Origin of the sequence: Thiomicrospira pelophila DSM 1534 (assembly GCF_000711195.1) — a bacterium.
GTDB classification, from domain to species: Bacteria; Pseudomonadota; Gammaproteobacteria; order Thiomicrospirales; family Thiomicrospiraceae; genus Thiomicrospira; species Thiomicrospira pelophila.
In genome coordinates this window covers 1,843,204-1,900,874 of sequence record NZ_JOMR01000001.1, presented here as the reverse complement: position 1 = coordinate 1,900,874, position 57,671 = coordinate 1,843,204, and the positions used below count along the sequence as shown (strand labels likewise).

Below are 57,671 nucleotides of genomic sequence, written 5' to 3'. Positions count from 1 at the left end.
ATCCTTTAATTGCGCATTTAGAACAGGGTGAAGAAGACCCAGTGGAAAAAACCACTACCGGCGACTATACGATTGATGAAAAAGCACGTCAGGTATTTTTGACCGAAGAAGGTCATGAAAAAATTGAAGATATGTTGATGGAAACTGGTCTGCTACAGGAGGACGATAGCCTATACGATTCCACCAATATTGGCTTGATGATCCATGTTAATGCGGCCTTAAGGGCGAATGTGTTATTTGAACGCAACCGCGACTATATTGTAGAAAATGGTGAAGTGGTCATCATTGATGAGCACACGGGCCGTAAAATGATTGGTCGACGTTGGGGTGAGGGTTTGCATCAGGCCGTAGAAGCCAAAGAAAAGGTAGACATTCAGCATGAAAGTCAGACATTTGCTTCTATTACCTTCCAAAATTATTTCCGTCAATATACCAAGTTATCCGGTATGACTGGGACAGCTGATACTGAAGCTGGTGAGTTTTTATCAACTTATAAGTTGGAAGTGGTGGTTATTCCCCCAAATAAGGTACCCGCGCGTCAAGATTTGACGGACTTAGTGTTTCTCGACATGCAAAGCAAATTTAACGCATTAGTTGAAGATGTCAAACAAACTCATACAACGGGTCAGCCAATTTTAGTAGGGACAGCTTCGATTGAATCGTCTGAAATGTTATCGTCTTTATTCACGCGTGCTGGAATTAAGCATGAAGTTTTGAATGCGAAACAACATGAGCGAGAAGCACATATTATTGCTAATGCCGGGATGCCAAACGCCGTAACAATCGCCACCAATATGGCTGGTCGTGGTACCGATATTGTGTTGGGTGGTAATCTTGATGCACAGATTGAAGAGCTAGGTGAGCAAGCGACAGCCGATCAGATAACCAAGGTTAAAGCGGATTGGCAAGCACGCCATCAGCAGGTGCTAGACTTAGGTGGCTTAAAGGTTATCGGTTCTGAGCGTCATGAATCGCGTCGAATAGATAATCAGTTGCGTGGTCGTTCAGGTCGTCAGGGTGACCCAGGCGCGACACGTTTTTATTTATCATTAGATGATGATTTGATGCGTCGTTTTGCATCGGAGCGTGTTAAAAACATGATGCGCCGTTTAGGCATGCAGGAAGGCGAAGCGATTGAGCATCCAATGGTGAGTAAGTCGATTGAACGCGCTCAGAAGCAGGTCGAACGTTTGCATCAGGATGAACGAGCGAACTTATTGAAATTTGACGATATTGCCAATGAACAACGTAAGGTAGTTTATCAGCAACGTAATGAACTGATGGAAAGCGAAGAAGTTCGTGAAACGATTGAGTTAATGCGAAATGATGTAGTAAATGATGTGATTGACCAATATATCATGCCGGGCAGTTTAGATGAGCAATGGCGGGTTCCAGAGTTAGAAACGGCATTGCACGAAGAGTTTGGTGTAACGGTGCCAGTCCAGGCTTGGCTCGATGAAGATAAGTCTTTGTATGAAGAGCCGTTACGCGACAAAATTGTCGCGGCAGTTGTAGACGCTTATAATCAAAAAATGGCAGTAGTGGATGAAAAAACACTAGGGCATTTCGAAAAAGAAGTATTACTACGCAACATTGATAAGCTCTGGCGTGAGCATTTAGCCGAGATGGACTATTTGCGTCGAGGTATACATTTACGTGGCTTCGCCCAAAAGGACCCGTTTCAAGAATATCGCCGCGAATCGGCCTTATTGTTCCAGATTTTCTTAAGTGAAGTTAAGCGTGAAACGGTTAAGATGTTGTCTTGGGTTCAGTTACAAAGTCAGGAAGATGTGGCGAAGTTTGAATCTCAGCAAAAAGAAGAAGCACAACAAAAGCTACAAGCCACCCATCCAGATGCGGACCGTAAATCTTCGAACACATCCGCAGAAGGGGAAGTGAAAGATCCGAACACCTTCCGCAGAGATGTACCAAAAGTGGGACGTAATGATCCATGTCCTTGTGGTTCGGGCAAGAAATATAAACAGTGTTGCGGCAAGTTGGATTAACGTCGGTCAGACGCGCAATGCTTAGACTTTAAATTCTGGCCAGCTTATTTTGCTGGCTTTTTTGGTTTTATAATTACGTTTATTTAAGCTCGAGGTGTTTATGCCAGTTGGTTTATCAAATGAGTTACCCCCAATTCATCCGGTTGCCGGAGTTTATTTAGGCGCAACGGCGGCTAAAATCAAAAAAAATGGCAAAACTGATTTAGTCATCATAGAGTTGGTGGGGGGCACCAAAACCGCCGCGACTTTTACTACTAATGCCGCCTGCGCGGCCCCCGTTACCTTGGCGAAAGCACATTTAAATTCGAAACAACCACACGCATTTTTAATTAATAGTGGTAATGCTAATGCGGCAACAGGCGAGCCAGGCCTGGTGAATGCACGCCAAACATGCCAATGGTTGGCAGATGAACTTGGTTGTTCAGTTGAAGAAGTATTGCCTTTCTCGACTGGTGTGATTGGTGAGCCACTGCCGATTCAAAAAATTCAACAAGGTTTACCAGATGCTTTAGCTAATCGCAGTATTAATGCGTGGCCGCAAGCTATGGCAGGCATTATGACTACGGATATTGTGCCGAAAATGGTGAGTCGTGTGGTGAAGATTGACGGTCATGATATTACAATTACCGGCATGGCAAAAGGCTCAGGCATGATTCATCCTAACATGGCGACTATGCTTGGTTTTGTCGTGACGGATGCCAAAGTCAGTCAAAACTTGTTAGAGCAGTGTTTGCAGCAAGCGGTTAAAAAATCATTTAATCGCATTACGGTGGATGGCGATACCTCGACCAATGATGCTTGCACCTTGAGTGCAACCCAACAAGTCGATATGCCGACGATTACCGATGTGAATTCTACTGCTTATCAACAGTTTGCTGAAGCTATTAATCATGTTATGACCGAATTAGCTCATATGATTGTGAGAGATGGTGAAGGTGCTACTAAGTTTATTGCAGTGGAAGTGAACGGCGGTCAATCTGAAGAAGAGTGCCTAAAAGTCGCGCATGCCGTAGCTTTATCGCCATTGGTCAAAACAGCGATGTTTGCATCTGACCCGAACTGGGGACGTATACTCGCTGCAGTTGGCCGAGCAGGCCTGGTGGATTTAGATATCAATCAACTACAAATCTATTTAGGGGATGTGTGCATTGTGAATAACGGTGGCAGGGCATCTGAATATACCGAAGAACAAGGCCAGACTGTGATGAAGCAAGAAGATATTTTGGTACGTATTGAGCTGAATCGTGGCGTTGCGTCAGAAACAGTTTGGACCTGTGACTTTTCGTACGACTATGTGAAAATTAATGCCGAGTATCGTTCTTAATGAAAGCTAAGATTATACAGGTATCGGTTGGCTGTTTAATTAAAGACCATCAGGTTTTGATTGGGCAGCGTTTAGCTCGTCAATCTCATGCGGGTGAGTGGGAGTTTCCAGGTGGTAAAATTGAAGCTGGAGAAACGTCGATTGAAGCCTTAAAACGTGAGTTTGTTGAAGAAACTGGCTTAACGACCCAGGGCTGGAAGCCATTGATTTCGTACCCTTGGGATCATGGCAATCTACAGGTGCAATTGCATGTATTTATCACGCAGGACTTTGCAGGTGAGCTACATGCACATGAAGGTCATCAATTTGAATGGTGTCCTATTAATGAACTTCAAACCCGTGCGATGTTGGTTGCGAATAAAGGCATTGTAAACGCACTTCAATTGCCCGATCGTTATATGATATCTGGCAATTTTCATGATATGGATGATGCTTTAAACCGTTTAAAATCAGCTTTGGCTGATGGGATTAAACTGGTGCAACTGCGAGCTAAAACACTCGAAAAAGATGAGTTTATTAAGTTGGCAAAATTAGCCTTGCCTTTGTGTCATGGTCACGGTGCTAAGTTAATATTGAATGCAAAGCCGGATTGGTTGGATGCTTTGCCTGAAGCGGATGGATTGCAGTTAGCTTCAACAGCGATTATGTCGTTAACTGAACGCCCGGTTCCCGCACATAAGTGGCTCGGCGTTTCAACCCACAATCCTGCTGAAATCGCCAAAGCGTTAGAGCTCGATGCAGATTTTATTTTGATATCGCCTGTTAAGGAAACTACATCCCACCCAGGAGAACCTGGATTAGGTTGGGAAAAATTTTCATTGTTGGCCGAGTCGATTCCGGTACCGGTGTTTGCATTGGGTGGTTTGAATGATCGTGACCGTGTAATATCTAAAAACCATGGTGCTCAAGGTATTGCTGCTATTTCAGGTTATTGGCCTCAGCCTATTTAAGGTTGGCTTTGAGCCAAGCGTCTGCCTGTTTATGTAAATCCACTAGGTCTGCATTATTTTCTATCACATCATCTGCCAGAGCTCGCCGTTCTTGTGGCGAGGCTTGCTGTTGCATAATGGCTTTAATTTGTTGTGGACTGCGTTGATCTCGATGCTGGACACGTTCTAATTGCTGATCTTCTTCTGCCTCTACTAATAACACGCGGTCCAATTGATATTCAGGTTGATTGAGTTGATGAATGACCGGAATCGCTACAAAAATAAAGGTATGCTGGCCACGTAGCTGATTAATTTGATCTCGTACAGTTTTGCGAACTAACGGGTGCAGAATGGCCTCTACTTGATGCTTTACCTCTGGATCACGAAAAAAAGTGTCTCGCAATTTAGTACGATTAAGTTCGCCATTGGTTTGCAAATAATCTGAGCCCAGTTGCTTGATTAAAGCCACCAGGCCTGGTTGTTTAGGTTGTACGAGAACTTTAGCGACATGATCGGTATCAATCACTGGATAACCAAGCTGCGCAAAATAATCACATAGCACGCTTTTGCCCGAACCAATTCCGCCTGTCACACCAATCACTTGTGTCTTCATGCCACCTGACCTGGTGCAATTGGTTTATAGTGGGGGCGTCCGATAAAGTAACCTTGAATATTAGTCGCCCCTGCTAGCGTCGCTTGTTCTAGTTGTTGCTGTGTTTCGACCCCTTCCATGACCAGTTCGTAACCGGCTTCTCGTATCATGTGAGCAGTAGCTTGAATCAGTCGTTGAGTTTTCAAATCAGCACTTAAAGCGTGTGTGAGTGTCATGTCAAACTTAACGATATCAACCGGCATATTCGCAAGATAACGAATGGACGAGTAGCCGCTGCCAAAGTCGTCTAACGCGATTAAAAAGCCTTGGCGGCGAAGTTTGTTTAATACAAAACTGACATCTTGTATATGTTCAATCAAAACACTCTCGGTGACTTCAATCACAATTTTATGCAGTTTTAAATAAGGTAAAAAGGGTTCAAATAGGTCGATAACAAAAGGTTGTAGCAAAGTTTTTGCAGAGATATTTACAGATAAACCAATATTAGCCGGCAGACTTTTGTTTTGGAGTTGGGATAATAGGTGATTCAATATTTTTTGATCAAGTTCTACTTCTAAGCGATGGTGAGCAATGATGGTAAAAATATCGGAAGGAAAAACCGTTTCGTCATCAAATTCGAGACGAACCAAGGCTTCATAGTATATGGCATGAGTTTCAATGTTTAATATAGGCTGATAGTGTAGACAGATATTTTGTCCAGAATAGGCGGCATTAAGGACTTGGTTGAGTCGCTTGTTCGACACTAGAGACTGGTTGATTGTGTCATGCTCATGTTGGTAAAAGTGAACTTTATTATGCGGTGAGTGTTTCGCTTTATACATGGCTATGTCGGCCTGTCTAGGCAAAACTTCTATATTTTCAATGGCTTGTTTAGCATTTGCATAACCCACTCCAACACTAAAACTAACTTTCTCTTTAATGTCGAGCTGTATAAATGGATACGAGATCAAGTCTGACAAGGCCTTTTGCGCAATTTGCTCGACTTCTTCGATGTTTTTATCAACTACAATCGAAGCAAATTCATCGCCACCAATGCGATAAATGTGTTGACCGGCTGGAAAGCTGCGTTGCAAAGTTTGGGCTGAAATTTTAATAAGTTCATCGCCCACTTGATGGCCATAGGTGTCATTAAGCGCTTTAAAATGATCGCAATCAAATAATAAATAGGCAATAGGGATAGGCTGTGAAGTGTATTGTTTTAATAAAGCTTGCCAGGCATCATCAAATGCACGTCGATTGAATACTTCAGTTAATGGATCCGTGCGTGAAATTTGCCATAGTTGTTGATTCTGGTGGCTAAGTTGAGCTTGAGCTTTCAAGAGTGCATGGTGATAATCACTTAATTGGTTTTGTAGGTTTTGATATTCTGCTAACACAAACTCTGGCTTTTCTTGTGACGAGTTGGTTTGTGTATAGTGGCGCAGATTTTGTACAAACCGACTGAGCTTTTGTAATGGGCCTAAAAATATCAGTTTGATAAAGCCGAATACTAAGAGTGTAGTTAGAAAGATGATTAAAGCAAATTTAATAACAAATTCTTCAATTAAGCCCCAAAGATTATCACTGACCGGGTTTGAGATGGCTCGATATTCAAGTGCATCTTTAAGTTGGTGCATGCCAATAAAACCGCTGCGATTAAAGTGCAGATAGGGAAAGTCGAGATAATAAAACTGATTATCTTGTTGAAGTAGCTTAAAAAAATCGATGGCGATAGCGACGTAACCAATCACTTGACTTGGATCTTGCCTTGAGTGTACTGCGCGCGAGACAATTAAATAATCTTGATTAGGCGGCTGGATCAGAAAATAGCGTGCTTGACTGTTTAGTTGTTTGGGAAGCACTTCGGTCGATTGCGCATGATCTTTGACTAGGTGAGATAGTTTGACCTTATCTGCTTGATAAAGATCGAGCTCAATATAATAGGGTTGGAAATACTCACTTTCTTTAAGGCGTTGATCGCGCCAATAATAATAGTAACTAGGTTGATTGAGTTGTTGATGTATCTCATCCCATTCGGCTAGTTTTTTTAGTTGCTGATCAATTGATTGAAAATTATGATCAATCGCTGAAAAAAGCTCTTTTTGGGCTTCAACTTGTGCCGATTCATGCACGCTGTTTTGGATGTTTTTTCCCTGAAAATACAGCCCAAAGTTGGCGGTAAGTAGCAAGCTTAAGGCGATAGTCATAAAGCCGATTAAGACATGTTTAGCAGAAAGCGTTTGTTTCATTTGTTAATTAACTTATTAATGATCGATTCAACTTGATCATGAAGCAGGCCTTCATGTTCGCCAGTAAAAAAGTGATTGGCTCCTTCTATGATGCTCAATTCGGTCTGACTAGCATCAAGTTCGCTTAACCACTTCTCGCCAACTTGACTATAACGAGAGTCAGCGGATCCCATTAAGCTGTAACTTGGAACGCTTAACAGATTGATGGTTTCGAGCACGCGGGCTCGGGTAATGGTTAAGTAGGATAAGTAGCTTTCTGGTGTAGCAAAATAGTCATTTTGACAGAATAAAAAATTGAATTTACGGGGTGCATTGTTGCCTTGAGCTAATAAGTTCTGAGCGATTTGGATTTCAGATTCGAGATTGCCAAGCTCTTCACCATTTAAATAAAACAAGCTGGTTAATATCAACGCTTTGATTGATTCAGGTGTTTGCGGAATCATCGCTTCCAATAAAGTTTGGCTACCGCTGGAGTGACCGATTAAGATAATTTGATTGTGGCCTTGCTGCTCTAGCCAATTAATCCAAGCTTTCACTTCAATGATGTCCTGCTGCAGAGTATGTGTATGCAAACTGTTGCATTGAACTGGCTGGCTTCGAAGTGGAATCTGCAGAGATAAGGTTGGTGCAAGTGTGGTGAAACCACTGAGAGTAAAATAGTCTTGTAATGCTTGCACCGTTGGGTAGTTATGGGTGGCAGAGAAACCATGCAGGATTAAAATAGCGGGTTGCTCTCGACCGTTATCCAGATAGCGAGCTTGTCCTTGTACATGAGATTCAGATGCTTGCAACGTAACCTGTTCGGCTTTTAGCGGGAGAGCGAAAAGTAACAGGATACTTAACGTGAACACGAGATATTTATGCATAGTCATTAACTTTTTAATAGGTTAAGTGATGTTAGCATAAATACGAAATGACGGGTTAAACTCAGGGTTGGTTTTTTTCATGAACCCAAAACAAGTGCCAGCCGAATTCGGTTTCGCAGGGGTGGCTTAACTTTTGTATGGGGGCTTTCCATACGGCTTGCTCAAACTTTACAGGCAAGGTCCCAGAGGCAAACCAACCAAGATCTCCCATGTGAGATTTGGATGGACAGTCTGAATAGCGCTCAACTGCTTGTTCAAAACTTAAGTCCTGCTCATCAAGTCGAGCTTTTAAACGTTTGGCTTTTTTTAAGCTTGAAACCAGAATGTGCGAAGCATGGATTAATGGCATTATTTTCACGAATCGGTACAATTAAAACCCTATTTTAAATCTTTAAGAGAAGTTCATGTGCGGAATATGTGGAGAGTTTTTATGGCAGGGTGGGCCAGCTAAAGAGCAAACCCTGAAGACAATGATGTCTAAACTGGAAAAACGCGGCCCTGATAGTGGTGGGCTTTGGACTCAAAACCAAGTGGGTTTTGGTCATAGGCGCTTATCCATTATTGATTTGAGCTCAGGTGGGCATCAACCGATGCGTGACCATGAGTTGAGTTTGGTTTTTAATGGTTGTATTTATAACTATAAAGCGCTGAGGGACGAATTGATCTCGCTGGGTCAGGAGTTTCAAACCCATTCGGATACCGAAGTTATTTTAAAAGCCTACCGTCAATGGGGTATGGAATGCACAAGCCGGTTTGAGGGAATGTTTGCATTTGCGATTTGGGATGAACATCATGAACAGTTGTTGATCGCTCGTGATCGATTTGGAATTAAACCCTTGTACTACTCAGTCATGGATGGCGGTGTGCGTTTTGCCTCCAACACACAGGCTTTATTAGCGGCAGGTGGCGTCGATACTGATATAGATCCTATTGGGTTGCATTTTCAGCTCACCTTGCATGCAGTTATTCCTGCGCCTCACACCATTCTCAAAGGCATTAAAAAACTCGAACCGGGTTATTGGTTGGTGGTGAACCCAGACGGCCAAATGTTTAAAAAACGTTATTGGTCATTAAACGCTCAGCGCCCTGTAGATGCAGCCCAGCAGAAAGACCACCAGGCCTGGTTATCGCAAACGCATGATTTATTACAGCAAGCGGTAATGAAACGTTTGGATGCGGCGGATGTGCCGGTCGGCGTGTTATTGTCGGGCGGTTTGGATTCAAGCTTAATTGTTGCTTTACTGGCCGAAGCGGGCACACAAGATTTGCATACCTTTTCGATTGGGTTTGAAGATGCGCCAGAAGAGAAAGGTTCAGAATTTGAATATTCAGACCTGGTGGTTAAGCGCTATCAAACCAAACATCATAAATATGTGGTGCCGAATGCGGAGGTCTTACCGCGCTTGCCGGAAGCGATTGATGCCATGTCAGAGCCGATGGTAGGGCAAGATGCAGTGGCATTTTATTTGTTATCCGAGCAGGTTTCAAAAGACGTTAAAGTCGTTATGTCAGGCCAGGGAGCGGATGAAGTGTTTGGTGGTTATTTTTGGTATCCACAAATGGTTCAAGCTGAAGGAAGTGAATTAGAACGTTTCGCCCCGCTTTATTTTGACCGTTCACATGCGGAATGGCTTGAAGCGGTGGACGCGCGTTTTCATATACAGGATGTCACATCGCACTATATTGAAGATCGTTTAACTGAACCGGGTGCCGATACGTTTTTAGATCAGGTATTACGCCTAGATTCGACCACCTTAATTGTTGATGATCCTGTAAAACGCGTCGATAATATGACGATGGCTTGGGGGTTAGAAGCGCGCGTACCGTTTTTAGATCATCAACTGGTTGAAGCCGTGATGAGTGCCCCACCGGAATTAAAGTTAGAGGATGGTGGCAAAACCTTACTGAAACGTATTTCAAGAGGACTGGTTCCCGATGAAGTCATTGATCGACCAAAAGGTTACTTTCCTATGCCCGCTCTTAAATATGTACGAGGCGAATTTTATGAGTTTATGAAGGGCATTTTAACCAGCCCACGCGCTCAAGAACGTCGACTATTTAATCCTGAATATGTACAAAACCTACTGGATAACCCAGAGGCGCCAGAGAGCTTTACGGCGATTAAAGGGAGCAAGTTATGGCACTGTGCATTGCTGGAACTTTGGTTACAACGTAATGTTGATCCTTATAACTAGCCCCAAAACAGTTTAAAACAGGTTATAATAACCAACCAATTTACTAGGAATTAGGAGTTTTTAATGGATACACAAGCAATCGAACAAGAAGTTTTAGCCAAAATTGATGAGCAAGTTAAAAATAATCCAGTTGTTTTGTATATGAAAGGCACACCACAAATGCCTTCATGTGGTTTTTCTAGCCGCACCGCTGCGGCTTTAGTCGAAACGGGTGAGAAATTTGCATTTGTAAACGTATTAGCCGATCAAGCTATTTATGAATTTTTACCAAAATATCAAGACTGGCCAACTTTCCCACAATTGTATATTGATGGTGAATTGCAGGGGGGGTGTGATATTACACTTGAGTTGGCCGGGTCAGGTGAGCTTAAAAAGATGATGGCTGAGGCGAACGCTAAAGTTCAAGCTTAAATGGTGTTTTTACCAAGCATTGTAGTTAATGCTCGGTAAAAAATTATCGCCCTTCAGTCTCATTGATTTGGGGTTTAATAAGAGGCCATTGATTCACTATTTTGCAAAATAGTTGAGCTGTTTTTTCAGTGTCGTACGCGGCGCTATGAGCAAGCTTATTATCCCAGTCAAAACCGGCCGCTTGCACGGCCTTGCTTAGTACAGTTTCGCCATAGACTAGACCTGATAAAGAGACGGTATCGAAGGTGCTAAATTGGTGAAAAGGGGATTTAACTTTTGCCCGATCAGACGCATGTTTAATGAAATTTAAATCGAACATCGCATTATGGCCAACTAAAATGGCTCGAGTGCATCCAGTCTGTTTGATTTTGGTACGAATTGGCGCGAACAACTGCTCCAATGCCACGCGCTCAGATTTGGCTTGTCTAAAGGGGTGATAAGGGTCATCAATGCCAATAAACTTTAGTGCGCTTTGATCCAGTTTTGAGCCTTCAAAAGGTAGGATGTTTTGTTGATGCAACTCATCTGGAACAAGTTGACCTTCTTCATCCATTTTGAGGGTCATAATGGCGACTTCTAATAGGGCATGTTGATCGGCTTCAAAGCCGGCTGTTTCAACATCTACTACGATGGGTAAAAAACCACGAAAACGATCTTTTATGTGTGTAACGGGTTGTTCGGATTGATTTTCAAGCATGTTTGAGTTCTTTAATCAGCACTTTTGACTGCCTTTGATAGTTATAAAGCGATTGACGACTTTGAGGAAGGTTTTCGAGTGAACCGGGTTTAAAACCGTGTTCAATAAACCAATGTTGTGTGTGAGTAGTTAATAAAAAAAGTTGGGTGATATCAGCTTTTTGTGCACTTTTTTCTAGATATTTAAGCAACTCCTCACCAAGCTCTTGTCCTTGATAGCTAGGATCAATTGCTAAACAAGCTAGCTCAGCAGATTGGTCTTCGAACGGATAAAGTGCACCACAGCCAATAACTAAACCGTCGCGCTCAATGACGCTAAAGTTTTGAATTTCGAGTTCAAGTAACTCTCGTGATCGTTTAACTAGTTTACCTTGAGATTCTAAAGGGCTAATTAGGTCAATAATGCCACTTACATCTTCGATGCTGGCGGGTCTTATTTGGTGATAGCGATCGGTAAAAACTAGGGTACCAATGCCATCCCGGCTAAATAGTTCGATCAATAAGCTGCCAGGGTCGGACTCGTTCATTAGGTGAATACGTTTCACTTTGGTAGCGTGGTTAATGAGCTGGTCAATTAATTGGTATTGTTCATCATTGTTAGTCGACCAGTTTTTGAGTTCCGTTAAGCTAAGCTGGCGAGGTAGTGATTCCATTTGTTGAGGGTTGGTATAGATGAGTAGCTTATCGGCTTCTAACTTATTGGCAACACTGCAGGCTTGTTCTAGGGTATTTAAGTTAAATACCTCGCCGGTAAGTGAATAAGCCAATGGCGTTAGCAGTGCAATTTGTTCTGAATCTAAGATGGCACGAATTGCTTGCTTATTGATTTTGCGAGTTTGGCCAGTGTGTTGAAAATCTACGCCGTTGATTACGCCTTTGGGCTGGGCAATAACCCAGTTGCCAGAGCATAAGCTCAAAGGCTGATTAGCGACGGTTTGTTGACGACTAAAAGCCGCCTCGAGTTGGCTTCGCACTTGACCGATCGTTTGTTGTAATGTGAGCAACATGTCAACGGATGTAATGCGGAATTGTTGATGATTTTGCCAGTTGATTTTTGCCAAACCCAAGGCCTGGTTAATTTGTGGGGAGGCTCCCATTACTAGCACAATCTTTAAACCAAGCGCATGCAGGTGGCCAATATCTTCCGCAAATTGCTGTAGGTTAGTGGATTGGACAATTAACTCACCTGGCAGATAAATAACGCAAGTCTTACCGCGATGCAGTTGTATATAGCCCGAAGATTGGCGCAGACAGTTTAAAAAATCGGATTCAGATTGTTTCATCGTGGTTTGGCAGTTATGAGAAAATATTATTAATTAATTGAAAGAAGTATAGCAAACAGGCTAAAGCTGGTGGGAAAACTTATGTTTCACACTACTTTGCATTCTAAAACGAGTTTTAAAGGAGTTACTATGCCCGCTTATCGTTCAAAAACCAGTACTCATGGCCGGAATATGGCCGGTGCACGAGCTTTGTGGCGTGCAACCGGTATGAAAACGGAGGATTTTGGCAAGCCCATTATCGCGATCGCTAATTCGTTTACTCAATTTGTCCCAGGTCATGTGCATTTAAAAGATATGGGTCAATTAGTTGCTGGCGTGATTGAGAAATCAGGTGGTGTGGCGAAAGAGTTCAACACTATAGCGGTTGATGATGGCATCGCAATGGGACATGATGGCATGCTTTATTCTTTGCCTTCGCGTGATTTGATTGCGGACTCTGTTGAGTATATGGTGAATGCACATTGTGCTGACGCATTAGTATGCATTTCTAACTGTGACAAAATTACTCCTGGAATGTTAATGGCGGCCATGCGGTTAAATATTCCTACCATTTTTGTTTCTGGCGGCCCAATGGAATCTGGTAAAACCGTATTGGGTGGTCAAGAAATCAAATTAGATTTGGTCGATGCAATGGTAATGGCCGCTGATGACTCTTGTTCAGATCAAGATATTCATGATGTAGAAATTTCAGCTTGTCCTACTTGTGGTTCTTGCTCTGGTATGTTTACAGCAAATTCGATGAATTGTTTAGCCGAAGCTTTAGGGGTGGCTTTACCAGGTAATGGTTCAATGCTCGCGACACATGCGGATCGTAAACACCTGTTTGAAGAAGCGGGGCGTCGTATCGTTGAAATCGCCAAGGAATATTATGAACAGGATAATGATCGTGTCTTGCCTAGATCTATTGCGACTTTCTCAGCATTCCAGAATGTTATGGCGTTAGATGTCGCTATGGGTGGCTCAACCAATACCGTATTGCATCTTTTAGCTATAGCGCACGAGGCTGATGTAAAGTTTACTATGTCAGACATGGATGAAGTATCACGAAAAGTACCTTGTTTAGCGAAAGTAGCGCCAAACTCTAAAAACTACCATATGGAGGATGTACATCGAGCCGGTGGCATTATGCGATTATTAGGTGAATTAGATCGTGGCGGCTTGATTGATACTTCAACTTATACTGTACATGCTTCTACCTTGGGTGCCGCCATTGAGTTATGGGATATTAGTCGTAATCCTTCAGAATCGGTTCAAACTTTCTATAAGGCGGCACCCGGGAATGTTCGTACTACTCAAGCATTCAGTCAATCTAAGCGTTGGAAAACACTTGATACAGATGATGAAAATGGTTGCATTCGTTCGGTTGAGCATGCCTATACAAAGGATGGTGGCCTAGCAGTGTTATTCGGCAATATTGCACAGCATGGCTGTGTTGTGAAAACCGCTGGTGTTGACGAAGAAATCTTTAAATTTAGTGGTCCAGCTCGTATTTTTGAAAGCCAAGATACCGCCGTCGCTGGTATTTTGGGTAACGAAGTTCAGGCTGGCGAAGTAGTTATTATTCGTTATGAAGGCCCTAAAGGCGGACCTGGCATGCAAGAGATGCTTTATCCAACTAGTTATTTGAAATCAAAAGGTTTGGGTAAGCAGTGTGCCTTATTAACTGACGGTCGATTCTCAGGTGGAACATCTGGCCTATCAATTGGTCACGCATCACCAGAGGCTGCAGAGGGTGGAAATATTGGTCTAGTAGAATCAGGTGATATTATTGAAATTGATATTCCAAATCGTTCAATCAATGTCAAGTTAAGCGACTATGAGTTATCCCAAAGGCGTCAAGCAATGGAGTCTAAGGGTGACCAGGCCTGGAAACCGCAAGAAACTCGTCCTCGCCATGTGAGTCCCGCACTTAGAGCTTATGCGGCTATGACAACCAGCGCCGCATTTGGTGCTGTGCGCGATGTTGAACAGATAGAAAAGCGTAATAATTAAGTGAGGTTTTAAATGTTTGTTGATCGATTGACTCATGAACAGCGTCAAGCATTGTTCGATTTAGCTGTCATGACGGCGGCGATAGATAATGATATTTCAGAAGAAGAACTGCAATATCTTAAAGATTATAGCGAGGCATATTCCATCCCATTTGAACTGGATAAGTCAGGCTTAGCTGTGGTTGACTTGTTAAGTACAATGGATTCTAAGCTTGCCAAAGTGGTCACTTTGCAAGAGCTAATCAAGATTTCGTACAAAGATGGACATTTTGGCCCTGAAGAGCAAGATAAGGTATTCTCGATTGCTCAGAAAATGGGTTTAAATGATCCCGAATTGATTCTAAGTATTGAGCGTTGGGTAAGACAGGGCTTTGACTGGATGCATGAGGGTGAGCAACTGTTACATTAGTGAGTAAGCAATTTAGCTTTAATTAGACATAAAAAAACCCGGAAAACCGGGTTTTTTTATGTCACTAGCTTAGATGTTACTGACGAACGCTTGGCCCGTTAATTTCTAAACCATTGCTCATGTAAGCTGAGAAAAACTCTAGGTTACGATATTCTTCACCTTGCACTTTTCTAGGAGCGCTACGCATGTTTTTATGACAACCTTCATAGCGACGGTGCAATGTACCTGCACCAGCCCACTTCAAACGCCATACAGGGAAGTGAGTAGTATGACCTAAAAGAGGTGAAAGGATGTCAGAACGCGCTTTACGCGATGCGTTGTATACATGGCAGCTTGCACAAGCTAATCCTAGTTGACCAGAAGGTTCGACAAATAAACGTTCGCCATCCGCAAACGCTTTTTTAGCCCCTTCAGATTCGATAACAACATTAATCTTTTGACCACGTGCTTCATTAGCTAAATAACTACTTACTGCAGCAATATCGCCTTTTTTCCAACCGAATGCTTTTAAGCCCGCTTCTGTACGGCAACGATTTATGTCACCTTCTAAAGTAACGACTTGTTGAAGCTTTTCATTGAAATAAGGATAGCTGCTACGAATTTTGTCGACGCCATCTTTTGAGTTAACCAAACAACCAATATAGGCTGATTTGTCTTTTTCAAAAAGGGCCGCGCCTTTATCTAAAAAGTCTGAATAGGGAGGGAATTCTTCTTGCATTTCCCATTGTGATCTACGGTCTTCATCATAACCGTAAATGCCATTCTTATAGTCTTCAAATGGGCGATCAGGTGTTTTCGCTTTGAAGTACTCGATTAAATCCAAACGGCTTTGTTCTGGGTCGACAGCCACAACTTGGCTGCTGAAACCTACCGCGATCCCTAATGCTAGGGCTGATAACAATGTCTTCTTCATTTCCAATCCTCCGTAGGAGAGCTTTTTTGTGTAAATCTTATGATTTTTTTATTATAGGTCGAGTGTGTCCGAAGACACACTCTTTCTAAGACTTATCTTAGGTTGAAAGTATCTGAACCTTTCTCACCAGTATTGTCTACAACACTGATTGTTACTTCGTCGCCAGAGTTTGCAGCAACGTTAACGTGCATGTAAGGGTTGGCTGAAACGTTTGCAGACCACTGAGCATCTACAACTTTTTTACCAGCAACAACTACTTCAACGTTAGTGATTAGCTTCATTGGGAAAGGCTTACCAGTAGACTGGTCCATGCGCGCACCAGACTCCATTGGGTGTCTGATTAGAGATTTAATTTCAGCGACGCCGCCTTTAACTGATCCACGTGTTCTTAAATTGATAGCCATTTGTGATTTCCTTCTCAAATTTTATCTAGTTAATAGGTTTTTTTAGTTGAAAGGGGGTTAATTAACCGCCACAACCACCGATGGTTACACGAACTTCTTGTTGTGCTTTGTATAGTTTGCCACCAGCTTTAACGATACCAACAACTTGCTGCGTGCTACCTAGACGGATACGTGTTGAAACGAAACCTTGAGCGGCACCAGAGAACTTGTACTCACAAACCAATGGAGTTGGGTTGTCAGAAGCTACGATTACGATTGATTCAACACCTTTCATGCCAGATGCGTCAACAGTAACAGGCGTTACCGCACCATTTTCAGCGATAGCTGGAGCAGTTAATTTAACATCAGCAGAATCAGCTGCATCCGCTGAACCCAACAAAGCTTTTAAACCAGCGTCCACTTTTTTAGCTTCAAAAGCTTCTTTGTTCCAGCTAGCTAGAACAGTTGAAGGTGTTAATAAGCCAGCGCTTACTGCAACAGACGCTGCACCAGTTGCTAATGTAGCTTTTAGGAATGATCTACGTTTCATAAGATTTAAAACTCCCAGTTAAGTTTTGGAATAAAATTTACAGAGTGTACATGAAATCAACGATTTTGTTGATTTCATCATCTGAAAGAATAGCATTACGTCCGAATAATGGCATCATGCTGTAAGGTACTTGCGTTTCTTTTACGCCCCAGATTTTGTTAAACAACTTCTGTCTGTCAGGGTAACGTAATTTCATCGCAACTAAAGCTGGCCCGATGTTCCCAGGAGAGGTTCCGCCTTGGATCATATGACAAGCTAAACAATTACCTTCACTGCGTGAAAATGCAAGTTTTTTGCCTTCTTCAATGTTTTTTGCAAGGGCCGCAGCCTTTGCTGCATCGTCAGAAGCGTGAACAGGTGCCGCAAATAATGCAGCAGTAACAGTTAACGCAGCTAAAGCTTGCTTTACTTTAAAATTTACCATTATCTCCTCCTAAAGAGTCTCTTGTCGTTCCCATTTTTTTACGTTTGGGATTCTAATACTGAGCTTTTATCGAATTTGGCTCTTGAGGTGTAAGCTTACGGAGTTCGCTTTTAAAAGCAAGTTTTTTTAGGGTGAATCGCTATAGTTTTATTTAATCACCCGATAAAGTATTTTCTATGACTCAGTGTTAATCGAGCTCTTTTTCATCCATTCCCAGGGCTTTTATTAGCAGGCTTGACGCTTTTTTTAAGCGGTTTGCTATGGGTGGGTTTTGCTCAGTGCTGAGTCGCGCTAGGTATCGAGCTCGTTCTATATCACCAATCGTCAAAAATGCGCTGGCTTCATAAAAGTAGGCTTCAGCAAGCCTGTTTGCTTGAGCGTAAAGTTGGCTCAACTCTTGGTTTATTTCAAATTGATAAAGCAGGTTTTCGCTATTTTTTTCTAAAAGTTTAATTGCTTGATCAGGTTGTTCGGCATTTTGATAGGCGCGAGATAGGATAAGAAGTAAGGCTGCATCCTGAGGGTAGATAGCATAGAGGGCTTCAAGTTGTTGAAACCGTTTTTTGGTACTTTGCTCGGTATAGAGGATCTGAGCTGTTTTTAATAATCGATTATTGGGGTGATTGCTAAGAGCATCGGTTATGCAGTTGGTTGAAGCTGATTTTTTTTGGATGACTTGCCTATAGCAAGCCGTTTCTTTTTGATAGGGGGTGTCGGGGGTTAAATAATTTGTTGAAGATTGTGCGAGTATTTTTAGACGTTGCTGAATGAGGAATAGGTTAATTCTGTCATGCTGATCCTTAGGTGCGCCGAGTTGGTGAGCGCGATTGTTCGCTTGGGCTAAGCGGGTTTCGGTTACCGGGTGTGTCATCAGAATCTCAGGAGGTCGAAATTCACTGAGTTGATATTGTTTGGCGAGCTTGCCAAAAAAATCGCCCATAGCATTTGGATTGTAGCCACTTCGGTGCAATAGACTAATGCCCTGATGGTCGGCTTCATGTTCGTGTATACGAGAATGTCTAAGTTGCTCTTGTAAGCTTAAACCAGTGCTGCCCATGATGGTGGCAATACCGGCGGATGGGTTTTGACTGCCGATAAGAATGGCCGCCAACAAGGAGGCAAAACTGGTGATGTTGAGGCTGTTTTGTTGTTCAAAACGACGAGAAAGGTGTTCTTGGGTAACGTGAGCAATTTCATGTGCGATTACCGAAGCCAGTTCATCTTCTGATTCTGCGGCTAAAATTAGGCCACTGTGGATGCCGATAATGCCATCCGGTCCGGCAAAAGCGTTAATGGCCGGGTCATTAATGACATAAAAACGATAGTTTCTGCCATCGTGTGTATGACTCGCGATGCGGTGACCGATACGCCTTACATAGCTTAGTGTTTCAGGGTCGCTGACTAGGTTGAATTGGGTATGCAGCGCTTTGGTAAAGGCACGACCTAGCGATACCTCAGTCTGACGGTCGTAGATCACCAGGCCTGGTGATCCCAAATCAGGTAAGTTTTGTGCTTGAATTGAAATGGGCGTAAGCACGAAACCAATCAAGCTGATAACGCTGTATAAATAAAGCTTTGACATCCTCAAGCCGATCCTGTCTTTTGCATTTTGAGTTATTATAAGAACATAAAAATGAAGGGGGTAAAAATGTTTGAGGTGGATTTACGTGGATTGGCTTGCCCAATGCCGCTGATTCGGTTTAAAAAAGTGTTGGCCGAACGCGCTGATGTTTCTCTGTTTAAGCTGCTGTTGACTGATCGAGGCTCTATAAAAGATGTCCCCGCCTTTTGCAAGCAAGCGGGCCTAGATGCGGAGGTCGGCAAGGATGAAGAAACTTTGGTAATATGGGTCAAAAGACATCAAAAATAGTATTGAATAGGATAAAAATTAAGTGATGTATAGAAAATTAACAAAGGCTATTATTCCTGTGGCCGGATTGGGTACGCGTTTTTTACCGGCCACCAAGGCGATTCCAAAGGAAATGTTAACGGTCGTGGATAAGCCTTTGATTCAGTATATTGTGCATGAAGCTGCGCAAGCCGGAATAACCGACATTATTTTGATTACTCATTCAAGTAAAAATGCGATTGAGAACCACTTTGATACTCACTATGAGCTCGAAAGTAAGCTTTTGGAGTCGGCTAAGCATGATCGGTTGGATGCGATCGCTGACATTACGCCTCCTGGAGTTAATTTAATTAGTATTCGCCAGCCAGAAGCTTTGGGGTTAGGGCACGCTATTCTGTGCGCATCGCATGTTGTGGCACCAGATGAGCCCTTTGCGGTTTTACTGCCGGACGTACTGATGTATCACCCGCAGCAAGGTTGCTTGGCGCAAATGGCTGAATATTATAAGCAGGTCCACACCAGTGTAGTGGCATTGGAGCAAGTGCCCAGTGATCAGGTGGATAAATATGGTATCGCGGCTGTAAAAGATGCCGATTTGCGTATTGTTGATTTAGTGGAAAAGCCTACACCGGAAGAAGCACCATCGAACTTGTCGGTAGTTGGGCGCTATATTTTCACACCTCGCTTGATGCAGTTACTTAAAAGCACTAAACCTGGTAAGGGTGGTGAAATTCAGTTGACTGATGCAATGGCTGATTTGTTGAATGAACAGGTGATGTTCGGCTTCGAGTTTAAAGGTGGCAAAAGTTACGATTGTGGTGATAAGCAAGGCTTTCTAGAGGCTAATGTTGAATATGCGTTGCGTGATCCGCAGTTAGGATCATCGTTTCATACTTACTTGTCGTCATTAGATTTAACTGAGTTAAAGCCGAAAAAATCGAAATAGAGTGCTAACTAAAGGAATCGAATTATGGCGGTGGATCAGTCTAAGGCATGGCAAAAGCTAGATAAATTAGCAAAAAACGGTGCGGCTGATAAGCACTTGAAAACCTGGTTTGAACAAGACCCGAACCGAGCGCAGCGTTATGCTATTGAGCTGGATGAATTGTTTTTAGACTATTCAAAAAATCGTGTCGATGATGAAATTCTTAGCGCCTTATTCGAGTTAGCTACAGAGCAAGCGCTGCCGGATTGGATTGATCGGTTGTTAAGTGGCGAGAAGGTAAATGATACTGAAGATCGACCAGCCCTTCACAGCGCGCTTAGGGCTGGTTCTGATTCGCCGATAAAAGGGTTTGCGGCTAGTGTACAGTCGGATGTGAAAAGCCAGTTTTCGAAGATGGCGGCAATCGTCAACAAGGTTCGCTCAGGTCATTGGCGCGGTTACAGCGGTAAACCTATTACGGATGTGGTTAATATTGGTGTCGGCGGTTCAGATCTAGGGCCATTAATGGTCACGCAGGCTTTACAAACCCAGACCTCGCCGATTAACTTGCACTTTATCTCATCCATTGATGGTACCCAAACTTCAAACCTGCTGAAGAGCTTGAATCAGGAAACAACTCTGTTTGTTTTGGCTTCAAAATCTTTTACTACAATCGATACTCTATCAAATGCTGAAACCGCGAAAGACTGGCTTGAAGAGCGTGTCCCAAGTATTAAGACCATTATGGCTCAGCACTTTATTGGCGTGTCAACCAAGCCATATATGATGACGACGTGGGGCATACCGCCGGAAAACCAATTGTTGTTTTGGGATTGGGTGGGAGGGCGTTATTCGCTTTGGTCAAGCATTGGGTTTCCTATCGCGTTAAAAGTCGGCATGGAAGGCTTTTATGAGATGTTGGAAGGCGCGAGCTTGATGGATCAGCATTTTGCTCAAGCACCGATGGAGCAGAATATTCCAGTGGTGATGGGATTGATTGATGTCTGGCATATCAATTTTTTAGGGATTCAAGCCAAGGCGGTTTTGCCCTATGATGCTCGGCTTAGATATCTGCCATCGTATTTAGAACAGTTGGTAATGGAAAGTAATGGTAAGTCGGTAAATCGACAAGGCGAACCAGTGAGTTATAAAACTTGTCCGATATTATGGGGGGAGGTTGGCCCTAACGCGCAGCATGCATTTTATCAGTTATTACATCAGGGAACGCAAGCGGTTATGTCGGATTTTATTGCCCCTGTTGAACGCGATGACTTTGATCGTTACTCAGATACGCATAGAAGTGAATCATTACGATATCAACATCGCTTGGCTTTGGCGAATTGCTTTGCGCAATCACGTGTATTAATGTTGGGTGATGCCGCGATACCAGAAAATTTAAAATCCAGTTTTGATTCTCCATTTAAGCACTATGCTGGCAATCAACCATCCAATACTTTATTACTGAAATCTATTTCAGCCAAAACCTTGGGAATGTTGGTGGCACTTTATGAGCATAAAACCTTTGTCGAGTCGGTCATCTGGGAGATTAATCCTTTTGACCAGTGGGGCGTTGAGTTAGGCAAGTTAATTGCCAAGGATACCTACCAAGCCATGCTTGATTCGGGGCAAGCCGGACGATTTGATGGGTCAACCGTGCAGCTATTAAACAGAGTGAAGTTATCATGAAAATTTCAGTATTCGGATGTGAACTTACCGGTTTAGTAACAGCAGGCGCATTGGCCCATGCAGGAAATGACGTGATGGCGTTACCGGTTGGGCAGGTTAAAGTTGAGGATTTGGTGGCCGGGCGGTTGCCTCGCGAAGAACCTGGCCTGGATGCATTGCTGGCTCAGCAGTATAAAGAAGGCCGTTTGCAGTTTGAAGCTGACTGGCAGGTTGGGCTCGCGCACGCCGATGTTCTTATTTTATCAACGCCTTCGTGGCGTTTGGATCGAGCCGAAGCTTTAATTGAATTAATGGGCGAAACCATTAAGCGAGATTTACTGGTGGTTAACCAAAGTACCTTTCCAGTGGGTACGGCGGACAGGTTTGAGCAATCGTTACTAGGCGCTTTTGCTAGGCGTAACTTAGATATAAACGTAGCCGTGGTGGCGATGCCTGACTTTATTAGTGAAGGTTCCGCATTGGATAACTTTATGCGACCAGATCGAATTGTATTAGGTTGTCGGCAAGCAGATAGTATTAAAGTAATGCGGGATTTATTGCGCCCGTTTAATCGTATGACCGACCAGATAAAAGTGATGTCGACTCGTGCGGCCGAATATACGAAATATGCGGTGAATGCCTTGCTAGCCACTCGCATTAGTTTAGTCAATGAATTAGCGAACAATGCCGAACATTTTGATATCGATTTTGAAGAAGTGCGCCAAGGCTTGGGCTCAGATAGCCGAATTGGCTTCAGTTATTTATATCCGGGCTGTGGTTTTGGCGGGCCGAGCTTTGCGGCGGATGTGCGCGCCTTGGTTGGGGACTTGCAAGCTAAAGGCTATGATGCCGATTTGCTTCGTACCGTTTTATCCAACAACGAAATTCAAAAAGAAGTGTTATTTCGCAAGGCGTGGCGTTTTTTTGATACGGATTTACGTGGTCTTAAAATTGGCGTTTGGGGCTTGTCATTTAAACCCAACACCTCCACGGTTGAAAATGCCCCTAGCCTTAAGGCGTTAGAGGCGTTTGCGGCCCAGGGTGCGCAGATTAAAGCCTATGATCCAAAGGCGATGCAGGACTTTTCTAACAGTTGGCAGGGCGTTCAGACGATTGAAATGGTCGATAGCATGTACCAAGCGATTGAAGGCGTGGATGCTTTGATTATCTTGACGGAATGGAAGCTTTTCTGGAACCCAGATTATGTCGTGATGAAACAAAAAATGCGTCAGCCTATTATTTTTGATGGTCGTAACATTTTTGATCCAGATATTATGAAGCAACAAGGTTTTCGTTATTTCGGTGTAGGTCGAGGTGAAGAGATTTAACCCAAAGTCATTTTCAGTTGCTTTAAACCCATGTAGAATTAAATAAATTAATTGAGTTATAAGGATATAAATGAAACCCCCATTTGAACGCGGCATCTATTTGCTACCAAATTTAATGACCACCCTGGCCTTGTTTGCGGGATTTTATGCCGTCATTGCAGGCATGAATGGCGATTTTATGGCCGGCGCGATTGCGGTATTTATTGCGATGGTGTTTGACGGGTTGGATGGACGTATTGCCCGCATGACAAACTCAAGCAGTGCATTTGGTGCGGAGTACGATAGTTTAGCGGATATGGTGTCATTTGGTTTAGCGCCGGCTTTGTTAATGTATGTGTGGGGGTTGAGTGAATTTGGTAAGCTCGGCTGGTTGGTTGCGTTTATTTTTACAGCCGGAGCCGCGTTAAGATTAGCGCGATTTAACACTCAAGTAGGCGTGGCCGATCGCCGTTACTTTCAAGGCTTGCCCAGCCCAGCGGCGGCGGCCTTATTGGCCGGGTTTGTTTGGATGGTTGAAAGTAACCAGATTGATACGGGTTTAGAGTCTTGGGTTGCGCTTGGCCTGACCTTGGTGGGTGGATTACTCATGGTAAGCAATGTCCGTTTTAGTAGTTTTAAAGAATTTAATTTAAAAGATAAAGTACCGTTTGTCACCTTACTGTTGATTGTTTTGGTGTTTGTTGTCATTACCTTAAAACCCTCGGTTATCTTATTTGGCCTTGCTTTTCTCTATGCCTTGTCAGGCCTGGTGATGACCTTGGTTCGACTGAAAAAAACACGTGCTCAGCGCCATCGCGCTAAAAGTGAATAATCCGTTTTATTAATGAATTTAGATTGAGACTTAATTGTAATGAAAGATCATTTGATAATTTTTGATACTACCTTGCGCGACGGTGAGCAAAGCCCGGGCGCTTCGATGACCAAAGAAGAAAAGGTCCGCATCGCAAAGCAACTTGAAAAGTTGCGTGTGGATGTGATTGAGGCCGGTTTCCCAGCCGCCAGTCAAGGTGATTTTGACTCGGTTAAAGCGGTCGCCAGTGCGATTAAAGACAGCACTATCTGTGGTTTAGCACGTGCCGTGGAAAATGATATTGCGCGTGCAGGTGAAGCGATTAAACCCGCCAATTCAGGTCGAATCCATACATTTATTGCAACCTCTCCTATTCATATGCAAATGAAACTCCGCATGAGTCCTGATGAAGTAGTGGAACGTGCGGTTTGGGCGGTTAAACAAGCACGCCGCTATACTGACGATGTTGAATTTTCCCCGGAGGATGCTGGGCGTTCTGATTTAGACTTTTTGTGCCGGGTGGTTGAAGCGGTTATTAAAGCCGGCGCGACGACGATTAACATGCCAGATACCGTCGGTTATAACGTGCCGGAACAATTTGGTGCCTTGTTTAAAAATGTAATGGAACGTGTGCCTAACTCGGATAAAGCGGTTTTCTCGGCGCATTGTCATAACGACTTAGGCTTGGCAGTTGCCAACTCCTTGGCGGCGGTATCAAACGGCGCGCGCCAAGTCGAATGTACAATTAATGGTTTGGGTGAGCGTGCTGGTAATACTGCTCTTGAAGAAGTGGTCATGGCGGTACGAACTCGCCAAGATCATTTTTCGGTGGATACTCGTATTCATACACCTGAAATTTTGAATGCCTCTCGTTTGGTGTCCAATATCACCGGGTTTAATGTGCAGCCTAATAAAGCGATTGTGGGGGCGAATGCCTTTGCTCACGAATCGGGTATTCACCAAGATGGCGTATTAAAGCATCGTGAAACTTATGAAATCATGCGCGCCGAAGACGTGGGCTGGGTAACCAATAAAATGGTATTGGGTAAACATTCGGGCCGTAATGCTTTCCGTACACGCTTATTAGAGTTAGGGATTGAGTTTGAAACGGAAGAACAATTAAATGATGCGTTTTTACGTTTTAAAGAACTAGCAGATCGTAAGCATGAAATTTACGATGAAGATTTACAAGCCTTAGTCACCGATGCCAACAATGAACGCTTAGAAAACGAATCCATTCGGTTGATGGCTCTAAGAGTATCAACTGAAATGGGGGAAGCGCCTCATGCGACTTTGACTTTGTGGGTAAATGGTGTTGAGCATACTGCAAATGCTAAAGGTGGCGGGGTAGTCGACGCGACTTTTAAAGCGATTGAGCAAATTATTCACTCTGGCACCACTCTGGAGCTTTACTCGGTGAGTAACGTGACCAATGGTACCGACTCTTTAGGCGAAACCACCGTGCGTTTGGAGAAAGGTGGGCGGATTCTAAATGGTCAAGGTTCGGATACGGATATTGTGACTGCGTCAGCAAAAGCTTACATTAACGCATTGAACAAGTTTTCGATGGATGACAACAAAGCGCATCCACAGCGTGAAGAAACGATTTAAGTTGTGTCTGAAAGCAAAATACATGCAGATGTTTGGACGGGGTTGGGCGTGACCGATTGGCAAGCTCGTCCAAACCTTAAGGCTTCACAATCTAACCTGGTAGCTTCTACAATTGAGCAGGGTGAAGTGGAACAGCAAGCTCAAACGACTCAATATTCTAGTCCGTTAGTTCAACCTAAGTGGGTATTGATTGGTTCAGGCGTGTCGAGTATTTGGCAGCAACCCGACCACCAGGCCTGGTGGTTGTGGCAATCTATACTGAAGTTTCATTTTGGCTCGGAAGACGCTGTATTGTTTTACGACACAGATAGCTTACAGACTGAACAAGCGATGTTTGATGTAGTTGAGCATTTGATTGAACTTGGATGTGAGCAAGTGTTTAGTATGAACCCGGATCATGAGTTGAATGAAATGTTAGCTGAAGGCCTGCAGGTTACACCATTGCCGAGTTTTGAAGCTATGCTTGAACAGCCCAATTTAAAGCGCGTGTTTTATGAGCGCTTAATTCAGTTTTCTGCGCCATAACCCCTGTTTGACCTGTCTATGTTTAGCCACTTAAAACCTTTGGATGAATCTGACTTAGATTGGGTGATGCAAATTGAGCGTCAAAACTACACTCATCCTTGGACAAGGAACGGGTTTGAGCGTGCTTTGCATGAGGGATTAAATTATTTGTTGATGGATGTAGCAGATTCGGCGTTGGGTTATTGTTGCATGCTGCCAGTGTTGGATGAGCTGCATTTATTAAATTTAAGTGTCGCCCCCGATAGTCAAAATAAAGGGGTGGCTAAGCACGCACTGCAAGCAATTTTTAATCGGTTTGAGAACACCGAATATTCGGTTATTTTACTTGAGGTGCGACGTTCAAATAAGTTGGCGCGTAATTTGTACAGGGCAATGGGTTTTGCCCAAGATGGTGTGCGAAAAAATTATTATCAGTGTAGTCCGGATGGACGGGAGGACGCGATTCTAATGTCAAAGCGTTTGGATGGCTAGAAGGTAAAGCGCCAGGCCTGGCCGGTATGGTAAAGCACCAGGCCTGGTATTGTGTTATTTACGAAGTTCAGCTGGAATGGTTTCGGTTAAGGTTTTTGCCATGTCCTTCATTAGTTTTGGCGTACAAGCCAAAATATTCCCAGATTCCAACATGTTATCGTTGCCTGCAAAATCGGTACACATGCCACCGGCTTCTTTAACAAGCAAAACCCCAGCGGCAATATCCCACGGTTTGAGGTTAAATTCCCAGTACCCATCTACGCGGCCCGCGGCTACATAAGCTAAATCTAACGCGGCTGAGCCTGCGCGACGAATGCCAGCCGTATTAAGCATGAAAGATTTAAAGCTGGCTAAATAGCTGTCTACATAATCAAATTCATAATAGGGGAAACCGGTTGCCAATAAAGCGTGTTTCAAGTTTTTTTGCTCGGTAACTCGAAGGCGACGGTTGTTTAAACGTGCACCACTACCACGGGTGGCATGAAACATTTCATCTCTCACAGGGTCAAACACCACACCGTGAGTAAGTTTGCCTTTTTCCATTACAGCGATCGACACGGAAAACTGTGGAAATTGGTGTAAAAAGTTGGTGGTGCCATCAAGTGGATCAATAATCCACTGCATTTCAGCCTTCGGGTTTTGGCGCCCACTTTCTTCAGCTAAGATGCCGTGGTCAGGGTAATATTTATGTATGGTTTTGATAATAGCTTGTTCGGCTAGTTTATCCACTTCGCTGACGAAGTTATTTTTGGTTTTTTCTTCGATATTCAGACGGTCAATATTGTCGAGATTGCGAAGAATGATTTCGCCAGCTTCGCGTGCCGCGATCATGGCCACGTTCAAAATTGGGTGCATGTTGAGTTCCAGATTGTAAAAGAGTGAGCAAACAGGTCGTTTACAAGACCCGGATATGAAAATGCAACAGGCCTAGTGTAAACTAGCTCGCTATTATAAACTAAAACGATGGAATCGACATGCCTGATCAATATGCGCCATTAGCTAGTGTTAAGATAGTTCTGGTTGAAACCTCTCACCCTGGCAATATTGGCGGAGTGGCGCGTGCGATGAAAAATATGGGGTTATCACAGCTAGCTTTGGTAAACCCAAACGATTTTCCGAGTCATACAGCATCGTCAAGGGCATCGGGCGCGGGTGATATCTTGGCGAAGGCTCAAGTGTTTGATAGTTTGGAAGCGGCCGTTGCGGACTGTGCTTTAGTCATTGGTGCCAGCGCACGGTTGCGAAAAGTCGCATGGCCTCAGTTGGATGTCCGTGAAACGGCTGCACTAGCTTTGGAAAAAGCGGCAAACCAGGTAGCTTTAGTGTTTGGGCGTGAAGACTCGGGTTTGTCGAATGCGGAAATGGATCGGTGTCATTATTTGGCTCATATCCCATCAAATCCAGATTACACATCGTTAAATTTGGCCGCCGCTGTTCAGGTGTTTGCTTATGAATGCCGCATGGCGTGCCAGCCAATTGTGGAACAATCGCAAGGCTATCGCCACGACGTCGCCTCAAGCGAACAAATGGAAGGGTTTTACGGACACTTGTACCAAGCGTTGCAAGATATTGAGTTTTTAGATCCGAATAAAAACGCACGTTTTATGCGCCGCATGCGACGGTTATTTAATCGTTCACATTTGGATGTAAAAGAAGTCGATATTTTGCGTGGGATCTTAACCGCCGCGCAGCGTCAAGCGCAGTTACGTGAGGAGGCAAAAAAACATGTTTGATCGTGTGAAGCAAGATATTAAGTGTGTATTTGAACGCGATCCAGCGGCGCGAAATCTATGGGATGTACTGACAACTTACCCTGGTGTGCATGCGATTATTTGGTATCGCTTGGCGCATTTTTTATGGGGAAAAGGTTTAAAGTGGTTGGCACGTTTTATCGCGACCGTGGCACGCTGGTTTACTGGCATCGAAATTCACCCCGCGGCCAAAATTGGTGAGCGTGTATTTATTGACCATGGTATGGGGGTTGTTATTGGTGAAACGGCTGAAATTGGCAATGATTGTACGCTGTATCATGGCGTGACATTGGGTGGAACCAGCTGGAAAGAGGGTAAACGCCATCCAACTCTGGGTGAACGTGTCGTCGTCGGGGCGGGCGCGAAAATATTAGGGCCCATCTATGTTGGCGATGATGCTCGTATAGGCTCGAATGCTGTGGTGATTAAAGATGTGCCAGAAGATAAGACCGTAGTTGGGATTCCTGGCCGTATTGTGCATAAGACCGATGATCAGCAGCGCAAGAAACGTGAAAAAATGGCTCAGAAAATTGGTTTTGATGCCTATGGCATTACGCAGGATGCAGATGATCCCGTCGAAAAGGCGATCTATAGTTTACTTGATCATGTGCAAGCACAGGATGAGCGGTTGTCTCAGCTGAGTTGTGAAATAGAACGCCTAGGTGGTGCGCGCGTTGATATGGAGTTACCCAACTTGGATGATGCGGTGCTGGATCCAGATGATCCAGAGCAAGCGGCACATTTACATCGGGGAGTTAAAAGCGATGCGGAGGGCTAAATAGTTGAGTGTTCCGGTCGGTTATTATACAATTGTGTTTACATTTATTTTAAAACTCGGATTTGTATAGATGAAACTTACTTCAAAAGGTCGCTATGCGGTAACGGCCATGATTGATATTGCCCTGAATCAAGATTCTGGACCAATTACACTGGCCTTAATTTCACAGCGTCAGGAGATTTCGCTTTCTTACCTTGAGCAGTTGTTTGCAAAGTTAAAAAAATCCGGATTGGTTAAGAGTGCACGTGGACCGGGAGGCGGTTACCGATTAAGCCGCGAGGCGCGCGCGATTAGTATTAGTGATATTATTCATGCGGTTGATGAAAAGTTGGATGCACGTAAGTGTGAAGGGCGCGCTAATTGTCAAAATGGTAGTAAGTGTTTGTCTCATGAGTTATGGGATGACTTGAGTTCTATGATTGACGACTTTCTAAGTAATGTTACGTTGCAAACTTTGTTAAATAAAACATCGTCAACTCATAAAATTGAATTGTCTTTGTAGTTAGAGAATCAGATGATCGTTAGGAGAAAATATGGGCGTTAGTCTTACACAAGCCGCAGCTCAACGAGTCAAAACTATGATTGAAAAGCGTGGCGAAGGGATTGGTCTGCGTGTGGGAACGAAAGTAAGTGGATGTGCAGGCTTTGCTTATGTCGTGGACTATGTCGATGAAGCGGCTGAAAGTGATCTGGTTTTTGAAAGTTTCGGTGTCAATGTCTATGTTGATCCAAAAAGTTTACAGAATATTGACGGCCTTGAAATTGATTATGTAAAAGAGAGTTTATTAAACGAAGGCTTTGAGTTTAGAAACCCGAATATAAAAGATGAATGCGGTTGTGGGGAATCCTTTACTGTTTAAAAGAGCTAATTTGGGTTGATAAGCTTGTTTAAGAAACCCCTTTGATGGGGTTTCTTGCTATTGGTCACACAATAGGCGATCAATTGTGCAAACCTTAGGTAGACTTGATAAAATAACCTCCCTTTATGAAAGCCTAAGGAATACAAATGCTTGAACAAACCCTGTCGATTATTAAGCCGGATGCGGTTCAAAAGAATGTGATTGGTGACATTATTCACCGATTTGAATCTCAAGGCTTGCGTGTGGTGGCGGCCAAAATGATCCAAATGACGCAGGAGCAGGCGGCGGGCTTTTATATTGAGCATAAAGGCCGCGAATTTTATGAGCCACTGGTCGATTTTATGACATCGGGGCCTTGTGTTGTTCAAGTGCTGGAAGGTGAAAATGCGATTACTTTAAATCGAAAGATTATGGGGGCGACCGACCCAGCTAAAGCTGAGGCCGGCACTATTCGTGCCGACCATGCCGAGTCTACCCGTGTAAACTGTGCTCATGGTTCAGACTCGTTAGAAAGTGCAGAACGTGAGATCGCGTATTTTTTTAGTGCAGACGAAGTGTTTTCTCGTCAGTAATATTTGCACTCATTTGAGTTAAGTTTAGGAAACATGAGCATGACACAGGCGACAGAAAAAACCGATTTGCTGGGCATGGATAGAGCGGCACTAGAAGCCTTTTTTGCTCAGATGGGTGAAAAACCTTTTCGCGCCGTTCAGGTCATGAAATGGATTCATCAAATGGGAGTGAGTGACTTTGATGACATGACCAATGTCAGCAAGGCCTTACGTGAAAAATTAAAGCAAGTCGCACAGATCCGCACCCCAAAAATTGTGGCTGAGCAGCGCTCAAGTGATGGCACGATTAAATGGGTGCTAGAAATGGATAACCATAACTGCATCGAAACCGTATTTATACCAGAAGCCGACCGAGGCACACTCTGTATTTCTTCGCAAGTCGGTTGTGCATTGGAGTGTTCTTTCTGCTCTACCGCTCAACAGGGTTTTAATCGTAATTTAGAGAATTGGGAAATTGTTGCTCAAATGTGGGTGGCGAATAAAGCGTTGGGCACTACACCGCGCGAGGAAAGAGTGGTGAGCAATGTTGTCTTTATGGGAATGGGTGAGCCGCTATTAAACGTCACACATGTTTTCCCGGTGGCGCGTATTTTAATGGATGATAATGCTTATGGCTTATCAAAGCGTCGTGTCACGATAAGTACAGCCGGGGTTGTACCCGCTATAGACAAATTGCGAGAAGAAGTCGATGCTAGCTTGGCGATTTCATTGCATGCGCCTAATAATGCTTTGCGTGATGAGTTGGTGCCGGTTAATAAAAAATATCCGCTTGAAGTTTTGATGCCCGCCTTGTTTCGTTATGTGGAAGGTGGCAACTCTAAAAAACACATTACGATTGAATATGTGATGTTGGATGGCGTGAACGATCGAGTTGAGCACGCAGACGAGTTGATTGATCTACTGGGGAATTTGCCTTCTAAGATTAATCTGATTCCATTTAATCCGTTTCCAAATACGGACTATAAGCGCTCTTCCAATAATGCGGTTCACCGTTTTCAGGATCGATTAAAGCAAGCTGGGTTAAACTGTACGGTTAGAAAGACACGTGGCGATGATATTGATGCCGCTTGTGGCCAGTTGGCTGGTAAGGTTAAGGATCGCACTAAACGCACGCTTCATCGTGTAGAGTTAACGGATTTGACGATGAGTCCTCAGTTAAATCAAGTGTGAGGATAGTTTGTTTTAAAGAGGGTAAGTCCATGCAGAATCAAGAAATATCAGCGGGATCATCTTTTGCGCAACTGTTGCGTAATACGCGTTTGGAAAAAAAACTCAGCCTCAAACAAGTCTCCGAGAGTTTAAAGTTGCCGGTCGACCGGTTAGAAGAACTCGAAAAAAAGACCTCGATAGAAGATTTAGACTCTTTTGAACGAGGCCACCTAAGAAATTATGCAGCCTTATTGGATGTGGATTTGTCGCCATTTATGCTGAGTCAGGATGATGCACAAAACCTCAGCTCGAAGCTTAAGCCTGTTGAACAAAAAGGCTTAAATGTTCAAGCCCCAGAAAATAGCCGTCGAGTTTATTGGACCGTGGTTTGGGTAATTGTGTTGGTAGTAAGTTATTTTGCCGTGACCAATCTGTTGGAATCGGATATGGCGGAAACCGTTGGTATTCCAAGTGTGAGTACGGAACCCTTAATGCTTGAATCGACTCAAATAGAAAAACAGAATATTGAAACAGATCGGTTTGTGCCTTCGGAGTAAGAGTTCAAACCAAGCCTTAGGAATAAAAACTTTATGACAAAACAAATTGCGGCCATTCGCGGCATGAATGATATTTATGGCCAGCAAGCGATGGCATTTCAAAAAGTTTTGCAGGCCGCAGAGCAGACATTACATCAATATGGTTATCAACCTATTCGTTTGCCTTTGGTTGAAAAAACCGAATTGTTTGCGCGTTCAATTGGTGAAGTAACCGACATTGTCGAAAAAGAAATGTATACCTTTGCGGACCGTAATGGCGATAGTTTGTCATTACGTCCAGAGGGCACGGCGGGATGCGTGCGCGCCATGATTGAAAATGGGTTAACCCACAATCAAATACAAAAACTGTATTATTCTGGCCCGATGTTTCGTCACGAGCGTCCGCAAAAAGGTCGATATCGTCAGTTTCATCAGCTTGGCGTGGAAGTGTTTGGTTTAAACGGACCAGATATTGATGTTGAGCTAATCGCACTCAGCGCTCGTCTGTGGGAGCAGCTTGGTTTGAACGGTTTAGAGTTACAAATTAATTCGCTCGGAAGCCAGCAAGCTCGCACCGCTTACCGAGAAGATTTAGTCGCATATTTACAAAGTCGTATTGACGAATTAGATGAAGATAGTTTGCGTCGTTTAAATACCAATCCTTTACGTGTGTTAGACACTAAGAATCCTGCCATGCAGGACGTTGTTGCCAACGCCCCTAAGCTTATGGATGCTTTGGATGTTGAGTCAAAGCAGCACTTTGAACAACTCTGCGCCCAACTTGATGATTTGGGATTGGATTATGTGATTAACCCAAACCTGGTTCGAGGGCTAGACTATTATAACCGCAGCGTATTTGAGTGGGTGACAAAGGATTTAGGTGCGCAGGGTACAGTTTGCGCCGGTGGGCGTTATGATGGTTTGGTTGAACAAATTGGTGGTAAGCCAACCCCGGCAGTCGGCTTTGCTTTAGGGATTGAGCGTTTGATGGCATTGATTATTGATCAACAAAGCCCAGAAGACAGTATTCCAGCTGATATTTATGTCGTACTGGCGGGGGATCAGGCCGCAAGACCAGGCCTGGTACTAGCTGAAATGTTACGCGATGCCTTGCCAAGCTTAAGTGTTCAAATGAATTGTGGCGGAGGGAGCTTCAAAAGCCAACTTAAGAAGGCAGATAAATCGGGTGCAACCTACGCCGTTATTTTGGGTGACAATGAAGTCAGCCAGCAAGTGGCTATGATCAAACCATTAAGAGAACAATCCGAACAACAGTCACTAGCTTGGGATGAGCTGGTGGCCTTTTTTTCACAACGTATGTAAAAGGTAAGTTATGAGTCGTTATGATACCGAGCAGGAACAAATCGAAGCTATTAAAGCTTGGTGGGCTAAATATGGGACTTTGATTTTAAGTGGTGTGCTAGTGGTAGCGATCGCTTTTGCAGGTTGGCGTTATTGGCAGTCTTATACCTACGCGCAATCGGCAAATGCTTCTGCCACATTTGAGGTGCTAGAACTGAGTCACCAAAATGGCGCATTTGGTGAGGTGTCGCGTGAAGCTCGTCGTTTGATGCAAGAACAGCCTAGTAGCCCATATGCAGGGGCTGCGGCAATGATGTTGGCTCAGTTCCATTGGGAAAAAGCAGAGTCAGAAGAGGCATTAGACGCTTTGCAGTGGGTGGTTAATGCGAAACAGCCAGCCGATATGCAAGTGACGGCACAGTTGAGAATGGCGCGGATCCAAATTGAGTTATCGCAACTAGACGAGGCCCAGAAGCTATTGGATACCTTGGCGACCCAAAAATTGGGTGGTGCTCAACAAGCCAATGTGGATTATGTAATGGCATTGTTAGCTCAATCTCAGCAAAATTTTTCACAGGCTCAGGCAGCTTTCAAACGTGTAGTTGACAATCAGCAAGCTCAAACTGATTTGCGAAATATTGCACGCTTACAAATGGATGATTTGGCGCAATAATGAAAACACCTTTTTTAGTTGTCGGCTTATGTTTAAGCGCGGTATTACTTCAGGCTTGTAGTTCCACTTCAAATACAGTACGTACGCCAACGCCTTTAGCGCAAGGCGTTGATGGCCGTGATTTAACTTTAGAATGGCAAGTATCGGTGAATAAATTGTCTGAAGCCGATGGGCGCAGTTTGACGATTGCTGACGATGCTCAACACTTATTTGTCGCGTCGAGCTCAGGCTTGGTAACCGCTCTTTGGAAACAAAATAAATCGCGCTATACCGATCAAGTTATTTGGCAGACAAAATATGAAGCGGCGATATTAGCCGGTCCAGTGTTAGCGGACGGAAAACTATTGATCGGTTCGGCAAAAGGAGACTTACTTGCGCTGTCTCCTGAAACGGGACAAGTGGTTTGGCAAACTCAGTTAAATAGCGAGGTCGTTAGCACACCGGTTGTGGCGACTGGTCGTGTATTTGTTCGCACGAATGATGGTCGAGTAATTGCGCTTAATCTTCAATCAGGAGAAGTTGTTTGGGTAGCCGATCATCAAATGCCCAATCTGTTTATTCGCGGTGCGGCACCGGTATTGGTAAACGATGATAAAGTTTATGTCGGACGCGAGTCAGGCTTTGTTGAAGCCTTATCGGTCACCACTGGTGAAGCCATTTGGGATGCCCGTATTGTGACCCCGTCTGGTCGTACTGACTTGGAAAGAATGGTTGATATTCAGTCCGGTTTGGTTTTACACAATGACCGTTTGTTTGTCTTAAGTTACAACGGTCGCATGGCGGCTGTAAATCCAAAAAATGGCAATATTTCTTGGGCGAAAGATATCTCCGGTTACCGTGATTTTGTGGTGTTGGATAATGTGATTTATTTAGTAGATGAAACCGATGTGTTGCGTGCATTAGACCCTGCTACTGGTACTGAGTTTTGGAATCAAGCGGCATTGCAATATCGCTTATTAGGTGACGTATTAATTGATTCGAATTTTTCTGTTTCGCGCCCATCAATATTACTTAGCGATGGCTTGGGTTATCTGCATTGGATAGACCCAAAAGATGGTCATATTACGGTGCGTTTCAAACACGCCAATCATTTGAAGGACGGTGAAAAAATCCTCCGGATTCATCAAGATAAAAAACATTATTATGTGTTAGATAGTGATGGGGGCGTAACGGCTTATCAAGATCAAAACGCACCGACCACCAGGCCTGGTGGTGTTAAATCGAGTGTAAACCATGAGTAAACCGATTGTGGCTCTAGTGGGCCGTCCTAATGTAGGTAAATCCACCCTATTTAACCGTTTAACCAAAACCCGTGATGCCATTGTGGCGGATTACCCTGGGTTAACGCGTGACCGCCAATATGGCACAGGACGAGTGGGTGAGTACGATTATATTGTAGTAGATACTGGCGGTTTGAGTGGTGAAGGCCTTGGGATTGATCCTTTAATGGCGTCGCAAGTCCAGCAAGCGCTAGAAGAGGCGCATGCTATCTTCTTTATTACCGATGGGCGCGCCGGATTAACTCCGGCTGATGAGTCAATTGCGAACTTTATTCGTGGTTTTGGTAAGCCGGTACAGTTATTGGTGAATAAAACGGAGGGTTGCAACTTAGATGTTTTAACCGCCGAATTTTATGGCATGGGACTGGGTGAGCCAATTGGTATATCATCGGCACATGGTGATAATGTTGCCGAAGCGGTAGATGATTTAATTGAACGTTTACCGATCGAAGTTAAAACAGATGATGTAGGTTTAGACGAGCATCCGGGCATTCGGGTCGCGGTAATCGGTCGACCCAATGTAGGGAAATCAACGCTTATAAACCGTATGCTGGGTGAAGACCGTGTGGTGGCATTTGATATGCCTGGCACGACGCGTGATAGTATTTATGTGCCCTTTGAACGCGACGGACAAGCTTATACTTTGATTGATACGGCGGGGGTGCGACGTCGAAAAAATGTCTCTGAAAAAATCGAAAAATTTAGCATTCTAAAAGCGATTGAGGCTATGCAGGATGCGCACGTGGTGGTGATGTTGATGGACGGTTCCGAAGGAATTACCGATCAAGATTTAACCTTGCTAGGTTTAGCCATAGAGTCGGGCCGTGGTTTAGTTTTAGCGGTCAATAAATGGGACAATTTAGATCAAGATCAACGCAAAAAAATCCGGCACGAGTTGGATTACCGTTTACAGTTTGTCGAGTACGCTAAAACGCATTTAATATCGGCTTTGCATGGTACGGGTGTGGGCGATTTATTTAAAACGATTAAGCAGGTTTATCGTGCGGCCACACATAAAGTACCAACGTCTGACTTAAATCGAGTTCTTGAGCAGGCGGTGTTGGATCACCAGCCCCCCTTAGTGGGTGGACGTCGTCTAAAAATGCGTTATGCTCACTTGGGTGGTCTGAATCCTCCTCGTGTAATCATTCACGGTAACAAACTCGATAAAGTGCCTAACCCTTATAAGCGTTATTTAGAAAATGTGTTTCGGAAAGCGTTTAAATGGGAGGGTACGCCGGTTATCGTTGAGTTTAGAGTGGGCGAAAATCCATTTGATGAGAACAAAGATCAATTAACCGCAAAACAAAAAGATCGTAAACGTCGGATTAAAACATTCGCCGAATCGAAAAAAACTCGAAATAAACCAAGACAGCGTTCTAACTAATAATTTAACCTCATTTGATTAGCCGGCCTGGTAATTAAACAGGCCATTAGTTAAGTTCTTGTTATCAACTTTCAATCCCAAGGTGGCAGCGCAAAATGACAGCGACAAAACGCATTCGCGAGATTCCATACAATTACACCTCTTTTTCAGATCGAGAAATCGTCTTACGTTTTTTAGGCGAAGCGGGTTGGCAGTCGATCGAACAATTGCGTGAAACTCGTAATACAGGGCGTTCTGCACAAATGTTGTTTGAAGTTCTGGGGGATATGTGGGTTGTATCGCGTAATCCATATATTCAGGATGATCTATTAGAAAATGCCAAGCGTCGCGCTGGTTTGATTGATGCTTTGCATCATCGATTAGCCCAGGTCGAGGCTCGCTTAAATGATAATCAACTGGCTGAATCATTACTGAACTCAGTAAAAAAAGCGGTAACAGATTTTGAAGCTTGGTTCCCTCAGCAAGTTACTTTGCGTCAAAAAGTAAGTAAACGCTTAAAAAAAATCACACGTGCTGACAATACGGACTTTGGTGGTTTAGCAAGGGTATCTCATGCCACGGATGCGACTGACTGGCGTGTGGAGCTTCCATTGGTGGTGATTAGTCCAGACACAGAGCAAGAGGTGGCCGATATCGTCGCCGCTTGCATTGAACTTGGATTGGTCATCATTCCACGTGGGGGTGGCACAGGTTATACCGGCGGCGCAATTCCATTGCATGCTAATACCGCAGTTATTAATACCGAGAAACTTGAGTTCCTTGGTATGGTTGAACCAATTGAGTTGCCGGGTGTGGGGGTTAAAGTCCCTACTGTTCGGACCGGTGCTGGGGTGGTAACTAAACGTGTGACAGAATTAGCAGAGCGCAATGACCTAGTGTTTGCAGTGGACCCAACATCTCATGACGCCTCAACGATTGGCGGAAACATTTCGATGAATGCGGGCGGCAAAAAAGCCGTCTTGTGGGGAACAACTTTAGACAACTTGGCATCATGGAAAATGGTGATGCCAGATGCGAGCTGGTTGGAAGTAGTGCGCGTTAATCATAATCTTGGAAAGCTCCAAGATCAGGCGATGGTTACATTTGAAATTCATCGTTACGAACGTGATGGCACAACCCCAATGGCTGAGGTCGAAACTCTAAATATACCCGGTACGGCTTTCCGCCAAGCTGGTTTAGGAAAAGACGTTACCGATAAGTTCTTGAGCGGTTTGCCAGGTGTGCAAAAAGAAGGCTGTGATGGCTTAATTACCTCTGCGCGCTTTATCTTGCATCGCATGCCAGAACATATACGAACGGTTTGCTTAGAGTTTTTTGGCACTGATTTGAGTTTGGCGGTACCAGCGATTGTCGAAATTACGGACTTTATTGAAAGTAAAAAAGCACAAGGTATTCTGCTGGCCGGTTTAGAGCACTTAGATGAGCGATATGTTAGGGCCGTTAAATACAACACGAAAGCTAAACGTCGTGAGTTACCAAAAATGATTCTAATCGGCGATATTGCTGGTGAAAATGGCTTTGAGGTAGCGAAAACTTGCCAAGAGATTGTTGAATTGGCAAACAAACGTAATGCAGAAGGTTTTGTCGCCGTCAGTGCTGAAGCACGCAAACGTTTCTGGGCGGATCGTTCACGTACCGCTGCCATTTCAGCGCATACGAATGCCTTTAAGGTAAATGAAGACGTGGTTATTCCATTGCCACGCTTGAATGACTACAACGAAGGTATCGAACGTATAAACATCGAAATGTCGATTCAAAATAAAATTGATATTATCGACAGTTTAAGCGCGTACTTTGAAGGCGATATTCCTGAGTATACCTTGGAAGATGATTTTGAAGACAGTCAAGGTGGACCAGCTGACTACTTTAATTCAAAAGTACAGGCGACACTTCAACATCTTGAAAAGGTCAAACACCGTTGGACGATGTTGTTGAACTCACTAGATGAGCCGGCTGCCAACTTAGTCGACTTTTTGGATGAAAGTGCACGCACTCAAATGCGTGATAACGATACTTTAGTTAACTTGATTTTACGTCGTGACTTAGTAATCTCTTACCGTCAAGAAGTACTTGAGTTTTTACAGCAAACCTTTATGGGTCATGACTTTGAAGCGGTCATGGGTCGTTTGAAAGAACTGCATTTTGAATTACGTAACGCACGTTTGTTTGTGGCATTACACATGCACGCAGGGGATGGCAATATCCACACCAATATCCCTGTGCACTCAAACAATTATCAGATGATTCAGTTGGCCGATCGTGTAGTAGAGCGCGTGATGAAACTAGCCACTGATTTAGGTGGCGTTATTTCAGGTGAGCATGGGATCGGTTTAACAAAAATCGAGTTTTTGTCATCGGAAAAAATTCAGGCGTTTGTGGACTATAAAAATAAAGTTGACCCGAACGGTCACTTTAACAAAGGCAAACTGATGCCGGGTTCTGGTTTGCACAATGCTTATACGCCTTCTTTATCTCTAGTTAAGCAAGAAGCGCTGATTTTAGAAGCCAGTGAACTCGATCAGCTTAACAATGATATTAAAGATTGTTTGCGTTGCGGAAAATGTAAGCCTGTATGCCAAACCCATATTCCGCGTGCGAATCTACTCTATTCACCGCGTAATAAAATTTTGGCAACCGGTCAAGTTATTGAAGCCTTCTTATACGAAGAACAAACGCGACGTGGCATTTCATTGCATCATTTTGATGCGATGAACGATGTCGCAGACCATTGCACCACTTGTCATAAATGTGAAGCACCTTGCCCAGTTGATATTGACTTTGGTGATGTATCCATACGTATGCGCAAGATCTTGACTGATATGGGGCAAAAACAATCGAGCATAGGCACAAAGGCTGCCTTGTTCTACTTAAATACTGGACAGCCAGGCCTGGTGAAGTTTTTACGCACCACTTTATTGGGCTGGGGGGCAGTCGGTCAACGACTTGGTCATCGTTTGGCTAAATGGACAGGGTTGCTTGGCCGCAAGGATCAATTGCCAGCGAGTTCTACCGGGCAAACACCGGTGACACAGCAAGTTATTCACTTTGTGCGTAAACCCTTAGATATAGGGCCAAATCAGCCGACTATGCGCGCGTTGCTTTCACTTGAGGATCGAACGATTGTGCCGATTTTACGTGATCCGGTTAAAACCTCTGAGGAAACCGAAGCCGTGTTTTATTTCCCGGGCTGTGGCTCTGAGCGTTTATTCAGTGACATCAGTATGGCGACCTTAACGATGCTGTATGAAACTGGTGTGCAAACGATTTTGCCTCCAGGTTACTTGTGTTGCGGTTATCCACAAACGGCGGCGGGTCAAGCGGCTAAAGGTGCGCAAATTACGACTGAAAATCGAGCCCTGTTCCATCGCGTAGCTAACACCTTAAATTATCTAGATATTAAAACCGTGTTGGTGTCATGCGGGACATGTATGGATCAGTTGTTGAAATATGAATTTGAACAGATTTTCCCAGGTTGTCGTTTACTAGATATTCATGAGTTCCTGATGGAAAAAGGTGTGAAAATGCAAGGTGTAGAAGGGGTGCAATATATGTATCACGAGCCATGTCATGATCCAATGAAAAAATATGACTCGGCTAAAGTAGCAAGCACTTTGACTGGTATTGACGTACCATTAAATGATCGCTGCTGCAGTGAAGCGGGAACTTTGGCAACCTCTCGCCCTGACATTGCTAACCAATTACGTTTCCGTAAGGAAGAGGAGTTGAAGCAAGGTATTAAAGACTTAACAGGCTCGGATAAAGCGGTTAATGGAAATGTGAAGCTATTAACTTCTTGCCCAGCTTGCCAACAAGGATTAAACCGCTATCAGGATGAAACTGGCCTAAAAACCGATTATATCGTGGTAGAGATGGCGAATAATTTATTGGGTAAGAGCTGGAAAAAAGACTTTATTGCCAAGTTAGAAGATGATGGAATTGAACGTGTGTTGTTATAAAAGACTTTAGGAATGATTTAAGATATTAAAAAACCGCCCGTCTAATAATTTAGATGGGCGGTTTTTTTTGTGCGGGATTAAGCAACAGTTTATCTAGGCGTTTGCTTTGAATAGTATTCAGCTAAGGCTTTGATTTCTTCATCTGTTAGGTCACGAGCAAAAGCCGCCATAGTTGAATCGCGACGATAACCTTCACGGTAGTCTTTAAGAGCTTTCTCTAAGTAAGCGGCATGTTGGCCTGCAATTTTAGGGAAATTGGGAGCCAAGCTATTTCCATCAGCTCCGTGACAACCTACACAGGTTGTACTTTTAGCAGGTGGATCCATTGCAATCGCACCGTTGCTGATTAGACTTAAAGCGAATGCCGTGATTAGTCCTTTTTTCATGCTCGTTTTCTCCAGTTGAGGGGCTTTTTAACAAAATAACTTCTATATTATAACCAAACTGTTCACGTAGAAATAAAAAAACCGCCCGTAGGCGGTTTTTCAAACGCTATAAGTGACTTATAGGCTAGACATATAAGCGGCTAGGTTTTCAATGTCTGCATCAGACAAACCAGCCGCCATAGGCTGCATCATTGCTGACATAGGGCCAACATTTTCACCAGCACGGTACTTCTTAAGAAGACCAGCCAATTCGCCAGCATCACGACCTTTAACAGCCGGACCAACGCCACCTTCACCACCAGCTCCGTGACAACCCATACAGGTTGAGAACGCGGCTTGACCAGCTTTTACGTCTGCGGCTTGAGCAGTCATACCAAAAGTCATTAAACCTACTGCCGCAGCAGCTAAAATTGCTTTACTCATGTTGCACTCTCCTAAAGTACTAAACAAAAATTTCAGGGTGAACCCTTAGCGGTAATTAGAAACCAAAAGCCAATTGGAGTCAAGCTAATAAGGGGCTGGAGCCTTTATTAGCAGTTTCTGTTATTAGTTTATTTTATGGTGATAGATAAACAGTTAATAAAAAACACTTAGATCTAATTTCGGTTGGTTACGTTAGAATGTTTTTTTAAAAGGAGGTTTCATGGTCTTAATTAAGCTTTGGTTGATTACAATAGTTGCCACCATCGTTAGCTGGTATGCATTGAAGCTGGTTAATAACCCAAAACCCTTGGGGTGGGTGTTTTTATTTTGGGTTGGTGTGATTGGTGTGACGACGATACTTCTATATTTGGTCTCGGTTTTTTTGGTAGCTTAACTTAGTTAGCCTATTGATATATTTTATGGCGAAATTTTAATATTTTATTTCAGATTCTTTAAATTCCTGTAATAAACGTTGGAAACTTTGATAGCGGGTGTAAGCGATTTGATCATCTTCAACCGCCTGCTTAATCGCGCAACCTGGCTCAATGCTATGGGTGCAGTTATGAAACTTACACTGTCCTAGGAAAGGTTCAAAATCAGCATAATAACTTTCTAGCTCCGTAAGTGAGCAGGGGCTTGGGGTGAATTGGCGAACGCCGGGTGAGTCAATGATGTCGCCCCCTTTAGGTAGGTGGTAAAGGATGCTGTTTGTTGTGGTATGAACCCCTAAGCCTGTCGCTTCAGATAAAGCGCTGGTTCGAATATCTAAGTCTGGAATAAGTGCGTTAATTAAAGAGGATTTCCCTGCGCCAGAAGGCCCAACCAATACGCTGGTTTGTTGGTTTAAAAAATCTTCTAAATCTTCAAGCCCATGTTCTAATTGACTGGAGACCGGAATCAGTTCGATGCCCATTTCTTCATAGGGAATCAATAATTCGGCCACTGCTTCCCAAGCTTCGTCATCCTGAATAAGATCAATTTTATTTATGATAATGGCAACTGGAATATTTAATTGCGCCGCAGCCACTAAATAACGGTCGATCATATCTGGATGAATGCCGGGTTCAATCGGTGTAACAATACCAATGATGTCAATATTCGCGGCGACCATGCGTGTTTGGCCACGAAAGCCTGGTCGCGAAAGCTTACTATGGCGAGTAAGCACTTCACTTACAATACCTGTACCGGCTTCAATATCAGGTTGCCATCTGACGCGATCTCCAGCGACCAGTTTGCCAAGGTGTTGGCGCACGGCGCAGTTGATAAGTTCGCCTTGCTCAGATTCAATCAGTAAACGTTTACCAAAATTGGTGATCACCAGGCCAGCTTGCAATAAACCTTCGGCCGGTAATGAATCCGCATGGCGTTTTTTTTGTACGCGGCGTTGCTGTTGATCACTAAGTTTACGTTTGCTCATAGTGTGTACCCACGTTCATGCTATTTCCATCACAGTGACACGAAGTCTCAGAGAGAATAAAAAGCCTTAATATTGACGTTAATTTATTTTGAGTTAATAGTCCTCAAAAACTTCGTGGTTCGGTGCTTTTGTGGTGACACTATTAGTCCAATAGCGCGTTAATTTTGGCCGCCATAATCATGTCGTTTTGGCTTAAGCCTTTTATGCTGTGGGTTTTGAGTGTGATGGTGCATTCGTTGTAACCAAAGCAAATGTTTGGGTGGTGGTCTTCTTTATGCGCAACCCAAGTGACGGCATTCACGAACGCGACGGTTTGATGGTAATTTTTAAAACCAAAAGTTTTGTGAATAGTGGCGTAATCCAGTGTTACATCCCAGCCCGGCAGCATGTTTAAATAACTTTCAATCGTGGGGATCACTAACCCTTTTTGGCCTTTCGGGATCTCTTCACATTTTTGTTCTAATAGGTTAGGGAGTTCACTCATTTGTTTTCTCCTTTTAGAGTCTTTAAATGGTCGATACGAATTTTAGCGGGTGGATGACTGTCATGATAAGCCGAGAAGCTTGGATCCGGCGTGAGAGTGCTGGCATTGTCACGGTACAGCTTTAACAATGCATTGATCAAATGTTGTGCGCCCACATGTTGAGCGGCAAATGCATCGGCCTCAAACTCATGTTTGCGACTTTTGAAGGCCATAATTGGGCCTAGGAAAAAGAACATTACTGGCACAGCGGTTACAAATAATAGCAAGGCCGCCGCTGGCGTGGCAGTCTCAATCCCTAGACCACTATAAAAGGCCGGTAACTGAACCAGCCAGCCCAGTAAAGCTAAGCCGATGAGACTGATCGCCGCACCTTCGATTAGGCGCTTGGTAATGTGGCCGTGTTTAAAATGGCCTAATTCATGCGCAAGCACCGCCTCTACTTCATCAACAGTGAGTTTTTCCAGTAGGGTATCAAAAAATACAATACGTTTGTTTTTGCCCATGCCAGTGAAATAGGCGTTGCCATGACCGGAGCGCGATGAGCCATCCATCACAAAAATGCCATTAGATTCAAATCCGGTGCGCGCCAACAAAGCTTCAATACGTTGTTTCATTTCACCATCTTCTAATGGGGTGAACTTGTTAAATAAAGGCGCAATCCATTTAGGATAAGCCCATAATAAAGTTAAATTAAATCCCATCCAGATAAGCCAGGTATATAACCACCAGGCCTGGTCGATATAGCTGTTCATGATGCTGACAATCGCCCAAAGTAATGGTAGGCCTAAAATGAACATGAGCCCCCATTGTTTTAGAAGATCGCTCATGAACTTGACCGGAGTGGTTTTGTTAAAGCCAAACAGGGCTTCAATTTTAAAGGTGCTGATAATTGAAAAAGGCAGGTGAAGCAAAGCTAAAAACCAAAAAGTCGAGAGTAGAAAACCGACATCTTGCCATATTGGGGCAAGCTCTATGTTCTGCCAGATACGATAAATGTCTTGAAATCCGCCACCCAGCGTCATGATTAAGATTACAGCGGCATCAAAAAAAAGCACAAGTCGGCTTAATTGAAGTTTGGCGCGAGAGTAATCAGCGGCTTTTTGATGCGCCTCCAAGTTAACGACCTCGCTAAACTCTTGAGGTACTTGCTCGCGGTGACGCAAAATGTGGAACTGGTTTTTAATGTTTAACCAAAGCTCGATCAGCAAATTGCTGGCAAGGCTCAGAACAAACAAGACACTGATGAAATTCATACAAACACCTTTAAACTCGTTTTCATTATTGGGGCTAGCAGGTTAATATAGGCGGTTATTGTAAGTTAAAAGGGTGTGTTTATGAAATCGGATAACAATTTGATTTGGATCGATCTTGAGATGACCGGATTGGAGCCACGTGAGCATAAAATTATTGAGATCGCGACCCTAGTCACCGACTCCGATTTAAATGTGTTGGCTGAGGGCCCAGTTATGGCCATTAACGTAGGTGAAACCGAGCTGGCGAAAATGGATAGCTGGTGTGTTGATCATCATGGACGTTCGGGTTTAACCAAGCGAGTGAAAGACTCGAGTGTTTCTGTACGTGACGCCGAATTAAAAACCATTGAGTTTTTATCTCAGTATGTTTCAAAAGGCGTGTCGCCTATGTGCGGCAATAGTATCTGTCAAGATCGTCGTTTTTTAGTCGAAGAAATGCCCGAACTCGAAGCCTATTTTCATTATCGAAACCTGGATGTGAGTACTTTAAAAGAATTGTCGAAGCGCTGGGCGCCTGAAGTTTATGCATCGCACAAAAAACAAGGTGCGCATTTAGCGATGGCGGATATTCTTGAGTCGATTGATGAGTTAAAACACTATCGCGAATATTTGTTTAAGAAGTAATAACCTAGTAAACTTGTCAGAAATGAGTCGAGCCACTCATTATTCAAAATAAAATCAAGCATTTTGAGTTCTCAAGGTGCTTGGTTTTCTATATAATTAGAATCTTTTTTCGATTTTATGAACTAAACAGGCGGTTACGTTTGTAACCATTTTGGTCTGTTTAACAATTGGAGGGCCATTATTGTGGAACTAACTGGTGCCCAAATCCTAATCCATTTTTTGGAGGATGAGGGGGTAGAGCATATTTGGGGTTATCCGGGTGGCGCAGCTTTGCCTATCTACGATGCCTTGGACACGGACGCGAAAGAATTGAAACATATTCTAGTCCGTCACGAACAAGCCGCGGTTCACGCTGCGGATGGTTATGCACGCTCTACAGGTAAGCCAGGTGTGGTGCTCGTAACGTCTGGACCTGGAGCCACCAATACTGTTACTGGTATTGCAACGGCACATATGGATTCGACGCCATTAATTGTCATTACTGGACAAGTAGCCACCGATATGATCGGTTTGGACGCTTTCCAGGAAGTGGATACGGTTGGAATTACGCGCCCCATTGTGAAACACAATTTCTTGGTCAAGGATGTTAATGATCTTGCGATGACGCTCAAAAAAGCGTTTTACATCGCAACAACGGGCCGACCTGGCCCGGTTGTTATTGACATACCTAAAGATGTCCAAAACGCCACAAGCACCTATGAATATCCACAAGAAGTTGAGTTACGCTCCTACTTACCTGTAGTAAAAGGGCATACTGGACAAATAAAAAAAGCGGTCGAAATGATGCTCAGTGCCGAGCGGCCGATTTTCTATACCGGTGGTGGTGTCGTCATGGGGGAAGGTTCGGAAGAACTGGTTAAGCTGGTGAAGTCATTAGGTTATCCGATTACACAAACCTTGATGGGCTTAGGCGCGTTCCCAGCGGACGATAAGCAAAATATTGGTATGTTAGGGATGCACGGTACTTACGAGGCCAACTTAGCGATGCATCATTGTGATGTATTGATCGCGATTGGTTCACGTTTTGATGACCGTGTAACCGGTAATATCGCCAAGTTCTGTCCGACCGCCAAAATTATCCATGTGGATATTGATCCAGCTTCTATTTCAAAAAACGTGGTGGTGGATATTCCGATTGTAGGGCCGGTTCAACAGGTTGTGCAAGAAATGAATACCCAGCTTGCTAAGCTAAACAAAAAGCCGGATAGCCAGGCCTTGCAGGCCTGGTGGTCACAAATAGATGAGTGGCGTAATGTGGATTGTCTTAAGTACGACACCACGGGTAGCAAAATTAAGCCTCAAGCGGCGGTTCAAGCTGTTTGGGAAGTCACCAACGGTGATGCTTATGTCACAGCGGATGTAGGTCAGCACCAAATGTTTGCGGCGCAATACTATACGTTTAATAAGCCACGTCGTTGGATTAACTCGGGCGGACTCGGCACCATGGGCTTTGGTTTGCCAGCCGCGATGGGTGTGCAGATGGCTTACCCAGATGCCACCGTTCTGTGCATTACGGGTGAAGGTTCGATTCAAATGAATATCCAAGAACTTTCGACCTGTTTGCAATACGGGTTGCCCATTAAGGTGGTGTGCTTAAACAATGGCTTTTTGGGTATGGTTCGCCAATGGCAAGAGTTTTTCTACGATCGTCGTTATTCGATGTCATATATGGACTCTTTACCTGATTTCGTCAAATTGACGGAAGCATATGGTCATGTCGGCGTACGTATTGACGATCCTAAAACCATGAAGAAACAGCTAGAGGAAGCGTTTGCGCTGAAAGATAAGTTTGTCTTTATTGACATTATTACCGACCAGCAAGAAAACGTATATCCAATGATCCCGGCCGGTGCGGGACAAAACGAAATGATTTTGGTGTAACGATGAAACATATTATTTCAATGTTAATAGAAAATGAATCGGGCGCGTTATCACGTGTATCTGGTTTATTCTCCGCGCGTGGTTATAACATTCACGCTTTGACCGTCGCACCGACCGAAGATGAGTCACTTTCGCGTTTAACGCTGGTGACGATTGGTACCGCACATCAAATCGAGCAGATTGTGAAACACCTCAATCGCTTAATTGACGTGGTGAAGGTGATCGACTTAACTGAAGGTCCGCATATTGAACGTGAGTTGATGTTGATTAAGCTCTCAGCGACCGGTGAGTTCCGTGAGGAGTTTGTGCGTTTAACGGATATTTTCCGTGGCACGATTGTCGATGTGACGGCCACCACCTACACGGTACAAATGATCGGGGAGACGCAAAAGTTGGACGCTTATATTGCGGCGATTGATCCAGCCTTGATTCTTGAAACTGTGCGTTCCGGTGCGATGGGAATTATGCGTGGAGAAAAGTGTTTGCAAATCTAGCAAATAAACCACCAGGCCTGGTCTTAAGCAAATTGTTTAAGACTGGGTTATAATCCCACAAATTTTTTAAAAGATATAATTTTAACTCTTTCAAATTCAAAGGAAAAACCATGCAAGTTTATTACGATAAAGATTGTGATCTGTCTATCATCAAAGGCATGAAAGTGGCTGTTATCGGCTTCGGTTCACAAGGTCACGCGCACGCCGCTAACCTACAAGATTCTGGTGTTGATGTAACCGTTGGTCTACGTCCTGGTTCTTCTTCAATCAAAAAAGCAGAAGGTTACGGTCTAAAAACGGCTGACGTACCAACCGCTGTTGCGGCCGCTGACTTGGTGATGATCCTGACACCGGATGAATTCCAGTCTCAGTTATATAAAGAAGAAATCGAGCCAAACTTGAAAAAAGGGGCGGTTTTGGCTTTTGCTCACGGTTTCGCGATTCTTTATAACCAAGTAGTACCACGTTCAGACCTAGACGTTATTATGATCGCGCCGAAAGCACCGGGCCATACTGTACGTTCTGAGTTTGTTAAAGGCGGCGGTATTCCTGACTTGATCGCAATTCACCAGGACGTGTCTGGTAAGGCTAAGTCGATTGCCTTGTCTTACGCTTCTGGTGTCGGTGGTGGTCGTACTGGTATTATCGAAACCAGCTTCCGTGAAGAGTGTGAAACCGATTTATTCGGTGAGCAAGCCGTACTTTGTGGTGGTGCAGTAGAATTAGTTAAAATGGGCTTTGAAACTTTGGTTGAAGCCGGTTATGCACCAGAAATGGCGTACTTCGAATGTTTACACGAATTGAAGTTGATCGTTGACCTAATGTACGAAGGTGGTATCGCTAACATGAACTACTCTATCTCGAACAATGCCGAGTATGGTGAGTATGTAACTGGCCCACAAGTTATTAACGAAGAAAGCCGTATGGCGATGCGCGAAGCTTTGTATAACATCCAAAGCGGTGAATACGCTAAACGCTTCATTCTTGAAGGCATGACCAACTACCCAGAAATGACCGCTATGCGTCGTATCAACGCGGAGCACCCGATCGAAGTAGTGGGTGATAAGTTGCGTTCAATGATGCCTTGGATTCAAGCCAACAAAATCGTTGATAAAGATAAAAACTAATTTTTACAGATTAGTTTTACTCAGAAAAACCCAGCTTTGGCTGGGTTTTTTTATGGGTGGAGCCCTAAGTTATAGGAAAACAGTATGTTAGATGAGGCCATTGCAGGTTTGCCGGAAATCCTCAAGCGAGATATGGAAGAAAACCTTTGTGTGTGTAATCAAGTGCCTAAAATTAAAGTCATTGAAGCTATTGTGTTAGGAGCTGATACACGTGAAAAAGTTTGCGCACAAACCTATGCATCTGACGGTAACGGCTGTTGTAAATTGCAGATAAAACACCTATTGGATCATTTTAATGCCCAGCGAAAACCTGAGTAAATTCACATGAAGTCTCATTGAAATGATTGAATTGGCCAGTTATTCAGGTTTATTTTTAAGTGCCTTGATTGCTGCGAGTTTGTTGCCATTGCAGTCGGAAGCGGTGCTGGTGAGTTTGCTATTGACTGACCATTATAGCTGGGCTCTATTGTGGCTGGTAGCTACCGTCGGCAATGTATTAGGCTCAATTATCAATTGGTGGTTAGGTGTCTATGTAGTCCACTTTCATGATAAATCTTGGTTTCCAGTTAACGAAGCTAGATTACTTAAGGCGCAGGTTTTCTACCATCGTTACGGTCGTTGGTCTTTGTTGTTAAGTTGGATGCCAGTGGTGGGTGATCCATTGACTTTGGTGGCGGGGGTTATGCGAGAATCATTCTGGGTATTTCTAGCTTTGGTAAGCTTGGCAAAAGGCGGACGTTATTTGGTTTTGATTTTGTCGGTTCAAGGGGTAATGTGAAACGAGGCCTTTAGTAAAGTAACTTTACTAAAGGCCTATTCAAGCTCTATTTAAAATGGGCAACCCATCGCGCGTGCATTGGCTTTCACCTTTTCACGTTCGGCTGCATCTTGCTCGGCGTCGAAGCCATCGCGTTCATACCAACCCTGAGTATGTTGTAGGATGATATCGGAAAGCGCTTCGGTGTGATCTTGGCGACTATTGAGTGCTTTGATGTAGCTGAACTTCTCGCCACCAGCGTGCTCAAAGTATTCACGGTTTTCCCCGTCAATTTCTTCGATGGTTTCCAAACAATCTGCTGAAAAACCGGGGCAGATAACCTGTACGTGCTTAACACCTTCACCGGGTAACGCTTTCATAGTGGCATCCGTATAAGGTTTGATCCATTCTTCTTTGCCAAATAACGATTGGAAAGTGACCCGGTATTCGTCTTTGCTTAGTCCTAATTCTTCAGCCACTAAGCGAGACGTAACATGGCATTCGCAGTGATAAGGGTCGCCATTGTCTAGATAACGTTTTGGTACGCCATGGTAAGACATGACGAGTAAATCTGGTTTGCCGTGTTCGGCTTGATGTTCACGAATCGAGTTGGCCAGCGCTTTGATATAGCCAGGGTGACGATGATAATGGTTTATAAAACGAAGTTCGGGCAACCAGCGCCAACCGCGCAAGACTTCGGTAACTTTATCAAATGTCGAAGCCGTTGTGGCACCCGCATATTGAGGATAAAGTGGCATGACAATTAAACGTTGAACCCCTTGCGCTTCAAGTTTTTTAAGTGCTGATTCAACGGAAGGGTTGCCATAACGCATCGCCAATTCGAATACGACCTTGCCTTTAAAATGGGGCCGAAGTTGTTCACTGATGCCATCCAACTGGCGCTGTGTAATATCAAGCAACGGAGAGCCTGGACCTTCTGACCCCCAAACTTCAGCATAAGCTTCAGCCGATTTGGCTGGACGAGTGTTCAAAATAATCCCATTTAAAATTAACCACCATAACCAGCGTGCGGGTGGCGGTTCAACCACGCGTGGATCCCATAAAAATTCTTTTAAATAAGGCTTTAACGCTTGTTTAGTTGGGGCATCCGGTGTACCTAGGTTGGTAATTAAAACGCCGGTTGCCGCTTCATCTCCGTGCTGGTAGTGAGTATTGTTGTGATAAAACATAGCGATCTCTTATTTTGCTAAAAAGTTACTTTATTGTATAGGATGTGTATAAAATGACAAGAATAAAAAACAGTTATTGTAATCGTTTGAGAACACGGCTTTTAGCGTGGTTTTTGGTATTCACATTTAATTCTCAGTTTTGTGAATACCGCCTATTATGATGAACAAAAAATACAATTCGTACAACATGATAACAATATGAGATTTAAAAGTATGCGGCTAATTTTTACGAGTTCATTGATTGGGTTTTTACTCGCGACTTATGGGTTGGTTTCGCAAGCTAAACAGCCACAGTCGGTATTATCCGCTGAGGTATTTGAGCAACAAATTATTGAAAATATTCAAGCCTTAGGGGATTTGAAGGCCAGTGAATCAGTTGAGATTAGTTCAACTGTTACTGAAAAAGTAGACTCTATTCATTTTAATGATGGTGACTTTGTTAAAAAGGGTCAGTTGTTGGTGCAGCTAAAAAGTGCCGAAGAGCGTGCAACGCTGGATGAGCTCAAAATTGCCACCGATAACGCTAAGCAGCTTTATGATCGTTATCTACCCTTGTACAAACGTGGTGATATTGCCCAGTCAACCTTAGATGAGTACAAGCGTGAATGGGATTTGGCGCGCGCGAAAGAAACCGTATTGCAAGCTAGACTAGAGAAGTTAAAGTTGAGTGCGCCGTTTTCCGGTCGTGTCAGTATCCGCCAGATTAGTGAAGGTGCATTATTAACGCCTGGAACTCTGGTTACCAAGTTGCAAGACTTGACTGAAATGAAACTAGATTTTAGCGTGCCAAGTCGGTTTTTAACCGAATTAAAGGTAGGGGATAAGGTGCTTGCCAAAACAGATGCTTACGCGGATCAGGAGTTTATTGCACAAATAGAGACTATTTTACCTACGGTGGATATTCGGACTCGGAGTATCCCTGTTCGAGCCAAGTTAAGTAATCCAGATAACCGTTTGGTACCTGGCATGTTAATGAATGTTGAACTTCAACAAAAACCACGCTCGGTTTTGCTTGTGCCTGAAACGGCAATCGTACCAATCGCAGAGCATCATTATGTGTATCAATTAAAACCAGAGTCGGATGGACTTTACAAAGTTAACCGAATAAAAGTAACGCTAGGTTTAAGACAACCAGGCCTGGTGGAAGTGAAAAGAGGATTAAAACTCGGCGATAAAATTGTCAGCGAAGGCGCTTTACGTGTTCGTCCCGGGCAAGTTGTTAAAGCTATGGATAAACTCCCAGTACAATCCAAAATGGATGAGGATACTTCATTATGATGTTGTCCGATGTGTCCGTAAAGCGTCCGGTACTGGCTGCGGTTATGTCACTGTTGTTAGTCGCCTTTGGTTTGGTGGCGTTTGATCGTTTATCGCTCCGCGAATACCCAAATATTGATCCGCCCATTGTATCTATAACCACGACTTATGCGGGCGCGTCTGCGGCTGTCATCGAATCTCGTATCACTAAAATCATTGAAGACAGGATTGCCGGTGTAGAGGGAATTCAATACATCCAATCCACCTCATCGGATGGCCGCTCAAAGATTACGATTGAGTTTGATATTAATCGAGATATCGATGCCGCCGCCAATGATGTGCGTGACCGCGTATCCAGATTGGCCAGAGAATTGCCAATCGAAGCGGATCCACCAGAAGTTGAGAAGGTCGATGGTGATGACGACGTCATTATGTGGTTTAACCTGACAGCCGATAATATGACCGTGCCTCAGTTAACCGACTATGCAAACCGTTATTTAGTTGATCGTTTTTCGGTGCTGGATGGTGTGGCACGTGTACGAATTGGTGGCGGTCAAGAATACGCTATGCGCTTGTGGCTGGACTCGGATGCCATGACATCACGCGGTCTAACCGTAGCCGATGTAGAGCAAGCGTTGCAGCAATCTAATGTCGAGTTGCCGGCTGGTATGGTGACGATGAAGGAGATGTCGTTTAGTGTCCGTGTTGATCGTCAACTCGTTTCAGCCGAAGATTTTGAACGTTTGGTGGTCGTACAAGGCGATGGCATGAACCTAGTGAGACTCGGTGACATTGCTAGAATCGAGAAAGGCGCGATTGAAAATCGTAACCTATTTAGAGGTAACGAGTTACCTATGGTGGGCTTAGGGATTATTAAACAATCGACCGCCAACATCTTAACGGTAGCCGAAGTCGCTAAGGCAGAAGTGATAAGATTAAACAAGATTCTACCCGATGGTATGGCGATTAAGCCCAGTTATGACAGTTCAGTATTTGTGAAAAGTGCAATAACTGAAGTCTATAAAACCCTAGCGATTGCAATTGGCTTGGTGATGTTGGTTATCTTTGCCTTTTTACGCAGTGTGCGTGTGGCCATTATTCCGTTGGTGACAGTTCCCGTTTCATTGATAGCTACTTTTTGGGTGTTGTGGATGCTAGGCTTTTCAATCAACATCTTAACTTTGTTGGCTTTAGTATTAGCCATCGGCTTAGTGGTGGATGATGCGATCGTAGTACTTGAAAATGTACAACGTCATATTGAGAAGGGGTATTCACCTCTAAGCGCCGCTTTTGTAGGCACACGCCAAGTTGGTTTTGCGGTTGTCGCGACGACTTTGGTATTGGTCGCCGTATTTGTTCCAATCAGTTTTCTTGAGGGCAACTTGGGGCGGCTATTTAGCGAGTTTGCGATTACGCTAGCGGTGGCCGTTTTATTTTCAAGCTGGGTCGCCTTAACTTTGTCTCCTGCTTTAGCATCTAAATTATTAAAGCCAGGTAAATCAAATCCTTCACATATCGACTTTGATGCCGAACATGTTTCGCAAAGCCCTAATATTTGGATCCGACTTTACCGTCCTGCTTTAACGTTTGCTCTACGTTGGCCATGGCTAATTGCCGGAATTTTTGGCGCGACCCTGTATGCGTCTTATTTTCTAATGCAAAACCTGCCTCAAGAATATGCGCCCAAAGAAGATCGAGGGGCTTTCTTTGTACTGATTTCAGGGCCTGAGGGCGCGACACATGATTACATGAAGGATTATATTAATGAAATCGAAGCTCGATTGATGCCATTAGTCGATTCAGGCGAAGTCAATCGTTTGTTAGTTCGTTCACCACGTGGGTTTAGCAGTACCCAAGTATTCAATACAGGTATTGCCATTCTGGTTTTGAATGATTGGTCGGAGCGACGTTCGGCTTTTGAAATCATGCAGGGTGTGCGCCAAAAACTGGCTGATTTACCGGGGGTTCGAGCGTTTCCGGTGATGAGGCAAGGTATTGGCGGGCGTGTACAGAAGCCAGTGCAATTCGTGATAGGTGGTGGTAGCTATGAACAGTTAGCCGAATGGCGAAATATTATGCTGGATAAGTTGCAAGAAAATAACCCGGGCTTAGAAGGAATTGACTCAGATTATAAAGAGACCAAACCTCAGTTACGCGTCCAAATCGATTATGAACGCGCTGCTGATTTAGGTGTGACAACTTTGGATATCGGTCGAACGTTACAAACTCTGCTAGGTTCTCGTAAGGTGACTACCTTTGTAGAGCAGGGTGAGGAATACGATATTATTTTAGAAGCTGAGCGTGCCGATTTTAGAACGCCAAAGAGTTTAGATAATATTTATGTGCGATCAAACACGACTCAAGAATTAATTTCATTAGCGAGCCTCGTGAGTATTGAGGAGTTTGCGGATTCAGGATCTTTAAATCGTTATAACCGGATGCGAGCGATTACGATTGAAGCCAATTTGGTAGGCGACTACACACTGGGTGAAGCCTTAAGCCACTTAGAAAACCTGGCGAGAACTCATTTGCCGAATGACGCTATGATTGACTACAAAGGTCAATCACGTGAGTTTCAAACTTCAGGAAATGCGGTGCTGTTTGTATTTTTGTTGGGAATGGTTGTGGTGTTTTTAGTATTAGCGGCACAGTTTGAGAGCTTTATTAGCCCATTTATTATTATGTTTACCGTACCCTTAGCTGTGGCCGGTGGTCTGTGGGGTTTATGGTTGCATGGATTGAGTTTAAATATTTACACTCAAATTGGACTAGTGATGCTGGTTGGGCTATCAACCAAAAACGGGGTGTTAATCGTTGAATTCGCTAACCAATTAAGAGATAAAGGCCAAGCTTTTTCCGAGGCCTTGTTCGAAGCGGCTTGCCTACGTTTACGCCCCATATTGATGACCGCGATTACAACGGTAGTGGGGGCGGTTCCTCTGGTTATTTCTTCTGGTGCCGGTGCAGAAACCCGTTATGTGATAGGTATTGTATTGTTGTGGGGGGTTTCGTTAGCCACCTTATTCACCTTGTTTGTTATTCCTGTTGTTTATCAATGGCTCGGTAAATATAGTCAGCCCGCAGGCGTTAACGAACGTAAATTAGAAACAGAGTTAGGGGATTTAACCAGGGTTTAGTTTAAGTAATTTAAGACGCTTAAAGTAAACGGGTTAGCACGTTATAGTAAGTGTTTTTTATTGTATATCAATAACTTTGGTGAGAGTGCTTAATGCAAAAGTTCGATTAAGTTGTATTTCTACATGTATAATAATTTTACTATTCGCTTTTAAGGGGTTTAATTATGTCGAATCGTTCATCATCACTCAATCTTAAAGTCATCGGAATTGCTTCTACAGTAGGTGTGATTGTCGCACTTCTAGTTGGTTCTATGATGTATTTCACCTCTGTCAAACCGGTTAAAAAAGACATTGAACAAAATCTTTTGAAAGAAATGAAAGTTCATGTTGATGCGGCGATGGAATTAAAAGTACAAAGCGGCATTATGGGTGCAACTGCAATGACCTTACAAAAAAATGTGATTGAAGCTTTGTATGTTGAAGATCGAGAGTCGGTTCTTCCATTGTTTGCCGAAGTGCGTGAAGGTTTTCGTTCTAAATCCCCTTTTAAAAACATAGGCACTATATTATTCACAGCTGATGGTCGTATGTTAGTGCGATCGTGGGATCTTGAAAGTTATGGTCAAGATGCTTCAAATAGTCCGTTAGTAAGACGTGCGATGAAAGAAAAACAAGCGTTTGGTGCGCTTGGTGTGGGCGCAAAAGGTGTGGGTGTTGTTGCGATTTCACCAGTGATGGATGATGGTGAGTTTATGGGGATGATCTCGCTGTTACAAGGCCTAGGTTCAGTTACAAAAGATTTTAGAAATAATTTAGATATTGATTACGTGTTAATGGCAGATAAACGTTATATTGCAGAAAAGTATGGTGATATGCCGAACGTAGATAATAATAAACCGGTTAGCGAAAATTATATTTTAGCGAGTAACCGTTGGTTTGATGAAGCGATAGTTGAAAAAGTAACGAAATTCTTTAAGCCAGTTGATGGCGAAAAGAGAGCTCTTTATTTAGGTGGTGGAAAGGTTTTTATTGATTTACCTGCTTATGATGAGGAAGGCTTAGTTTTTGGTCGCCATATGTTTGTTATGGATAAATCGGTTTATTTAGGGCCAATTGAAAAAGCAATGAATGCTGCTTGGATGTCATTGATAGGCGTGTTATTAGGTATATTTTTCCTTACCTTTGCTTTAGTTGTCGCGATTGGACGTATGGTCATTAAACCGTTACAAAAAGTTCAACAAACAACCGATAATATTATGCGTACCGGTAACTTTAGTCTGCGAGCAGACGTTGGCTCGATGGATGAGGTTGGTAGAACGGCTAATGCGCTTAATGAGTTGCTGGAACAGATTAGCAAGGCTTTGAATGAAGCGAATGAAACGGTGAGTGCTATTTCTCAAGGTGATTTTAGTCACCGTATTGCAGGTAAGTATGTTGGTGATTTAGATAAATTAAAAATTGGCGTAAATGACAGTGCAGATAATATTGCTCAGGTGATGAAGCAGTTAGGTCAAACTATGCAAGCCATGCATGACGGTGATTTTAAAATTGATATTGATTGTCAGGCAAAAGGTGAATACCTAACCATGATGAACAATGCGCAATCGGCTATGAATGAAATGAATGCCATTATTGCGCAGATAAATGAAGTCATGGGCTATATGTCGGAGGGTCAGTTTGGTCATCGAGTAGAGTTAGAAGCACGCGGTGAAATGAGTGTGTTGAAAGAGCGCATTAATGAGTCAATGGAACAGCTGGATGATGCGATTAAAGATATTACACGTATTGTCGTGGCGCAAAGTGAAGGTGATTTGACTCAGTCAATCGTGGCGGATTACGAGGGTGATTTAAAAACCTTAAAAGATGCGGTTAACCAATCACTTGAAAAATTGGCTGAAATTGTATCGCAAGCCATGCAGGCTGCGGATATTGTTAGTAACGCTTCTGATGAAGTATCACGTGGCGCGTTAGATTTGAGCCAACGTGTTCAAGAGCAAGCGGCTGCATTGGAACAAACCTCTGCAACGATGGACGAAATGAACTCAGCTGTTCAGAACAATACTGATAATTCACAACAAGCGGCTGAAGTCGCAAGTAAGGTTCAAAAAGAGGCTGGACAAGGTCAGCAGGTCATGCAGCAAACCATTAATGCGATGAACTCGATTCAAGAATCGAGCCATAAAATTTCAGATATTGTGACTTTAATTGATGGGATTGCATTCCAGACGAATTTGTTAGCCCTTAATGCGGCCGTTGAGGCTGCTCGCGCGGGTGATCATGGCCGTGGCTTTGCGGTTGTTGCAGGTGAGGTTCGAGCTTTGGCGCAAAAGTCCGCCGAAGCGGCGAAAGACATTAAAAACTTAATTGATGAAAGTGTGTCGCGTATTGATGACGGTACGCGGTTGGCGAGTGAGTCTGGCGAGCGTTTAGCATCCATTACAGGTTCGATTGAGCAGGTCACGGGCATGATTAACCAAATTGCTCGAGCCTCTAGCGAACAAGCCGAAGGGGTTTCACAAGTACATACGGCGATTAGTGATATAGATGGTGCGACTCAGCAAAATGCCGCGTTGGTTGAAGAAACATCAGCGGCCGCTGAAAGTATGAGTGAGCAGGCAACCGAATTAAGTCGCAATATGGCGTTTTTCAAAACAGGTGCGAATTCGAATAGA

At 43.7% G+C, this 57,671-nt stretch carries 54 protein-coding genes (2 of these 54 only partly in view); 36 read left to right on the top strand and 18 right to left on the bottom strand.

The features are described from left to right. From secA to N746_RS0109135, 3 genes are all read left to right on the top strand, one after another. On the top strand, nt 1–2,006 hold the 3' portion of the coding sequence (gene secA / locus N746_RS0109145; protein WP_029935960.1) for a preprotein translocase subunit SecA. It extends 718 nt beyond the left edge of the window; 2,006 of the gene's 2,724 nt are visible here — the last part of the coding sequence; its start codon lies off the left edge, out of view; the stop codon is at nt 2,004–2,006. 100 nt (nt 2,007–2,106) lie between these two features. Next, nucleotides 2,107–3,330, top strand: coding sequence for a bifunctional glutamate N-acetyltransferase/amino-acid acetyltransferase ArgJ (argJ, locus tag N746_RS0109140; protein ID WP_029935959.1), 1,224 nt, complete (start codon nt 2,107–2,109; stop codon nt 3,328–3,330). Next, entirely contained in the window at nt 3,330–4,280 is a 951-nt protein-coding gene (locus N746_RS0109135; RefSeq protein ID WP_029935958.1) for a Nudix family hydrolase, read from the top strand. Before argJ ends, N746_RS0109135 begins: the two co-directional genes overlap by 1 nt. On the opposite strand, the gene coaE is transcribed toward N746_RS0109135, so the two are convergent. The 4 genes from coaE to N746_RS0109115 form a co-directional block, all read right to left on the bottom strand. After that, nucleotides 4,273–4,872: a dephospho-CoA kinase gene (coaE, locus tag N746_RS0109130; protein WP_029935957.1), complete on the bottom strand. Its 600-nt coding sequence runs from the start codon at nt 4,870–4,872 to the stop codon at nt 4,273–4,275. The genes N746_RS0109135 and coaE overlap by 8 nt on opposite strands. Continuing rightward, the gene (locus tag N746_RS0109125; RefSeq protein WP_029935956.1) at nt 4,869–7,100 is read right to left on the bottom strand and encodes a bifunctional diguanylate cyclase/phosphodiesterase; all 2,232 of its coding nucleotides are present in this window, start codon (nt 7,098–7,100) and stop codon (nt 4,869–4,871) included. The genes coaE and N746_RS0109125 overlap by 4 nt, the downstream gene beginning before the upstream one ends. Next, nucleotides 7,097–7,966: an alpha/beta hydrolase gene (locus tag N746_RS0109120; RefSeq protein WP_029935955.1), complete on the bottom strand. Its 870-nt coding sequence runs from the start codon at nt 7,964–7,966 to the stop codon at nt 7,097–7,099. Before N746_RS0109120 ends, N746_RS0109125 begins: the two co-directional genes overlap by 4 nt. Nucleotides 7,967–8,027: 61 nt before the next feature. Next, nucleotides 8,028–8,315 (bottom strand): peptidylprolyl isomerase, encoded by a 288-nt coding sequence (locus N746_RS0109115; protein WP_029935954.1) that lies wholly within the window; start codon nt 8,313–8,315, stop codon nt 8,028–8,030. Nucleotides 8,316–8,370: 55 nt separating this feature from the next. On the opposite strand from N746_RS0109115, the gene N746_RS0109110 reads away from it, so the two are divergent. After that, entirely contained in the window at nt 8,371–10,161 is a 1,791-nt protein-coding gene (locus tag N746_RS0109110; protein WP_029935953.1) for an N-acetylglutaminylglutamine amidotransferase, read from the top strand. A gap of 63 nt (nt 10,162–10,224) precedes the next feature. Continuing rightward, nucleotides 10,225–10,572 (top strand): Grx4 family monothiol glutaredoxin, encoded by a 348-nt coding sequence (grxD, locus tag N746_RS0109105; RefSeq protein WP_029935952.1) that lies wholly within the window; start codon nt 10,225–10,227, stop codon nt 10,570–10,572. Nucleotides 10,573–10,615: 43 nt separating this feature from the next. Here grxD and rnt read toward each other — a convergent pair whose 3' ends face one another. Both rnt and argA read right to left on the bottom strand, forming a co-directional pair. Beyond that, entirely contained in the window at nt 10,616–11,269 is a 654-nt protein-coding gene (rnt, locus tag N746_RS0109100) for a ribonuclease T (RefSeq protein ID WP_029935951.1), read from the bottom strand. Continuing rightward, nucleotides 11,262–12,551: an amino-acid N-acetyltransferase gene (gene argA / locus N746_RS0109095; RefSeq protein WP_029935950.1), complete on the bottom strand. Its 1,290-nt coding sequence runs from the start codon at nt 12,549–12,551 to the stop codon at nt 11,262–11,264. Before argA ends, rnt begins: the two co-directional genes overlap by 8 nt. A gap of 129 nt (nt 12,552–12,680) precedes the next feature. Between argA and ilvD the strand changes: the two genes are divergently transcribed. Together ilvD and N746_RS0109085 are read left to right on the top strand one after the other, a co-directional pair. Then, the gene (gene ilvD, locus N746_RS0109090) at nt 12,681–14,543 is read left to right on the top strand and encodes a dihydroxy-acid dehydratase (protein ID WP_029935949.1); all 1,863 of its coding nucleotides are present in this window, start codon (nt 12,681–12,683) and stop codon (nt 14,541–14,543) included. Between the two features lie 12 nt (nt 14,544–14,555). Further along, nucleotides 14,556–14,951, top strand: coding sequence for a hypothetical protein (locus tag N746_RS0109085; RefSeq protein WP_029935948.1), 396 nt, complete (start codon nt 14,556–14,558; stop codon nt 14,949–14,951). Nucleotides 14,952–15,027: 76 nt separating this feature from the next. On the opposite strand, the gene soxA is transcribed toward N746_RS0109085, so the two are convergent. From soxA to N746_RS10720, 5 genes are all read right to left on the bottom strand, one after another. Continuing rightward, entirely contained in the window at nt 15,028–15,864 is an 837-nt protein-coding gene (gene soxA / locus N746_RS0109080; RefSeq protein WP_029935947.1) for a sulfur oxidation c-type cytochrome SoxA, read from the bottom strand. A gap of 92 nt (nt 15,865–15,956) precedes the next feature. Further along, a complete protein-coding gene (soxZ, locus tag N746_RS0109075) occupies nt 15,957–16,268 on the bottom strand; it encodes a thiosulfate oxidation carrier complex protein SoxZ (protein WP_029935946.1) in 312 nt (103 codons plus the stop codon). Between the two features lie 61 nt (nt 16,269–16,329). Beyond that, on the bottom strand, nt 16,330–16,797 hold the full coding sequence (gene soxY, locus N746_RS0109070; protein WP_029935945.1) for a thiosulfate oxidation carrier protein SoxY: 468 nt from the start codon (nt 16,795–16,797) through the stop codon (nt 16,330–16,332). A gap of 37 nt (nt 16,798–16,834) precedes the next feature. Beyond that, the gene (gene soxX / locus N746_RS0109065; RefSeq protein ID WP_029935944.1) at nt 16,835–17,221 is read right to left on the bottom strand and encodes a sulfur oxidation c-type cytochrome SoxX; all 387 of its coding nucleotides are present in this window, start codon (nt 17,219–17,221) and stop codon (nt 16,835–16,837) included. Nucleotides 17,222–17,408: 187 nt separating this feature from the next. Then, nucleotides 17,409–18,803 (bottom strand): beta-barrel assembly-enhancing protease, encoded by a 1,395-nt coding sequence (locus N746_RS10720; protein WP_051678609.1) that lies wholly within the window; start codon nt 18,801–18,803, stop codon nt 17,409–17,411. A 51-nt stretch (nt 18,804–18,854) separates the two neighbouring features. Between N746_RS10720 and N746_RS0109055 the strand changes: the two genes are divergently transcribed. From N746_RS0109055 to rimI, 8 genes are all read left to right on the top strand, one after another. Continuing rightward, nucleotides 18,855–19,091, top strand: coding sequence for a sulfurtransferase TusA family protein (locus tag N746_RS0109055; protein WP_029935942.1), 237 nt, complete (start codon nt 18,855–18,857; stop codon nt 19,089–19,091). A gap of 25 nt (nt 19,092–19,116) precedes the next feature. Continuing rightward, nucleotides 19,117–20,016, top strand: a complete 900-nt coding sequence (galU, locus tag N746_RS0109050; RefSeq protein WP_029935941.1) for a UTP--glucose-1-phosphate uridylyltransferase GalU — start codon at nt 19,117–19,119, stop codon at nt 20,014–20,016. 24 nt (nt 20,017–20,040) lie between these two features. Next, nucleotides 20,041–21,681: a glucose-6-phosphate isomerase gene (gene pgi / locus N746_RS0109045; RefSeq protein ID WP_029935940.1), complete on the top strand. Its 1,641-nt coding sequence runs from the start codon at nt 20,041–20,043 to the stop codon at nt 21,679–21,681. Further along, a complete protein-coding gene (locus N746_RS0109040) occupies nt 21,678–22,988 on the top strand; it encodes a UDP-glucose dehydrogenase family protein (RefSeq protein ID WP_029935939.1) in 1,311 nt (436 codons plus the stop codon). The genes pgi and N746_RS0109040 overlap by 4 nt, the downstream gene beginning before the upstream one ends. A 70-nt stretch (nt 22,989–23,058) precedes the next feature. Next, nucleotides 23,059–23,799, top strand: coding sequence for a CDP-diacylglycerol--serine O-phosphatidyltransferase (gene pssA, locus N746_RS0109035; protein ID WP_029935938.1), 741 nt, complete (start codon nt 23,059–23,061; stop codon nt 23,797–23,799). A 39-nt stretch (nt 23,800–23,838) separates the two neighbouring features. Continuing rightward, nucleotides 23,839–25,389, top strand: coding sequence for a 2-isopropylmalate synthase (locus N746_RS0109030; protein ID WP_029935937.1), 1,551 nt, complete (start codon nt 23,839–23,841; stop codon nt 25,387–25,389). A gap of 3 nt (nt 25,390–25,392) precedes the next feature. Further along, nucleotides 25,393–25,914: a hypothetical protein gene (locus N746_RS0109025; protein WP_029935936.1), complete on the top strand. Its 522-nt coding sequence runs from the start codon at nt 25,393–25,395 to the stop codon at nt 25,912–25,914. Nucleotides 25,915–25,932: 18 nt separating this feature from the next. Continuing rightward, on the top strand, nt 25,933–26,385 hold the full coding sequence (gene rimI / locus N746_RS0109020; protein WP_029935935.1) for a ribosomal protein S18-alanine N-acetyltransferase: 453 nt from the start codon (nt 25,933–25,935) through the stop codon (nt 26,383–26,385). Nucleotides 26,386–26,439: 54 nt separating this feature from the next. Here rimI and N746_RS0109015 read toward each other — a convergent pair whose 3' ends face one another. Beyond that, the gene (locus N746_RS0109015; protein WP_029935934.1) at nt 26,440–27,240 is read right to left on the bottom strand and encodes an inositol monophosphatase family protein; all 801 of its coding nucleotides are present in this window, start codon (nt 27,238–27,240) and stop codon (nt 26,440–26,442) included. Nucleotides 27,241–27,359: 119 nt separating this feature from the next. Here N746_RS0109015 and N746_RS0109010 point away from each other — a divergent pair, with 119 nt between their 5' ends. From N746_RS0109010 to N746_RS0108955, 12 genes are all read left to right on the top strand, one after another. Beyond that, on the top strand, nt 27,360–28,118 hold the full coding sequence (locus N746_RS0109010; protein WP_029935933.1) for an RNA methyltransferase: 759 nt from the start codon (nt 27,360–27,362) through the stop codon (nt 28,116–28,118). Then, a complete protein-coding gene (gene cysE, locus N746_RS0109005) occupies nt 28,111–28,914 on the top strand; it encodes a serine O-acetyltransferase (RefSeq protein ID WP_029935932.1) in 804 nt (267 codons plus the stop codon). Before N746_RS0109010 ends, cysE begins: the two co-directional genes overlap by 8 nt. Before the next feature lie 70 nt (nt 28,915–28,984). Continuing rightward, complete coding sequence (gene iscR / locus N746_RS0109000) at nt 28,985–29,416, top strand: Fe-S cluster assembly transcriptional regulator IscR (protein WP_029935931.1); 432 nt, start codon at nt 28,985–28,987, stop codon at nt 29,414–29,416. A 31-nt stretch (nt 29,417–29,447) separates the two neighbouring features. Further along, complete coding sequence (locus N746_RS0108995; RefSeq protein ID WP_029935930.1) at nt 29,448–29,774, top strand: HesB/IscA family protein; 327 nt, start codon at nt 29,448–29,450, stop codon at nt 29,772–29,774. Nucleotides 29,775–29,920: 146 nt separating this feature from the next. After that, entirely contained in the window at nt 29,921–30,346 is a 426-nt protein-coding gene (gene ndk, locus N746_RS0108990) for a nucleoside-diphosphate kinase (RefSeq protein ID WP_029935929.1), read from the top strand. Nucleotides 30,347–30,385: 39 nt separating this feature from the next. Beyond that, entirely contained in the window at nt 30,386–31,516 is a 1,131-nt protein-coding gene (gene rlmN, locus N746_RS0108985; protein WP_029935928.1) for a dual-specificity RNA methyltransferase RlmN, read from the top strand. A gap of 29 nt (nt 31,517–31,545) precedes the next feature. Beyond that, nucleotides 31,546–32,052: a helix-turn-helix domain-containing protein gene (locus tag N746_RS0108980; RefSeq protein WP_029935927.1), complete on the top strand. Its 507-nt coding sequence runs from the start codon at nt 31,546–31,548 to the stop codon at nt 32,050–32,052. A 33-nt stretch (nt 32,053–32,085) separates the two neighbouring features. Beyond that, entirely contained in the window at nt 32,086–33,354 is a 1,269-nt protein-coding gene (hisS, locus tag N746_RS0108975; protein WP_029935925.1) for a histidine--tRNA ligase, read from the top strand. 10 nt (nt 33,355–33,364) lie between these two features. Then, entirely contained in the window at nt 33,365–34,006 is a 642-nt protein-coding gene (locus N746_RS0108970) for a YfgM family protein (RefSeq protein WP_029935924.1), read from the top strand. Next, on the top strand, nt 34,006–35,247 hold the full coding sequence (bamB, locus tag N746_RS0108965) for an outer membrane protein assembly factor BamB (RefSeq protein WP_051678607.1): 1,242 nt from the start codon (nt 34,006–34,008) through the stop codon (nt 35,245–35,247). The genes N746_RS0108970 and bamB overlap by 1 nt, the downstream gene beginning before the upstream one ends. Continuing rightward, nucleotides 35,240–36,673, top strand: a complete 1,434-nt coding sequence (der, locus tag N746_RS0108960) for a ribosome biogenesis GTPase Der (protein WP_029935921.1) — start codon at nt 35,240–35,242, stop codon at nt 36,671–36,673. Before bamB ends, der begins: the two co-directional genes overlap by 8 nt. Nucleotides 36,674–36,768: 95 nt before the next feature. Next, a complete protein-coding gene (locus tag N746_RS0108955) occupies nt 36,769–40,629 on the top strand; it encodes a DUF3683 domain-containing protein (protein ID WP_029935919.1) in 3,861 nt (1,286 codons plus the stop codon). A gap of 89 nt (nt 40,630–40,718) precedes the next feature. Here N746_RS0108955 and N746_RS0108950 read toward each other — a convergent pair whose 3' ends face one another. From N746_RS0108950 to N746_RS0108925, 5 genes are all read right to left on the bottom strand, one after another. Beyond that, nucleotides 40,719–41,015, bottom strand: coding sequence for a c-type cytochrome (locus N746_RS0108950; protein ID WP_029935917.1), 297 nt, complete (start codon nt 41,013–41,015; stop codon nt 40,719–40,721). Between the two features lie 117 nt (nt 41,016–41,132). Next, nucleotides 41,133–41,438, bottom strand: a complete 306-nt coding sequence (locus tag N746_RS0108945) for a c-type cytochrome (protein ID WP_029935916.1) — start codon at nt 41,436–41,438, stop codon at nt 41,133–41,135. Nucleotides 41,439–41,868: 430 nt separating this feature from the next. Beyond that, nucleotides 41,869–42,855: a ribosome small subunit-dependent GTPase A gene (gene rsgA / locus N746_RS0108935; protein WP_029935914.1), complete on the bottom strand. Its 987-nt coding sequence runs from the start codon at nt 42,853–42,855 to the stop codon at nt 41,869–41,871. Nucleotides 42,856–42,997: 142 nt separating this feature from the next. Then, nucleotides 42,998–43,339, bottom strand: a complete 342-nt coding sequence (locus tag N746_RS0108930) for a 4a-hydroxytetrahydrobiopterin dehydratase (protein WP_029935912.1) — start codon at nt 43,337–43,339, stop codon at nt 42,998–43,000. Then, entirely contained in the window at nt 43,336–44,592 is a 1,257-nt protein-coding gene (locus tag N746_RS0108925) for a M48 family metallopeptidase (RefSeq protein WP_029935911.1), read from the bottom strand. The genes N746_RS0108930 and N746_RS0108925 overlap by 4 nt, the downstream gene beginning before the upstream one ends. Nucleotides 44,593–44,673: 81 nt before the next feature. Here N746_RS0108925 and orn point away from each other — a divergent pair, with 81 nt between their 5' ends. The 6 genes from orn (at nt 44,674) to N746_RS0108895 (ending at nt 49,496) form a co-directional block, all read left to right on the top strand. Continuing rightward, the gene (gene orn / locus N746_RS0108920) at nt 44,674–45,216 is read left to right on the top strand and encodes an oligoribonuclease (RefSeq protein WP_029935909.1); all 543 of its coding nucleotides are present in this window, start codon (nt 44,674–44,676) and stop codon (nt 45,214–45,216) included. A 183-nt stretch (nt 45,217–45,399) separates the two neighbouring features. After that, nucleotides 45,400–47,097: an acetolactate synthase 3 large subunit gene (locus tag N746_RS0108915; protein ID WP_029935908.1), complete on the top strand. Its 1,698-nt coding sequence runs from the start codon at nt 45,400–45,402 to the stop codon at nt 47,095–47,097. A gap of 2 nt (nt 47,098–47,099) precedes the next feature. Continuing rightward, nucleotides 47,100–47,591 carry an acetolactate synthase small subunit gene (ilvN, locus tag N746_RS0108910; RefSeq protein WP_029935907.1) on the top strand — a complete coding sequence of 164 codons (492 nt, stop codon included), beginning with the start codon at nt 47,100–47,102 and terminating at the stop codon, nt 47,589–47,591. A 110-nt stretch (nt 47,592–47,701) separates the two neighbouring features. Next, nucleotides 47,702–48,718, top strand: a complete 1,017-nt coding sequence (gene ilvC, locus N746_RS0108905) for a ketol-acid reductoisomerase (protein ID WP_029935906.1) — start codon at nt 47,702–47,704, stop codon at nt 48,716–48,718. An 84-nt stretch (nt 48,719–48,802) separates the two neighbouring features. Beyond that, nucleotides 48,803–49,036, top strand: a complete 234-nt coding sequence (locus N746_RS0108900; protein WP_029935905.1) for a (2Fe-2S)-binding protein — start codon at nt 48,803–48,805, stop codon at nt 49,034–49,036. 22 nt (nt 49,037–49,058) lie between these two features. Next, nucleotides 49,059–49,496, top strand: coding sequence for a YqaA family protein (locus N746_RS0108895; RefSeq protein WP_029935904.1), 438 nt, complete (start codon nt 49,059–49,061; stop codon nt 49,494–49,496). 50 nt (nt 49,497–49,546) lie between these two features. Here N746_RS0108895 and hemH read toward each other — a convergent pair whose 3' ends face one another. Beyond that, the gene (hemH, locus tag N746_RS0108890; RefSeq protein WP_029935903.1) at nt 49,547–50,665 is read right to left on the bottom strand and encodes a ferrochelatase; all 1,119 of its coding nucleotides are present in this window, start codon (nt 50,663–50,665) and stop codon (nt 49,547–49,549) included. 213 nt (nt 50,666–50,878) lie between these two features. Between hemH and N746_RS0108885 the strand changes: the two genes are divergently transcribed. From N746_RS0108885 to N746_RS10715, 3 genes are all read left to right on the top strand, one after another. Continuing rightward, nucleotides 50,879–51,943 carry an efflux RND transporter periplasmic adaptor subunit gene (locus tag N746_RS0108885; protein ID WP_029935902.1) on the top strand — a complete coding sequence of 355 codons (1,065 nt, stop codon included), beginning with the start codon at nt 50,879–50,881 and terminating at the stop codon, nt 51,941–51,943. Further along, complete coding sequence (locus N746_RS0108880) at nt 51,940–55,059, top strand: efflux RND transporter permease subunit (RefSeq protein ID WP_029935894.1); 3,120 nt, start codon at nt 51,940–51,942, stop codon at nt 55,057–55,059. Before N746_RS0108885 ends, N746_RS0108880 begins: the two co-directional genes overlap by 4 nt. 164 nt (nt 55,060–55,223) lie before the next feature. After that, on the top strand, nt 55,224–57,671 hold the 5' portion of the coding sequence (locus N746_RS10715) for a methyl-accepting chemotaxis protein (protein WP_051678605.1). 198 nt of this gene lie beyond the right edge of the window; 2,448 of the gene's 2,646 nt are visible here — the first part of the coding sequence; its start codon is at nt 55,224–55,226; its stop codon lies off the right edge, out of view.

Excerpts from the sequence above, each read along its gene's own strand:
- N746_RS0108995 (WP_029935930.1), top strand. The coding sequence starts at position 29,448 with ATGGGCGTTAGTCTTACACAAGCCGCAGCTCAACGAGTCAAAACTATG.
- N746_RS0108880 (WP_029935894.1), top strand. The coding sequence starts at position 51,940 with ATGATGTTGTCCGATGTGTCCGTAAAGCGTCCGGTACTGGCTGCGGTT.
- N746_RS0108930 (WP_029935912.1), bottom strand. The coding sequence starts at position 43,339 with ATGAGTGAACTCCCTAACCTATTAGAACAAAAATGTGAAGAGATCCCG.
- soxA (WP_029935947.1), bottom strand. The coding sequence starts at position 15,864 with ATGAAGAAGACATTGTTATCAGCCCTAGCATTAGGGATCGCGGTAGGT.
- soxZ (WP_029935946.1), bottom strand. The coding sequence starts at position 16,268 with ATGGCTATCAATTTAAGAACACGTGGATCAGTTAAAGGCGGCGTCGCT.
- soxY (WP_029935945.1), bottom strand. The coding sequence starts at position 16,797 with ATGAAACGTAGATCATTCCTAAAAGCTACATTAGCAACTGGTGCAGCG.
- N746_RS0109010 (WP_029935933.1), top strand. The coding sequence starts at position 27,360 with ATGCCTGATCAATATGCGCCATTAGCTAGTGTTAAGATAGTTCTGGTT.
- pssA (WP_029935938.1), top strand. The coding sequence starts at position 23,059 with ATGAAACCCCCATTTGAACGCGGCATCTATTTGCTACCAAATTTAATG.
- N746_RS0108925 (WP_029935911.1), bottom strand. The coding sequence starts at position 44,592 with ATGAATTTCATCAGTGTCTTGTTTGTTCTGAGCCTTGCCAGCAATTTG.
- N746_RS0108955 (WP_029935919.1), top strand. The coding sequence starts at position 36,769 with ATGACAGCGACAAAACGCATTCGCGAGATTCCATACAATTACACCTCT.
- N746_RS0108895 (WP_029935904.1), top strand. The coding sequence starts at position 49,059 with ATGATTGAATTGGCCAGTTATTCAGGTTTATTTTTAAGTGCCTTGATT.
- pgi (WP_029935940.1), top strand. The coding sequence starts at position 20,041 with ATGGCGGTGGATCAGTCTAAGGCATGGCAAAAGCTAGATAAATTAGCA.
- galU (WP_029935941.1), top strand. The coding sequence starts at position 19,117 with ATGTATAGAAAATTAACAAAGGCTATTATTCCTGTGGCCGGATTGGGT.
- N746_RS0108945 (WP_029935916.1), bottom strand. The coding sequence starts at position 41,438 with ATGAGTAAAGCAATTTTAGCTGCTGCGGCAGTAGGTTTAATGACTTTT.
- bamB (WP_051678607.1), top strand. The coding sequence starts at position 34,006 with ATGAAAACACCTTTTTTAGTTGTCGGCTTATGTTTAAGCGCGGTATTA.
- orn (WP_029935909.1), top strand. The coding sequence starts at position 44,674 with ATGAAATCGGATAACAATTTGATTTGGATCGATCTTGAGATGACCGGA.
- rimI (WP_029935935.1), top strand. The coding sequence starts at position 25,933 with ATGTTTAGCCACTTAAAACCTTTGGATGAATCTGACTTAGATTGGGTG.
- N746_RS0109040 (WP_029935939.1), top strand. The coding sequence starts at position 21,678 with ATGAAAATTTCAGTATTCGGATGTGAACTTACCGGTTTAGTAACAGCA.
- N746_RS0109030 (WP_029935937.1), top strand. The coding sequence starts at position 23,839 with ATGAAAGATCATTTGATAATTTTTGATACTACCTTGCGCGACGGTGAG.
- N746_RS0108950 (WP_029935917.1), bottom strand. The coding sequence starts at position 41,015 with ATGAAAAAAGGACTAATCACGGCATTCGCTTTAAGTCTAATCAGCAAC.
- rsgA (WP_029935914.1), bottom strand. The coding sequence starts at position 42,855 with ATGAGCAAACGTAAACTTAGTGATCAACAGCAACGCCGCGTACAAAAA.
- N746_RS0109055 (WP_029935942.1), top strand. The coding sequence starts at position 18,855 with ATGAAGGGGGTAAAAATGTTTGAGGTGGATTTACGTGGATTGGCTTGC.
- ilvC (WP_029935906.1), top strand. The coding sequence starts at position 47,702 with ATGCAAGTTTATTACGATAAAGATTGTGATCTGTCTATCATCAAAGGC.
- argJ (WP_029935959.1), top strand. The coding sequence starts at position 2,107 with ATGCCAGTTGGTTTATCAAATGAGTTACCCCCAATTCATCCGGTTGCC.
- N746_RS0109085 (WP_029935948.1), top strand. The coding sequence starts at position 14,556 with ATGTTTGTTGATCGATTGACTCATGAACAGCGTCAAGCATTGTTCGAT.
- N746_RS10720 (WP_051678609.1), bottom strand. The coding sequence starts at position 18,803 with ATGTCAAAGCTTTATTTATACAGCGTTATCAGCTTGATTGGTTTCGTG.
- N746_RS0109015 (WP_029935934.1), bottom strand. The coding sequence starts at position 27,240 with ATGCACCCAATTTTGAACGTGGCCATGATCGCGGCACGCGAAGCTGGC.
- hisS (WP_029935925.1), top strand. The coding sequence starts at position 32,086 with ATGACAAAACAAATTGCGGCCATTCGCGGCATGAATGATATTTATGGC.
- ndk (WP_029935929.1), top strand. The coding sequence starts at position 29,921 with ATGCTTGAACAAACCCTGTCGATTATTAAGCCGGATGCGGTTCAAAAG.
- rlmN (WP_029935928.1), top strand. The coding sequence starts at position 30,386 with ATGACACAGGCGACAGAAAAAACCGATTTGCTGGGCATGGATAGAGCG.
- der (WP_029935921.1), top strand. The coding sequence starts at position 35,240 with ATGAGTAAACCGATTGTGGCTCTAGTGGGCCGTCCTAATGTAGGTAAA.
- N746_RS0109135 (WP_029935958.1), top strand. The coding sequence starts at position 3,330 with ATGAAAGCTAAGATTATACAGGTATCGGTTGGCTGTTTAATTAAAGAC.
- cysE (WP_029935932.1), top strand. The coding sequence starts at position 28,111 with ATGTTTGATCGTGTGAAGCAAGATATTAAGTGTGTATTTGAACGCGAT.
- N746_RS0109110 (WP_029935953.1), top strand. The coding sequence starts at position 8,371 with ATGTGCGGAATATGTGGAGAGTTTTTATGGCAGGGTGGGCCAGCTAAA.
- coaE (WP_029935957.1), bottom strand. The coding sequence starts at position 4,872 with ATGAAGACACAAGTGATTGGTGTGACAGGCGGAATTGGTTCGGGCAAA.
- ilvD (WP_029935949.1), top strand. The coding sequence starts at position 12,681 with ATGCCCGCTTATCGTTCAAAAACCAGTACTCATGGCCGGAATATGGCC.
- ilvN (WP_029935907.1), top strand. The coding sequence starts at position 47,100 with ATGAAACATATTATTTCAATGTTAATAGAAAATGAATCGGGCGCGTTA.
- N746_RS0109125 (WP_029935956.1), bottom strand. The coding sequence starts at position 7,100 with ATGAAACAAACGCTTTCTGCTAAACATGTCTTAATCGGCTTTATGACT.
- N746_RS0108980 (WP_029935927.1), top strand. The coding sequence starts at position 31,546 with ATGCAGAATCAAGAAATATCAGCGGGATCATCTTTTGCGCAACTGTTG.
- rnt (WP_029935951.1), bottom strand. The coding sequence starts at position 11,269 with ATGCTTGAAAATCAATCCGAACAACCCGTTACACACATAAAAGATCGT.
- iscR (WP_029935931.1), top strand. The coding sequence starts at position 28,985 with ATGAAACTTACTTCAAAAGGTCGCTATGCGGTAACGGCCATGATTGAT.
- soxX (WP_029935944.1), bottom strand. The coding sequence starts at position 17,221 with ATGGTAAATTTTAAAGTAAAGCAAGCTTTAGCTGCGTTAACTGTTACT.
- N746_RS0108900 (WP_029935905.1), top strand. The coding sequence starts at position 48,803 with ATGTTAGATGAGGCCATTGCAGGTTTGCCGGAAATCCTCAAGCGAGAT.
- hemH (WP_029935903.1), bottom strand. The coding sequence starts at position 50,665 with ATGTTTTATCACAACAATACTCACTACCAGCACGGAGATGAAGCGGCA.
- N746_RS0109120 (WP_029935955.1), bottom strand. The coding sequence starts at position 7,966 with ATGCATAAATATCTCGTGTTCACGTTAAGTATCCTGTTACTTTTCGCT.
- grxD (WP_029935952.1), top strand. The coding sequence starts at position 10,225 with ATGGATACACAAGCAATCGAACAAGAAGTTTTAGCCAAAATTGATGAG.
- N746_RS0108885 (WP_029935902.1), top strand. The coding sequence starts at position 50,879 with ATGCGGCTAATTTTTACGAGTTCATTGATTGGGTTTTTACTCGCGACT.
- N746_RS0109115 (WP_029935954.1), bottom strand. The coding sequence starts at position 8,315 with ATGCCATTAATCCATGCTTCGCACATTCTGGTTTCAAGCTTAAAAAAA.
- argA (WP_029935950.1), bottom strand. The coding sequence starts at position 12,551 with ATGAAACAATCTGAATCCGATTTTTTAAACTGTCTGCGCCAATCTTCG.
- N746_RS0108970 (WP_029935924.1), top strand. The coding sequence starts at position 33,365 with ATGAGTCGTTATGATACCGAGCAGGAACAAATCGAAGCTATTAAAGCT.